Annotated in this window: 39 protein-coding genes and 1 pseudogene (1 of these 40 cut by a window edge); 20 read left to right on the forward strand and 20 right to left on the reverse strand. The window is 62.0% G+C overall.

The annotated features are described in order from the left end of the window. The 8 genes from X741_RS146865 to X741_RS146830 all read left to right on the forward strand — a co-directional run. Nucleotides 1-246: the 3' portion of an SDR family NAD(P)-dependent oxidoreductase gene (locus X741_RS146865; protein WP_023779034.1), read on the forward strand. The gene continues 516 nt to the left of window position 1, outside the view; the window shows 246 of its 762 coding nt (coding positions 517-762); its start codon lies beyond the left edge, outside the window; it ends in the stop codon at nucleotides 244-246. 675 nt (nucleotides 247-921) lie between these two features. Further along, nucleotides 922-2055, forward strand: coding sequence for a transporter substrate-binding domain-containing protein (locus tag X741_RS146860; RefSeq protein ID WP_023779035.1), 1134 nt, complete (start codon nucleotides 922-924; stop codon nucleotides 2053-2055). A gap of 4 nt (nucleotides 2056-2059) precedes the next feature. Beyond that, entirely contained in the window at nucleotides 2060-2704 is a 645-nt protein-coding gene (locus X741_RS146855; RefSeq protein WP_023779036.1) for an ANTAR domain-containing protein, read from the forward strand. A gap of 248 nt (nucleotides 2705-2952) precedes the next feature. After that, complete coding sequence (locus X741_RS146850; protein ID WP_023779037.1) at nucleotides 2953-3798, forward strand: nitrilase family protein; 846 nt, start codon at nucleotides 2953-2955, stop codon at nucleotides 3796-3798. A gap of 54 nt (nucleotides 3799-3852) precedes the next feature. After that, entirely contained in the window at nucleotides 3853-5004 is a 1152-nt protein-coding gene (locus X741_RS146845) for a substrate-binding protein (RefSeq protein ID WP_023779038.1), read from the forward strand. Between the two features lie 64 nt (nucleotides 5005-5068). Further along, complete coding sequence (locus X741_RS146840; protein ID WP_023779039.1) at nucleotides 5069-5902, forward strand: branched-chain amino acid ABC transporter permease; 834 nt, start codon at nucleotides 5069-5071, stop codon at nucleotides 5900-5902. Continuing rightward, nucleotides 5889-7667 carry an ATP-binding cassette domain-containing protein gene (locus tag X741_RS146835; protein ID WP_156937919.1) on the forward strand — a complete coding sequence of 593 codons (1779 nt, stop codon included), beginning with the start codon at nucleotides 5889-5891 and terminating at the stop codon, nucleotides 7665-7667. The genes X741_RS146840 and X741_RS146835 overlap by 14 nt, the downstream gene beginning before the upstream one ends. Continuing rightward, complete coding sequence (locus X741_RS146830) at nucleotides 7660-8382, forward strand: ABC transporter ATP-binding protein (RefSeq protein WP_023779041.1); 723 nt, start codon at nucleotides 7660-7662, stop codon at nucleotides 8380-8382. Before X741_RS146835 ends, X741_RS146830 begins: the two co-directional genes overlap by 8 nt. 482 nt (nucleotides 8383-8864) lie before the next feature. Here the strand turns inward: X741_RS146830 and X741_RS146825 are convergent, their stop codons facing one another. The 8 genes from X741_RS146825 to X741_RS146805 form a co-directional block, all read right to left on the reverse strand. Then, complete coding sequence (locus X741_RS146825; protein WP_245272750.1) at nucleotides 8865-10493, reverse strand: SEL1-like repeat protein; 1629 nt, start codon at nucleotides 10491-10493, stop codon at nucleotides 8865-8867. Nucleotides 10494-10643: 150 nt separating this feature from the next. Then, nucleotides 10644-12050: an HlyD family type I secretion periplasmic adaptor subunit gene (locus X741_RS146820; protein WP_023779043.1), complete on the reverse strand. Its 1407-nt coding sequence runs from the start codon at nucleotides 12048-12050 to the stop codon at nucleotides 10644-10646. Between the two features lie 32 nt (nucleotides 12051-12082). Beyond that, nucleotides 12083-14374 carry a peptidase domain-containing ABC transporter gene (locus X741_RS146815; RefSeq protein ID WP_023779044.1) on the reverse strand — a complete coding sequence of 764 codons (2292 nt, stop codon included), beginning with the start codon at nucleotides 14372-14374 and terminating at the stop codon, nucleotides 12083-12085. A 221-nt stretch (nucleotides 14375-14595) separates the two neighbouring features. After that, entirely contained in the window at nucleotides 14596-17919 is a 3324-nt protein-coding gene (locus X741_RS1000000170465) for a hypothetical protein (RefSeq protein ID WP_198023985.1), read from the reverse strand. A gap of 284 nt (nucleotides 17920-18203) precedes the next feature. Then, nucleotides 18204-20189 carry a DUF4347 domain-containing protein gene (locus X741_RS1000000168815; protein WP_198023987.1) on the reverse strand — a complete coding sequence of 662 codons (1986 nt, stop codon included), beginning with the start codon at nucleotides 20187-20189 and terminating at the stop codon, nucleotides 18204-18206. Then, a complete protein-coding gene (locus X741_RS146810) occupies nucleotides 20186-21292 on the reverse strand; it encodes a DUF4347 domain-containing protein (protein WP_084018762.1) in 1107 nt (368 codons plus the stop codon). Before X741_RS146810 ends, X741_RS1000000168815 begins: the two co-directional genes overlap by 4 nt. 2534 nt (nucleotides 21293-23826) lie before the next feature. Continuing rightward, nucleotides 23827-25710: a DUF4347 domain-containing protein gene (locus tag X741_RS1000000170485; protein ID WP_198023990.1), complete on the reverse strand. Its 1884-nt coding sequence runs from the start codon at nucleotides 25708-25710 to the stop codon at nucleotides 23827-23829. A gap of 92 nt (nucleotides 25711-25802) precedes the next feature. Then, nucleotides 25803-26090, reverse strand: coding sequence for a hypothetical protein (locus X741_RS146805; protein WP_023779047.1), 288 nt, complete (start codon nucleotides 26088-26090; stop codon nucleotides 25803-25805). 1151 nt (nucleotides 26091-27241) lie between these two features. Between X741_RS146805 and X741_RS1000000170490 the strand changes: the two genes are divergently transcribed. The 4 genes from X741_RS1000000170490 (at nucleotide 27242) to X741_RS146795 (ending at nucleotide 34028) form a co-directional block, all read left to right on the forward strand. Further along, nucleotides 27242-30361 (forward strand): glycosyltransferase, encoded by a 3120-nt coding sequence (locus X741_RS1000000170490; protein ID WP_051410484.1) that lies wholly within the window; start codon nucleotides 27242-27244, stop codon nucleotides 30359-30361. Nucleotides 30362-30392: 31 nt separating this feature from the next. Then, a complete protein-coding gene (locus X741_RS146800) occupies nucleotides 30393-31298 on the forward strand; it encodes a glycosyltransferase family 2 protein (RefSeq protein WP_023779048.1) in 906 nt (301 codons plus the stop codon). Further along, a complete protein-coding gene (locus X741_RS1000000169935) occupies nucleotides 31285-32850 on the forward strand; it encodes a class I SAM-dependent methyltransferase (RefSeq protein ID WP_156937920.1) in 1566 nt (521 codons plus the stop codon). Before X741_RS146800 ends, X741_RS1000000169935 begins: the two co-directional genes overlap by 14 nt. A 281-nt stretch (nucleotides 32851-33131) precedes the next feature. Further along, nucleotides 33132-34028 carry a hypothetical protein gene (locus X741_RS146795; protein WP_245272751.1) on the forward strand — a complete coding sequence of 299 codons (897 nt, stop codon included), beginning with the start codon at nucleotides 33132-33134 and terminating at the stop codon, nucleotides 34026-34028. Nucleotides 34029-34662: 634 nt separating this feature from the next. Here the strand turns inward: X741_RS146795 and X741_RS146790 are convergent. Both X741_RS146790 and X741_RS146785 read right to left on the reverse strand, forming a co-directional pair. Further along, nucleotides 34663-35913, reverse strand: a complete 1251-nt coding sequence (locus X741_RS146790; RefSeq protein WP_084018764.1) for an FAD-dependent oxidoreductase — start codon at nucleotides 35911-35913, stop codon at nucleotides 34663-34665. Nucleotides 35914-35917: 4 nt separating this feature from the next. Next, entirely contained in the window at nucleotides 35918-37306 is a 1389-nt protein-coding gene (locus tag X741_RS146785) for a PLP-dependent aminotransferase family protein (RefSeq protein ID WP_023779053.1), read from the reverse strand. A gap of 283 nt (nucleotides 37307-37589) precedes the next feature. Between X741_RS146785 and X741_RS146780 the strand changes: the two genes are divergently transcribed. The 5 genes and pseudogenes from X741_RS146780 to X741_RS146765 all read left to right on the forward strand — a co-directional run bounded on the left by X741_RS146780 (nucleotide 37590) and on the right by X741_RS146765 (nucleotide 44533). Continuing rightward, complete coding sequence (locus X741_RS146780; RefSeq protein ID WP_023779054.1) at nucleotides 37590-38768, forward strand: ABC transporter ATP-binding protein; 1179 nt, start codon at nucleotides 37590-37592, stop codon at nucleotides 38766-38768. Beyond that, nucleotides 38765-39818 (forward strand): annotated as a pseudogene (locus tag X741_RS01000000167000) (ABC transporter substrate-binding protein). The gene X741_RS146780 and the pseudogene X741_RS01000000167000 overlap by 4 nt, the downstream one beginning before the upstream one ends. A 9-nt stretch (nucleotides 39819-39827) precedes the next feature. Beyond that, nucleotides 39828-41108, forward strand: a complete 1281-nt coding sequence (locus X741_RS146775; protein WP_031250248.1) for an ABC transporter permease — start codon at nucleotides 39828-39830, stop codon at nucleotides 41106-41108. 2 nt (nucleotides 41109-41110) lie between these two features. Then, nucleotides 41111-41932: an ABC transporter permease gene (locus X741_RS146770; protein ID WP_031250249.1), complete on the forward strand. Its 822-nt coding sequence runs from the start codon at nucleotides 41111-41113 to the stop codon at nucleotides 41930-41932. A 423-nt stretch (nucleotides 41933-42355) separates the two neighbouring features. Next, entirely contained in the window at nucleotides 42356-44533 is a 2178-nt protein-coding gene (locus X741_RS146765) for an adenylate/guanylate cyclase domain-containing protein (protein ID WP_023779057.1), read from the forward strand. A gap of 12 nt (nucleotides 44534-44545) precedes the next feature. On the opposite strand, the gene X741_RS146760 is transcribed toward X741_RS146765, so the two are convergent. Next, the gene (locus tag X741_RS146760) at nucleotides 44546-45049 is read right to left on the reverse strand and encodes a YHS domain-containing (seleno)protein (protein WP_156937921.1); all 504 of its coding nucleotides are present in this window, start codon (nucleotides 45047-45049) and stop codon (nucleotides 44546-44548) included. A 12-nt stretch (nucleotides 45050-45061) separates the two neighbouring features. Then, nucleotides 45062-45652 carry an ankyrin repeat domain-containing protein gene (locus X741_RS146755; RefSeq protein ID WP_023779059.1) on the reverse strand — a complete coding sequence of 197 codons (591 nt, stop codon included), beginning with the start codon at nucleotides 45650-45652 and terminating at the stop codon, nucleotides 45062-45064. Between the two features lie 176 nt (nucleotides 45653-45828). Here X741_RS146755 and X741_RS146750 point away from each other — a divergent pair, with 176 nt between their 5' ends. After that, nucleotides 45829-46500 carry a GDSL-type esterase/lipase family protein gene (locus tag X741_RS146750; protein ID WP_156937922.1) on the forward strand — a complete coding sequence of 224 codons (672 nt, stop codon included), beginning with the start codon at nucleotides 45829-45831 and terminating at the stop codon, nucleotides 46498-46500. A 91-nt stretch (nucleotides 46501-46591) separates the two neighbouring features. Here X741_RS146750 and X741_RS146745 read toward each other — a convergent pair whose 3' ends face one another. From X741_RS146745 to X741_RS146715, 7 genes are all read right to left on the reverse strand, one after another. After that, nucleotides 46592-47383, reverse strand: coding sequence for a hypothetical protein (locus X741_RS146745; RefSeq protein ID WP_023779061.1), 792 nt, complete (start codon nucleotides 47381-47383; stop codon nucleotides 46592-46594). 856 nt (nucleotides 47384-48239) lie between these two features. Beyond that, nucleotides 48240-49184, reverse strand: a complete 945-nt coding sequence (locus X741_RS146740) for a GlxA family transcriptional regulator (protein WP_245272752.1) — start codon at nucleotides 49182-49184, stop codon at nucleotides 48240-48242. A gap of 10 nt (nucleotides 49185-49194) precedes the next feature. Further along, entirely contained in the window at nucleotides 49195-50286 is a 1092-nt protein-coding gene (locus X741_RS146735; RefSeq protein ID WP_023779063.1) for an ABC transporter ATP-binding protein, read from the reverse strand. After that, nucleotides 50283-51113, reverse strand: coding sequence for an ABC transporter permease (locus tag X741_RS146730; RefSeq protein ID WP_031250251.1), 831 nt, complete (start codon nucleotides 51111-51113; stop codon nucleotides 50283-50285). The genes X741_RS146735 and X741_RS146730 overlap by 4 nt, the downstream gene beginning before the upstream one ends. Further along, complete coding sequence (locus tag X741_RS146725) at nucleotides 51110-51955, reverse strand: ABC transporter permease (RefSeq protein WP_023779065.1); 846 nt, start codon at nucleotides 51953-51955, stop codon at nucleotides 51110-51112. The genes X741_RS146730 and X741_RS146725 overlap by 4 nt, the downstream gene beginning before the upstream one ends. 120 nt (nucleotides 51956-52075) lie before the next feature. After that, a complete protein-coding gene (locus X741_RS146720) occupies nucleotides 52076-53212 on the reverse strand; it encodes an extracellular solute-binding protein (protein ID WP_023779066.1) in 1137 nt (378 codons plus the stop codon). Between the two features lie 90 nt (nucleotides 53213-53302). After that, nucleotides 53303-54217 (reverse strand): LysR substrate-binding domain-containing protein, encoded by a 915-nt coding sequence (locus X741_RS146715; RefSeq protein ID WP_023779067.1) that lies wholly within the window; start codon nucleotides 54215-54217, stop codon nucleotides 53303-53305. An 87-nt stretch (nucleotides 54218-54304) separates the two neighbouring features. Here X741_RS146715 and X741_RS146710 point away from each other — a divergent pair, with 87 nt between their 5' ends. Further along, the gene (locus X741_RS146710) at nucleotides 54305-55093 is read left to right on the forward strand and encodes a creatininase (protein WP_245272753.1); all 789 of its coding nucleotides are present in this window, start codon (nucleotides 54305-54307) and stop codon (nucleotides 55091-55093) included. Between the two features lie 353 nt (nucleotides 55094-55446). Here X741_RS146710 and X741_RS146705 read toward each other — a convergent pair whose 3' ends face one another. Then, entirely contained in the window at nucleotides 55447-56661 is a 1215-nt protein-coding gene (locus X741_RS146705) for a M24 family metallopeptidase (RefSeq protein WP_023779069.1), read from the reverse strand. A gap of 459 nt (nucleotides 56662-57120) precedes the next feature. Between X741_RS146705 and X741_RS146700 the strand changes: the two genes are divergently transcribed. Then, on the forward strand, nucleotides 57121-57309 hold the full coding sequence (locus tag X741_RS146700) for a hypothetical protein (protein ID WP_023779070.1): 189 nt from the start codon (nucleotides 57121-57123) through the stop codon (nucleotides 57307-57309). The last annotated feature ends 362 nt before the right edge of the window (nucleotides 57310-57671 follow it).

Genomic DNA, 57671 nt, shown 5'->3' on the forward strand with positions numbered 1-57671 from the left:
GGCCGGTTCGGCATTCGCATCAACGCGCTTTGCCCCGGTTGGGTGGATACGCCCTTCAATGCTCCTTACATCGCACAGATGGGAGGCCGGGAAGCCATCGAAGCCTACATCCGCGAAAAAGTGCCGCTTGGCCGTTGGGCAAGCGTCGAGGAAATCGCGGAGGCAGTGCTGTTTCTTGTGTCCGACCGGTCCTCGTACATGACGGGCCAGATTCTGGTTATCGATGGCGGAGAGACGGTGATCTAGGCGTGGGCTCGGGAGATTGTCCAGGCAGCACTTTCTACACAAAATCAATGTTAGCGGATGATCTGCCAGCCCATATCTCTTGCATGATCTCGCCTGGGACAGTGGGCCTGCAAACTTCACGCCAAACCACCCGATTTCGCCCAAAAAAGATGGCGACAGGCCAACAAGGTGTGGCGATGGAGAACGACAATGGTGGGCCCGGAGGGTCAGTACTTTCAACACAAAATCAATATTTTAGCGGCTGGTTCGCCAACCCATATCTCTCGTANGGGCCCGGAGGGTCAGTACTTTCAACACAAAATCAATATTTTAGCGGCTGGTTCGCCAACCCATATCTCTCGTATGATCTCGTATGGTCTGGCGAACCCGATAACAATGACTCCGCTTGAATGTCAGCTCCGCGCCGCATGTCAGCTGTTGACGTGATCTTTGCTGTTGCCAGATTGCAGACATTGCCGGCGCCCCTGAACATCGTAGTTGCGTCAACTTTGGTTCGATCAGAGAGCCCGCTAGATCGTCGCCCTCTGGGCGTGTTCCCAATATATTAGAAAAAACGCGGGGATGAAGATCAACTCTCCGGGACCGGTCGCAACTACGGCCGGCTGTCCCGATGGCGATTGCCATGAGGCCTCGCGTGCAATAGGCCTTTGCCGGAAAAGAGCAGGGAGGATTGCCGTGACAGGAACAGCCCAGACATGGCGCGTCGGCATCCTTTTTTCGCGCAGCGGCATCACCTCGGTCACCGAAAGCGAGCATTTCTACGGGACGGCGCTTGCCATCGAGGAGATAAATGCCGGCGGCGGCGTGCTGGGGCGGCAGATCGAGCCCATAGCCTACGATCCTGGTAGCGACCCCGAGGCGTTTCGATCGCTCGCCCGCAGGCTTCTGACTGAGGACGACGTCAATGTCATCTTCGGCTGTTCGATGTCGGGTAGCCGCAAGGCCGTGCTGCCGATCGTCGAGCGCTACAACGGCCTGCTTTGGTACCCCTCGATCTATGAGGGCTTCGAATATTCAGAAAACGTCCTCTACACCGGCGCCACGCTCAATCAGAACACCTTCGCGCTGGCCGACTTCATCCTGCAGCGCTACGGGCCGCGCGTGTTCATGGCCGGGTCCGACTACATTTATCCGCATGAATCCAACCGGGTCATGCGCGACCTTTTGGAATGCAAGGGCGGCACGATCGTCGAGGAACAATATGTGCCGCTCGATGCCGACGAACGCCGGATGCGCCGGCTGATGGCCGACATCGAGAAGGCCGCCCCGGACGCGGTGTTCTCGACGGTGATCGGGCGCAGTGCGCAAATCCTCTACAGGCTCTATGCCGAAGCCGGCATCGACCGGGCAAAGCGGCCGATCGCCAGCCTGACCTTGGCCGAAGGCGAGATCCGCGTCATCGGCGCCGAGCATTGCACCGGCCATGTGCTGGCTGCCCCTTATCTGGCGAGCGTCGACAGCGGCGAGAACCAGCGCTTCGTCGGCGAGCTCGCCCGCCGGTTCGGCGACCGGACGACGGCGACCATGTGGTCGCAAACCGCCTATACGCAAGTGCATCTGTTCGCCCGCGCGCTGGAGAAGGCGGGAACCCTCGACACCTTCCGCCTCAGCCAGGCAGCGCTTGAAGTCGACTATGCGTCGCCGGAGGGCCGGATGATGTTCGACCAGGAAAACCGCCACGTCTGGTCGACACCACGCATCGGCATCGCCAACGCTGCCGGCCAGTTCGACATTGCCTGGCAGTCGCAGGTCGCGATCCGGCCCGACCCCTATCTCGCCTCGACCCATTTCGAAGAGCCGTGGCTGTAAAACTATGACGGCAACGCTCAAACGCATCCTCAACGATCTGCGGCAAGCGAAGATCCTCGTCATCCATCCCAAGGACGAGGATGGCGCGGCACTTGTCGATCATTTGCGGCGCCTCGGCTGTGAGGTGAGGGCGGCGTGGCCGCCGCCGGCTGCGATCCCTGGCGACATCGATACGGTGTTCGTACAGGTCGGCGAGGCGCCGACAGACGCGATGGTGTCACTGATCGAAGGCGTCAGGACGGCGGTGGTCGCCATCGTCACCTATGAAAGCCCGACCTCGATCAAGGCGATCATCGATCTCAACGCCCATGGCGTCATTACCAAGCCGCTCAGGCAGCTTGGCGTGCTAACGCAGTTTGCGCTCGCGCGCTATCGCTACGGCTATGAAGGACGGCTGGCCAACAAGGTGCGCAAGCTGGAGGATACGCTGAAAGGGCGCAGGACCATCGAGAAGGCGGTCAAGGTGTTGGTCGAGATGAACGGCGTCGACGAGGAGACTGCTTACAAATTGATCCGCGACCAGGCGACATCGAAGCGCGTCGCGCTGGTTTCCGTGGCCGACGGCATCCTCGCCGCGCAGGAAGCGATGCGGGCTTTCGGCTTCGGGATTTCCGCGCAAGGCAATCAGAAACAGCCGAACGATCGATAAGGTGCTGACGGCGGGGCGCGGTAGAAATCTCCTATAACCGGCTGATTTAACTTCTATAAATTGAACTCATCACCGTCCCTTGGTGTCGAAATCTTTGGCTCTTGACGCAGTCTTCGGTCCGTGCAACTTCTTAAAGCACGAGCAGGTTTGCTCTTCGGCAGGAATGCCGTTTCACATTGATGGCTATGTAGCCCTTGGCTCGCGGATGACTTCCGCGCCCAGGGGTTTTTTGCGTTTGGAGACAGGCTTTGGCACACTTGGCGACAGCATCCGCGGACCTCCGTCTGGCCTGCATCCAGTTCCAACCTGCGATCGGCCGGCTGGACAAGAATCTCAGATCGATGGAGCGGCTGATCCGCCAGGCCGCCGGCCTCGGCGCCTCTGTGGTGGTGCTGCCGGAACTCGCCGACAGCGGCTATGTCTTCGACAGCCAGGAAGAACTCGCCGAACTCGCAGCACCCATTCCGGAGGGACGCAGTGCAGCGCTGCTGTGCTCGCTGGCCAGCGAACTCGGTCTCCACATCGTCAGCGGCCTTGCCGAGCGCGACGGCGACCGGTTCTTCAACGCCGCCATGCTGTGCGGGCCTTCGGGTCCCATCGGCACCTACCGCAAGCTGCATTTGTGGAATCGCGAAAAACTCTACTTCCAGCCGGGCAATCTCGGCCTGCCGGTGTTCGAGACCGCGATCGGCCGGATCGGCGTGGCGATCTGCTATGACGGCTGGTTCCCGGAGACCTACAGGCAGTTGGCGCTGAAGGGCGCCGAACTGGTCTGCGTGCCGACCAACTGGGTGCCGATGCCCGCTCAGGGCGACCACCCGGAGCCGATGGCCAACATCCTGCACAAGGCGGCCGCGCACAGCAACGGCATCTACATCGCCTGCGCCGACCGTGTCGGCATCGAGCGCGGCCAGCCCTTTGTCGGCAGGAGCCTGATCGTCGGCCCGACCGGCTGGCCGATCGCCGGGCCGGCCAGCGAAGCCGACGAAGAAATCCTCATCGCCACGATCAACCTCGGCGAGGTCGCCAAGGCGCGCGCGCTGAGTGAGCGCAACGACGCCATCGGCGACCGCCGCGCAGACGTCTACGGATAACCAAGAAGAAGCCGGCACTACCCCGGTACGATCAACCAGAGAAAGGGGAATACCATGAAGAACAGAGCAGTGATCCTTGCCTTCGCCAGCGCCGCCCTGAGCAGTGCCGCCTTCGCCGCGGACGGTCCGATCAAGATCGGCATCCCGGTCGGCTTGTCTGGCGCCAACAGCGTCGTCGCGCCGTCGGTGGTGCAATCGGCGGAACTTGCGGTCGCCGAAATCAACGCTGCTGGCGGCGTACTGGGACGCCAGCTTGCGCTGGAGATCGCCGACGATGCCTCGGGTGCGGCGGGCGCCCAGAAGGCCTTCGATTCGCTGGTCTTCCAGAAGGAGGTCAACGCCGTCATCACCATGGAGACCAGTGCTGCCCGCAATGCCGGCCTGCCGATCATCACCAAGGGCGATATCCCCTACATCTACACCTCGTTCTACGAGGGCAAATCCTGCAATGCCAACCTGTTCGTCAATGCCTGGGTGCCGCAGCAGCAGGTGCCGCCGATCGTCGACAATTTCATCAAGACGCAAGGCGCCAAGAAGTTCTTCCTGATCGGCTCGGACTACGCGTTCGGCCGCGGCATGCTGGAATTCGCCAAGGCCTATATCGAGAAGTCTGGTGCCAGCGTCGTCGGCGAGGAGTATCTGCCGATGGAAGGCAGCGACTGGACAGCGATCATCTCCAACCTGAAGAGCTCCGGCGCCGATGCGGTGATTACCTCGACCGCCGGCGGGGCACCCAACGTCACCTTGACCAAGCAGCTGCGCGGCGCCGGGGTCACCATTCCCTATGGCAACCTCGCCGTGGATGAGGGAACAGCCAAGAGCATGGGCGCGGACGCTGCCGGCATCTTCATTTCCGCTTCCTACGTGACCAGTATCGGCAGCGACGCCAACAAGAGCTTCCTTGCCGCGATCGGGAAGAAGTTCGGTGCCGAGCTGCGCACCCCCAATGACCTCTCGGTGCCGGAATATGAGGGTATCTATCTCTACAAGGCCGCGGTCGAGAAAGCCGGGTCAACCGACACCGCCGCTGTGCTCGCAGCACTTGCCGAGGTATCCTTCGCCGGCCCGCGTGGCATGGTCTCGATGAGCAAGCAGCACCATGCTCCGCTGACCATGTATCTCGGCCAGGTGAAGGCGGACGGCTCGGTGACGGTGGTCGACAAATTCGAAGGCGTCGACCCCGGCCAGCAGTGCCCGAACCTGTAATCGCCCCTCTAATCGCAGCGGGGCGGCCGTGTGCCGCCCCGTTCCACACCATCGGGGACCTGCCATGACGCTTCTCCTGGACATGGTGACGACGGCGGCGATCCTGTTCATCGTCGCTGCCGGCCTGCTTGCGATCTTCGGCGTGCTGAAGATCATCAATTTCGCCCATGGCGCCTGGCTGACCATCGGCGCTTACTGCGCGGTGGCGACGGCCGGCCTCGGGCTCAATCCCTGGGCAGCGCTGCCGATTGCCTTTTCCGTCGGCGCAATCCTTGGCGGCATCACCGAACTGGCAATCGTGCGGCCACTCTATCGCCGGCCGCTCGACGCCATCCTGGCGACCTGGGGGCTGGGCATCGTCATCGGCCAGCTGATCACGCTGTGGTTCGGGCGCGACGTGCAGTTCACTCCCAATCTTCTGTCGGGCACGGTCGATGTGTTCGGCATAGGCTATTCGCTCTACCGGCTGTTTGCCATAGCCGCCGCTCTGGTCATCGGGCTTGCCTTCACCTTCCTGCTCGAAAGCACGCGGCTCGGCCTGTCGGCACAGGCGGTGATCATGAACGAGATGCTGGCGCGCGCGCTCGGCATCGACACCGCACGCGTGCGTCTGGTTACCTTCATGGTCGGCACCGGGCTCGCAGCACTCGCCGGCGTGCTTCTGACGCCGCTGACCAGCGTCGATCCGAACATGGGCGTCGCCTGGCTGATCGGCTCGTTCATGCTGGTCATGGTTGCCGGCTCGTCTTTCTCGACGCTGGCCATCGCCTGCCTCGTTTTCGGTGGCGTCCAGGTTCTGGTCAGCACCTTCGTCAGCCCCATTCTTGGCGGCATCACGGTGGCGGTCCTGTGCGCCCTGGTGCTGCGCATCAGCCCGAAGGGATTTGCCCGTGCCTGAGAGCCGTTCCATCCCGCCGAGGGCCTGGCTGTTTGCAGCGCTCGCGCTTGCGACGGCGGTCGTCGTCATCATCGGCCCTGCGCTGTTCGACCGCTTTACGCTCAACGTGCTGACGCGCTCGATGATCTACGCCATGCTGGCGGTGACCGTCGACATCCTGTGGGGCTACACCGGGGTGCTGACCTTCGGCCAGGCGGCGTTCTTCGGCACCGGCGCCTATGCCAGCGCCATGGTGCTCAGCCATCTCGGCTCGACGCCCGCCTTTCTGGCATTGGCGTTTGTCCTGGCGATCCTCGTGCCGGTGCTGCTCGGCGCCTTCGTCGGCTGGCTGTCGTTCGGCCATGGCTCGACGCCGCTCTATGCGACGGTGATCTCGCTGGTTGTGCCGATCGTTGTGACGCAGCTGGTGTTTTCGGGTGGCGTGTGGACTGGATCGAGCAGCGGGCTGGTCGGCTATTCCGGCCTGCCGCTTGGCCTGCCGGGATATTTCAGGTTTGCCGGCATCTGCCTGATTGTCACCACTGTCGTCGCCCTGGTCTTCACCCGCTCCGACGCCGGCAAGCTGCTCATCGCCATTCGCGACAATGAAGCGCGCTGCGCCTATCTCGGCCTCGATCCGCAACGGCTGAAGATCGTGCTGACAACGATCCTCGCCGGCGTCGCCGGCATTGCCGGCTTCGTCTATGCCAATGCGTCGGGTGTGGTGGCGCCGGAAAATACCGGCTTCGTCTTCGGCACCGAAATCGTCATCTGGACCGCCCTTGGCGGCCGCGGCACCATCATCGGGCCAGTCATGGGCGCGATCGGCATCGACTATCTAAGCGCCCAGCTTTCGGGCGACTTGCCCTTCCTGTGGAACCTGGTCGTCGGCGCTCTTTTCGTGGTCATGATCATCCTGTTGCCGAACGGGCTGGCGCAATTGTTGGCAATGCTGATGCCACGCCGCAATGCCGCGCAGACCAACCAAGCCGGCAGCCCGGCCATCGCCGTCGAGACGGCCGGGAACCGCAGCGCCGAGGGCGACCGCGTGCTCTCCGTCAGCGGCCTCGGCAAAGCCTTCGGCAGCCTGCAGGTGCTGCAAGGTATCGACCTCGACGTTCGCTCGGGCGAACTGGTCAGCCTTGTTGGCCCCAATGGCGCGGGCAAGACGACACTGATGCGATGTCTCAGCGATGGCAGTGAGGCCACAACCGGAAGCGTCAATATCGCAGGCCGCAACATCAGCGGCATGACACCGGATAAAATCGTGGCGCTTGGCGTCGGCCGCAAGTTCCAGGTGGCGAGCGTTTTCGATAGCCTGACCGTAGCCGACTGCCTGCGCATGGCACGCGCCTCGCGCCAGGCGCCGAGCCTGCTCCGCCGCTCCGCCACGCTTGGATTGCCGGCCGCCGCCACCGATATCTTGCGTTCCACCGGCCTCGACCAGATGCTTAGCCAACGGGTGTCGCTGTTGTCGCATGGGCAGAAGCAGAGTCTCGAGCTCGCCATGGTCGTTGCGCTCGAGCCAAAACTCATCCTGCTCGACGAGCCGACGGCCGGGCTCACCAAGGTCGAGCGCACCACCATCGGTGCGACGCTGCAGAAGCTGACCGGCGACCTTGGCTTCGCCGCCATCCTGGTCGAGCACGATCTCGATTTCGTCCGCGACATCTCGACCAGGATCGTCGTTCTCCACCAGGGCAAGCTGGTGCTCGACGGTAGCGTCGACGACGTCGTCAATTCCGAAATGGTCAGGACGATCTACTCGGGAGCCGCCCATGCTTGAGGAAGCCAAAACCACCGTGCCGAAACTAGCGCTGTCGAACATTACGAGCGGCTATGGGCCAGTTGCCATTATCGAGGCGCTGTCGCTCTCTATCGCGCCCGGACAGATTTTTGCGCTGATGGGCAAGAACGGGATGGGCAAGACCACGGTGCTCAAAACCATTCTCGGTTTCGTGGCATTGCGTTCAGGCGACATCCGCCTTGACGGTACGTCGATGTCAGGCCTCTCTCAGGCCTCGCTGATCTCATCCGGTGTCGGCTATGCCCCTCAGGAGCAGGCCCTGTTCCAGGATCTCAGCGTGCGCGACAACCTGCGGCTCGCTCTGCGGTCGGATCGCGGCTTTGCGCAAGCGGTGGAGCGGGTCTATGGGCATTTTCCGTTCCTCAGGGACCGCCTGTCGCAACGAGCCGGAACCCTATCCGGCGGCGAGCAGAAGATGCTTATTCTGGGCCGCGCTCTGATGTTGCGGCCAAAGCTGCTGCTGATCGACGAGATTTCCGAAGGCCTGCAGCCGTCGGTCGTCGAACGCATCGCCGCTGTACTCAAGGAAGAGCGCCGGGCCAACGGCACGACGATCCTGATCGTCGAGCAAAACCTGCCCTTCGCGCTGGGCATCGCCGACAGTTGGGCTGTGCTGAAGCTTGGTCGGATCGATGATGCCGGCGAGGTTGCGGAGGGAACGGCGGGCCGAGTTCTTCAGCACCTGAAGATCTAAGACGTACGCATCTGGCCTGGATACTCCGAACCCATTCAGCCCCTGGACTGCGGTGCGGTGCATTCCGCCTCCGTTGCAACCGAGTCCACGGAAGCCCACCATAAATCAACAATATCAATGCGATGCGCGGAGGTTCGCCAGTCTTGACTTGGCTGACCAAGTCCAAAAATTCCGCTAAGTCATTGATAAACAACGATAATGGTGGGCCCGGAGGGCGTGTTGAGAGCGTTGATTTTATTGAGTTTTTCGTGGGTCAAAATCAGAAATCTTCCCGTATCGTTCCGCATAGTTCCGCAGCCGCCAATCGCGTGAATTGCCGTGGCTTGGTCAAACCCGATCGGCCTGCGCTACGACACCCCGCGGCAGCGCGTTGAGACCGGGCGCTGATGAACGTCGGCTGGATGTCCGAAGCATCAACGCGGCGCGGCCGCGCAGTTGCGAGGCAGGCACGTGACGCAGCCATTCTAGCAACTCGACCAATTTCAATCCGAAGCGAACTCGGCGAGTTCGTCGGCAGCTTCCTGGACACCGTGCGCGGCAGCTCGCTCGAGCCAAAGGCGACCGGTCACCAGATTGTGCTCGCCGGCGAGACCCTTGGAGAGAAAGCGCCCGAGCATGAGTTGGGCTTGGCCATGCCCACGCTCGGCGGCGGCGGCGAACCATTTCTGCGCCGCCGTCTGGTCGACCGGCAGGCCCTGGCCGGCCGCGTACAGCGCGCCAAGCGCAAACATCGCCCCTGCGTGACCGTCGTCGGCCGCCCGCTCGAACAACTGCATGGCGGTCTCTGGCGAACGTGCGCCCCCGCGCCCATTGAGCAGCATCTCGGCAAGCGACACCTGCGCGTCGAGCACGCCGGCATTGGCCGCCCGCGCAAACCAGACGCGTGCCCGCGATGGGTCGGCCGCCACCCCGCGCCCATCCTGGAGGAAGCGGGCATACATATATTGCGCCTCGGGTACGCCTTCGGCCGCGCGCCTCAACCATTGCGCCGCTTGCCCCTCGTCCTGGCGGACACCAACGCCCTTGGCGAAGCAGAGCCCAAGATTGAATGCCGCGATTAGATCGCCCGATGTTGCGGCCGCCTCGAACCATCCGGCAACGCTTGCACGGTCGTCCGGCTCGCCGGCTCCTCCGAGGATGAGATTGGCGAGGTCGATCTGTGCTTCCTGATTGCCGCCATCCGCGGAAGCCCGCAGCCAGCGTGTCCCCTCTTCGATGTCCTCGGCCACGCCGTTCCCCGTCAGGTAGAGAGACGCCAAAGCGCGGGCGGCGGCTTGGTGACCCGCTTCGGCCGCCCGCCGATACCAGGTTGCGGCCTCCGCATAAACCGGCGGCTGCGTTTTCGCAAAACGATCGCCGAGAAGGTAGGCTGCCTCGATGTTGCCGGCCAAGGCGGCACGCCGCATCCAGGCCTCCCCGGCCGCGGGATCGCGGTCGACGAGCCCACCCTCGATCAGTGCTAGCCCCAACCGGAACTGGGCGGAGGGAAGGCCTTTCTCCGCGGCAGCCTGATACAATTGGGCGGCTGCAGTCATGTCGCGTACCACGCCGAGCCCGTGCTCGGTGAGGACCGCGAGAAGATAGGTTGCGGTTGGTAGGCCGGCGTCGGCCGCGCGTCTTACCTCGTCCGCAATCCTGATCCGGTCTTCGCGTTTGCCACGCCGGGCCAGCGACAGGGCAAGGCCCAGACACCCTTCGGCGCAGCCGGCCAAAGCCGACTTCTCGTACCAGTGGTGCGCCGCATCCGCATCGCGCATCGGTTTTGGACCGCTGGTAAGGATGTAACCGAGGATCGCCTGCCCTGTTGCCGAGCCAGCCTCGGCCGCTTTTGTGGCAAAGTCGCGCGCTGCCGCGAAGTCCGGCTCGCTCGGGGAATCTCGTTCGAACAAGCGATCCGATCCAGGGCCTCTGCCATCAGCTTCCGCCGGCGCTAGCCCAGTCACGTAGAGTGCGGCGAGGAGCGCCTGCGCATCGGCGCTCCCGTGGTTGGCTCCCCTCCGCAGCCAGCGCGCGCCCTCCATGCGGCTCGGCGGTACGCCCGAACCTTCGAGATAGCAACGCGCGACGCGAAACTCGGCGTCGGCGATCCCGGCACGCGCGGCGATCGCCATGAGCGGAAAGGCTTCAGCGGGTCTGCCGCTGTCAGAGAGATGGATCGCCCGGCGCAAGGCAGCTCTCGGGTTGGCGAGACCAGTCAGCCGGTCCAGAATTATCATCGATCCAAGCCTAGATTACTCCGTTTGTCGCCTATTGCGCTGGGCCTAAGGCTCCCGCATTGCTTCCTGGCCGAGCGGCAGCATCACGCCGAGAATGTACTTGAGCACCGTGCGCCGGCCGACCTTGACGTCGGCAGTCACTGGCATGCCGGGGCTGACGGTGAAACCGGCGGGCACGCCGTGGAGGGCGACCTGGTCGATGGAGATGCGCGTGCGATAGAACGGCTCGGCGTCCGAGGGCAGCATGGCCAAGGAACTGTTTGGATCTCGCGCTTGCTCCTGCGCCGAAAAGGCATCGGGGCTGAGCGTCCGCACGGTGCCGTGGGCGAGGCCGTATTGCGAATAGGGGAAGGTGTCGAACTTGATCACCACGGGGTCGCCGACGTGCACGAAGCCGCTGCTCCTGCCGATAATGTTTGTCTCGATCTCGAGCGGCGCGTTGGCCGGCACCAGCGTGATCAAGCGCTCGCCTGACTGCAAGACCGAGCCGACCGAGACCTTCGCCACGGACTGGACGATTGCGTCTGCTTCGCTCCTCAGCTCCACCAGCTGCTTGCGAAGCTTTGCCTTGTTGAGGAGTTCGCGGGCATCGGACATCCGTGAACTCGCCTCCGACAGGCCCTGTGAGACTTCCGCTCGCCAGCCTTGAATATAGCCGTCACGCTCCGCGGCCACTCCTGCCTGCTGGCGCTTGGCGGCTTCCGCGGTCTGTTCGGCGTTGCCGAGAGCTCGCGACATTTCCGCCGAATTGTCCTCGGCGAGAAGAGTATTGAGGCGGCTCCCGACCTCTCTTGCTTCCAGCTGCTTGCGCATTTGTTCGATTGAGGCCGCGACCGAGAGCCGCTGCCGGTAGCCGACGGCATCCGATTGAGCACGCGAGATCACCGAGCTGAGTTCATCACGCTGGCGGTCGAAATTCTCCAGCTTTGCGTCATAGACCGCCTTGCGGCGCTCGAAGATCGACGCCTGCAGGGTCCAGCTTGGTTCGAGACCGTCATAGTTGAAGGCCTGGCCGTCGGCCTCCGCCCTCAACCGTGCCACTTCGGCTTCCAGCGTCGAAACCTGCATCGCCAGCGACGCGAGGTCGGCTGAGGCAAAGGTCGCATCGAGGCGAGCAAGCAATTGACCAGCCTGCACATGCTGCCCTTCGCGCACCTCGATCGAGCGAATGATCGCTGTCTCCAGCGGCTGCACGACGATGTTGGGCGACTGTGAGACCACGAGCCCTCTGGTCGTCACGACCTGATCGACCGGTATCAGCCCTGCCAGGGCAACCAAGGCGATGACCAGGCTCGAAATGACCCAGACGATTCCGCGCGCCGCACGCGGAATGGGCGCATTTGCGACAGCCGTCGACGGCCACTGGAATTCGAGTATGGCCGGGGTCGTCGGATCGTCCGCTTGCGTGCGATGCCAGCGAGCCGGGCGGGTGGTGAGCGAGGTGCTACTCATGGGCTACCAATCTCTGGCGAAGCGCGACATCGTCAAACCAATCGCGGCAGTACGGCGACCGGGCGGCCTTGGTGGCCGTCGAGGTGCCGGTTCTGCTGTGCCCACAACTGGCGATAGAGCGCGCATCGTTCGAGCAAGATTGCGTGCGGTGCGACGTCGAGAACCTTGCCCTGCTCCATGACCAGGATCTGGTCGCACTCTGTCAGCGAGGAGAGCCGATGCGAAACGATGATCATTGTGCGCCCACTGGCGATACGCATCAGGTTGGCGCTGACGATCGCCTCGCTTTCCGGGTCGAGCGCGCTGGTCGCTTCGTCAAGGATGAGGATGGTCGGATCGTGGATCAGGGCACGCGCGATCGCCAGCCGCTGCTTTTGACCGCCCGACAAATTGGGCGACCCTTCCTCGATGTAGGTGTCGTAGCCATTTGGCATCCGTTCGATGAATTCCTGGGCGCCGGCGAGGTGCGCGGCACGCATGGCGTCGGAAAGCGTCAGGCCTGGACGCCCGGCGATGATGTTGTCGCGGATCGACCCGCGGAACAGGAAATTGTCCTGGAGGACCACGCCGAGCCCCTGGCGAAGATGGCGCAGGTTGATTTCCTTGAGGTCGACGCCGTCGAGCTTGAGGAAACCGCTATAGTCGCGGTTGATACCCTGCAGCAGGCGGGCAATGGTCGATTTTCCCGACCCACTGCGCCCGACAATGCCGAACATGGTCCCTGCCGGGATGTCGAAGCTGACTCGATCGAGCGCCGGCGTCTTGGTGCCGATGTAGCTGAACGTCAGATCGCTGAACTTGACCTCGCCGACGAGCTTTGGCCTGAGGCCGATGGAGTTCGAGCTGGTCTCCAGGGGCCGGTTGAGGACCGAGGCCGCTTCGCCGATCGCTGCACCGACCTCCTCGTAGTCTTCGACCAGCCGCGCCAAGCCAACCAGCGGCTGCGCCACGCGCTGGGAGATCATCATGAAGGCGAACAGGCTGCCGACCATGTAGCCTGAACGGTCGTTCATCGCCAGATAGGCGCCGATAAGCATGGTGCCCAGCACCATCAGCCGTTCGATCGGCGTGACCAGGGTCTGCGGCCAGTTGGCGAGCTGCCCAAAGGCGAGACGCGCTTTTCCCGCTTCCGCCACCCGTTCGTCCCAGAGCGCCTTGCGCTGCGGCTCGAGGCCGAGTGCCTTCACAGTTTTGATGCCGACGACAGTCTCGCCGATCGCCGCCGACTTCCAGGTCTCAGCCTCGACCACCCGCTGGAACCTTCGACGCAGCGGTTTGAGGAAGGCGAGGATGATCAGCAGGATGACGACCGCGCAGGCCACCACGATCCAGGCGAGCGTGGAGTTGATGTAGAACATTACCGGCAACAGCACGCAAAGCGTGATCAGATCCAGGAACGTGCTCAGCAGTTTTCCGGTCAGGAACTCGCGGATGCGGTAGACCTGTGCGAGATGGTACATCGTCTCGCCGGCAGGATGACGCTCGAAATAGTCGAGAGGCAGGCGCAGCAGCCGGCTGAAGACGTGCAATTGCAGCTTGGTGTCCAGACGAGCGCCGACGACGTTAATGATCAGCCGCCGCGCGTGGCCGAGCAACGTCTCGTAGGCGAAGACCACGGCGATGATCGCCGACAACAGCACAAGCGTCGAGACGCTGTTGAACTGCAGCACCTTGTTGACCAGCGTCATAACGATGAGCGGCGGCAAGATGGTAAGGACACTCAGCGTGAAGGAGGCGATGGCGATGTCGCGCAATGGCCGACTTTCCAGCCGCACCAATTGGGCGAGCCAGTGAAGGGTGAAGGGCGCATCCGCCGCCACCTGGGACCGTGTCGCGCGCAGCATCACCGCGTCGCCCGTCCACACCTGCGACAGCCGCAGTTCGTCGACGGCGATGGCTTCGCCGTCCTCGGGCGCGTCGGCGCTCTTCAGGAAGACGATATTGCGCTCGGCGCTCGCGCCGGTAAGGAGACCCGCGCCGCCATCGCTGAACAACAGGACGACCGGTCCGGTGTCCTGGAAGTGCAAAAGATGGGACCAGCGGATGCGGACGGCGCGTGACCACATGCCGGCGTTCTGCGCCCACTCCGAGAGATCGGCGGCGGCTGGAACAGCGGTCGCTGACCTGAATTCGTTGGGGTCGAGTTCGACGCCGTGATAGCGAGCGGCCTGCAATACTGCCTTGAGGCGCGGCCCGACCTGGTCGAGCTCGGCGGGACCGCCGGGAACCCGCGCCGTGTTCTGGCCGCCCGCCTGGTCCGCCATGGCCTCGACGGCGCGGATCGAGACCGGCTGGTTTTCGGCGTTTGCGGGGACGTTCACCATGGACTTCTCATCCGGTACGCAGGGCGAAGATTCAAGAGTGCCCGGGTCCCGGCGTTTCCGCCGAGGTTTCCGGCAACGCCGCATTGTACTCCGAACTGATCGGCCGCGCGACTCTCATGCCACTCTCTGTTTCGAGATGATGAACGCGCGGACCCGCTCTTGAGCGAAGCCCGCGCGTTTTTCAAATTTGGACCAGTCTCCGTCCCTGGTCCATTCAATGCTCACTCATGCGGCTTCAAGAGATCCTTCAGGGTCGTCTTGACACTGTGGTTGTTGCTGACGGAGCCGGCGCCAGGCTTTGTCTGGTCCGAGGTGAGATCCGTGCTCGCCCCCGACGACTTGTCCTGGTTCTGACCATATCCGCTGATCGTCTTGAGGACGTTAAGCAGGTCTGTCGACACCGATGTGGCCGCCAGGCCGATCAGGTTGCGGAACGACGCATGGCTGCCGTGATCACCGTTGCCGTGAGCAGAGCCCAACTGCAGGAAGTTCGCAGTGTCCTTGAGGCCCAGCGAGTCGGACGTGACCGTGGTGGTCTTCTGGGTTGTCGTCGTCAGGGTGGTGGTCGACGCGACGTTCGAGTCATGGTGACCGTTTGAGGGTCCAGTCGGACCGGTTGCGCCGGTAGCACCCGTCGCGCCCTTCGGTCCGGTGTCGCCCTTCGGTCCGGTCGAACCGGTAGCGCCAGTTGCGCCGGTCGAGCCCGTCGCACCCTTCGGTCCNCCGGTGGCGCCCGTCGCGCCCTTCGGTCCGGTGTCGCCCTTCGGTCCGGTCGAACCGGTAGCGCCAGTTGCGCCGGTCGAGCCCGTCGCACCCTTCGGTCCAGTATCGCCCTTCGGTCCGGTGGCACCGGTGGCGCCGGTTGCACCAGTGGCACCCGTGGCGCCCTTGGGTCCGGTGTCGCCCTTCGGCCCGGTCGAGCCGGTTGAGCCCGTTGCACCAGTGGCACCCGTCGCACCCTTGGGTCCAGTGTCGCCCTTCGGTCCGGTCGCTCCGGTCGAACCAGTTGCGCCAGTAGCACCTGTCGCGCCCTTTGGCCCTGTGTCGCCTTTCGGCCCGGTCGAGCCGGTCGAACCCGTGGCACCAGTAGAGCCGGTCGAGCCTGTGGCACCGGTGGAGCCCGTTGCTCCGGTGCCGCCGGTTGAGCCCGTGGCACCGGTTGCGCCGGTCGCACCTGTCGCTCCAGTTGCCCCGGTATGGCCGGTCGCACCGGTCGAGCCAGTGGCGCCGGTTGCTCCATTTGCCCCGGTATCGCCAGTCGCACCGGTCGAACCAGTAGCGCCCGTATTACCCGTCGCACCAGTCGAACCCGTGGCACCAGTAGAGCCGGTGGCACCTGTGGCGCCGGTTGCGCCTGTGGCACCAGTTGGGCCGGCTGCTCCAGTCGAACCCGTTGCGCCAGTGTCGCCGGTCGCTCCAGTCGAACCAGTCGCTCCGGTCGCGCCTGTGGCACCGGTTGCTCCGGTATCGCCGGTCGCGCCAGTCGAGCCTGTCGCACCCGTGTCGCCGGTCGCGCCTGTGGATCCCGTTGCTCCAGTGTCACCGGTCGCGCCGGTAGAACCAGTTGCTCCGGTGTCGCCAGTTGCGCCAGTCGAACCCGTTGCGCCGGTATCACCGGTCGCGCCTGTGGCTCCCGTTGCGCCGGTATCGCCGGTTGCTCCGGTCGAACCGGTGGCGCCGGTATCACCGGTCGCGCCTGTAGCTCCCGTGGCTCCGGTATCGCCGGTAGAACCCGTGGCACCCGTGTCGCCGGTCGCACCTGTGTCCCCGGTAGCGCCCGTCGAACCAGTCGCTCCGATATCACCGGTGGCGCCGGTCGAGCCAGTTGCACCGGTATCGCCGGTCGCTCCAGTCGAACCCGTTGCTCCAGTATCACCGGTCGCACCGGTAGAACCAGTTGCTCCGGTGTCGCCAGTTGCACCCGTCGCACCTGTGGCTCCCGTTGCTCCGGTCGAGCCTGTGGCACCAGTATCGCCAGTTGCACCTGTGGCTCCCGTTGCGCCGGTATCGCCGGTTGCTCCAGTCGATCCCGTGGCACCGGTGTCGCCGGTCGCACCTGTGGCGCCGGTATCGCCGGTCGCACCGGTTGAACCCGTAGCACCCGTGTCGCCAGTCGCCCCCGTGGAACCCGTTGCACCAGTATCGCCGGTTGCTCCAGTCGAGCCCGTGGCACCGGTGTCGCCGGTTGCGCCTGTGGCTCCCGTTGCTCCGGTATCGCCGGTCGCACCGGTTGAACCCGTAGCACCCGTGTCGCCAGTCGCCCCTGTGGAACCCGTTGCACCAGTATCGCCGGTTGCTCCAGTCGAGCCCGTGGCACCGGTGTCGCCGGTTGCGCCCGTTGCGCCGGTATCGCCGGTCGCACCTGTGGCTCCCGTTGCACCAGTATTGCCGGTTGCTCCAGTCGAGCCTGTGGCACCTGTATCGCCGGTCGCACCTGTGGCTCCCGTTGCGCCGGTATCGCCGGTTGCTCCAGTCGAACCCGTGGCTCCGGTATCGCCGGTCGCGCCTGTGGCTCCCGTTGCTCCGGTATCGCCGGTCGCTCCAGTCGAGCCCGTGGCACCGGTGTCGCCAGTCGCCCCTGTGGAACCAGTTGCACCCGTATCACCGGTTGCGCCTGTGGCTCCCGTGGCACCGGTATCGCCGGTCGCGCCAGTCGAACCCGTTGCACCAGTATCGCCGGTTGCGCCGGTGTCGCCGGTCGCTCCAGTCGAACCGGTATCACCGGTCGCGCCTGTGGCTCCCGCTGCTCCGGTATCGCCAGTTGCTCCGGTCGAGCCTGTGGCACCCGTGTCGCCGGTTGCGCCTGTGTCTCCGGTAGCGCCCGTCGAACCAGTCGCTCCGGTATCACCGGTGGCGCCGGTCGAGCCTGTGGCTCCAGTCGCACCGGTATCGCCAGTGGCGCCGGTCGAACCCGTTGCACCCGTATCGCCGGTTGCGCCTGTGGCTCCCGTTGCGCCAGTGTCACCGGTTGCTCCGGTCGAGCCTGTGGCACCGGTGTCGCCGGTTGCGCCTGTGGCACCCGTTGCTCCGGTATCGCCGGTCGCGCCTGTGGCTCCCGTTGCGCCGGTATCACCTGTGGCACCAGTCGAGCCTGTGGCGCCGGTATCACCGGTCGCTCCAGTCGAACCCGTTGCGCCGGTATCACCGGTCGCACCTGTGGCTCCAGTCGCACCAGTTGCTCCAGTCGAGCCTGTCGCGCCGGTATCGCCCGTTGCACCAGTCGAACCTGTTGCGCCGGTATCACCGGTCGCACCTGTGGCNGAGCCTGTCGCGCCGGTATCGCCCGTTGCACCAGTCGAACCTGTTGCGCCGGTATCACCGGTCGCACCTGTGGCTCCCGTTGCACCAGTATCGCCGGTTGCTCCAGTCGAGCCTGTGGCACCTGTATCACCGGTCGCACCTGTGGCTCCAGTCGCACCAGTATCGCCAGTTGCTCCAGTCGAGCCTGTCGCGCCGGTATCGCCCGTTGCACCAGTCGAACCTGTTGCGCCGGTATCACCGGTCGCACCTGTGGCNGCCTGTCGCGCCGGTATCGCCCGTTGCACCAGTCGAACCTGTTGCGCCGGTATCACCGGTCGCACCTGTGGCGCCGGTTGCTCCGGTTGAACCTGTGGCGCCCGTATCGCCGGTCGCGCCAGTCGAACCCGTGGCACCAGTATCGCCGGTCGCACCTGTGGCGCCGGTTGAACCTGTGGCGCCCGTATCGCCGGTTGCGCCGGTTGAACCCGTGGCACCCGTATCGCCAGTCGCGCCCGTCGAACCCGTTGCGCCAGTGTCGCCGGTCGCACCTGTGGCTCCGGTAGCGCCCGTCGAACCAGTCGCTCCGGTATCACCGGTGGCGCCAGTCGAGCCTGTTGCGCCGGTATCGCCCGTTGCACCAGTAGAGCCCGTGGCACCGGTGTNTATCACCGGTGGCGCCAGTCGAGCCTGTTGCGCCGGTATCGCCCGTTGCACCAGTAGAGCCCGTGGCACCGGTGTCACCGGTCGCACCTGTAGCGCCGGTTGAACCTGTGGCGCCCGTATCGCCGGTCGCGCCAGTCGAACCCGTTGCGCCAGTGTCGCCGGTCGCGCCGGTTGAACCCGTAGCACCCGTGTCGCCGGTCGCACCTGTGGCTCCGGTAGCGCCCGTCGAACCAGTGGCTCCGGTATCACCGGTGGCGCCAGTCGAGCCTGTTGCGCCGGTATCGCCCGTTGCACCAGTAGAGCCCGTGGCACCGGTATCACCGGTCGCGCCTGTGGCTCCGGTAGCGCCCGTCGAACCAGTCGCTCCGGTATCACCGGTGGCGCCAGTCGAGCCTGTTGCGCCGGTATCGCCCGTTGCACCAGTAGAGCCCGTGGCACCGGTATCACCGGTCGCGCCTGTGGCTCCAGTTGCGCCGGTGTCGCCGGTCGCACCTGTAGCTCCGGTTGCTCCAGTAGATCCCGTTGCGCCGGTATCGCCAGTCGCGCCAGTCGAACCCGTGGCACCCGTATCACCGGTCGCGCCCGTGGCTCCTGTTGCGCCGGTCGCGCCAGTGGCGCCCGTTGAACCCGTTGCTCCGGTATCGCCAGTCGCACCTGTGGCGCCGGTCGCGCCTGTGGCACCGGTCGCGCCTGTGGCACCGGTCGCGCCTGTCGTACCTGTGGCACCGGTGGCGCCCGTTGAACCCGTCGCGCCTGTCGAACCAGTCGCACCGGTCGATCCCGTGGCCCCGGTCGCACCTGTGGCGCCCGTTGAACCAGTGGTGCCCGTTGCACCCGTGGCACCGGTCGCGCCTGTCGTACCTGTGGCACCGGTCGCGCCGGTGGCGCCCGTTGCGCCGGTTGAACCCGTCGCGCCTGTCGAACCAGTCGCACCGGTCGATCCCGTGGCCCCGCTCGCACCTGTGGCGCCCGTTGAACCAGTGGTGCCCGTCGCACCCGTAGCCCCAGTCGAACCCGCGGCACCGGTCGCGCCCGTGGCCCCGGTGGCATTGGCGGCGAGCATACTGGTGGTTATTGTTCCAGCTTGTTCACTATTGACGGTCCATATTCCTGCGTTACTGCCGCTGCCATGGGTTGCATCGTAGACGCTAATGTCAAAAGTGCCGGCTGCCGGGTTTCCGACGGAGGCGTCACCTACGTCATAACTGCCCGTATTAGAAAGAAATACCGGGATGGTGTAATTGCCGGCCGCATTACCTGCGGGGACTTCAAAGCTGCCCACAACAGTCTGCACACCGGCGCTATTTGTAATTACGACAAAGTAATCACCTGCTGCTGTGTTGGCTGGCCAGGAACCATAGAGGTACCATATTCCGGCGCTCGTGACGTTTATCGTTGCAGCCAACACTCCCGCATAGCCGGCGATGCCTGCGGCCGTCAGCGGTGGCTTTACCATTGCGCGACCTGGCTGCGCCTCCAATTCCCATTTCCCGCCGAGCGTCGCGGCACCGACGAGGTCCGTTGCCGCTGCGACAGGCGCGCCCGTCGCTCGCGACAGCGCATCTACGAACGCCCGCCCGCGGTCGCCTTCGCCCGTGCTGCAGCCCCACAGCAGCAGATCGCCGTCAGGCCCCAGGGCATCACCGATCGCCGCGAGATCATCCCAGTGTCGGTCGATGTTGTCGGGCGAGAGTGCGCCGTTGCTGAAGTTGAGTTCGCCCGAGCGGCCGTGGACGACAATGTGGATCGCATCGAGGCCCGTTCGGCCGTGCACGGCGCGCGCGATCTCTTCCGAAGCGGGCATTGCGCCGCTCAGAAGAACCGGCAGGACGCCGGGCCTGAGCCCTGCAATGAGCGCGGGAACGTCGGCGACAGACGGATCGATGAAGACAATTTCGCAAGTGTTTTTCATCTTACTATCCCCCGGCCAGTCTGGTTGGGGGTAGCGTCGCCTGTGTTGTTCAGGGTTGCTGTTATCGCCGGATTGAAATCGCCGACCGACCATGACCCGGCATTGTTGCCCGTCGAACGCCAGCTGCCATTGTGGACAGCGATAGTGTTTGGCCCCGGAGCGCTCGGACCCACAACATAGCTCCCCGCAGGGAGAGCTTCAGAGATCGCAAAAGTACCTCCAAAATTTGCCGGTACGATGAATTGTCCGATGACATTCAGCGTGCCGCCATCGTTCAGGACGATGAAGTACGTACCGGCCGCAGTGCCTGCGGGCCATCCGCCGAAAATGGTGAGCCGTTCGCCTTGGCCTGTCGACGTCAATGGCACTGCCAGCACTGCCGCGTAGCTCATCACACCCACCTCCGTCAGCGGCGGCCGCGCTGCGGCGTCCCCCGTCCGCACATTCAGTTTCCAGTCGCCGCCGAGCGCCTGCGACCCGACGACATCGTTCGCCGCCGCAACCGGCGCTCCGGCCGAGTGCGACAGCACATCGATAAGATCGATGCCGGCCGCACCTGCGCCGGCGTTGCAGCTCCACAGAAGCAGCTCGCCGGAGCCGCCCAGCGCGTGGCCGATCGTGGCGAGATCGACCTGATCGTCCTCCAGCGTCTCAAGCGACCATTCACCAGCCGCGAAACTCACCCGCCCGGGCGCGCCGTGCGCGATGACATGCACCGCGTCGAGGCCGCCGCGGCCTTCGAGCGCCCGCGCCATCTGGCGCGCGGCCGGGCGTTCGGTGTCGAGCACGATCGCCTCGACCCCAGGCCTCAAGTTTCGCAGGATCGTGTCGAGATCGGATACCGAGGGATCGACGAAAAGGAGTTCGGAAGCGCGGACCGGGGGCGCAGAGGTCCGTACATTCGGATGATCAGTTGTTGCGGCCGGATGCGGATGAATCTGGCGCCCATCGAACCGGGGCACAACGCCCCCACGGGGCACACGCGACAATACTTGATTCACAACCACCCACTCCCCTTCACCCGTGCCGCCGACGTCTCGACGGCAAACTCGCGAGTGAACTCCGGAATGGGAAACGTCTGCCTTCCACCGAAAGACAGACATAGACGCAGTGCCTCACGGCGCGCCCGACAGACGCACCTTCTTCATCCGCGAAATTGCCTTGCTAACCCAGACCCCTGCCCAACTCGCCTGTACAGATCTTCGGCCACCCGGCCGTGCGATCCGCAGGCACCCTCCATACCCATACATTAGTAAATTAGAAAATTAGCGATTTGTAAACTATTAAATGGGGAATTGGTAAATTCCCAAGAACAAGATTAGCCGACTTGCTCAATATGGAAGGCTCGAAGCCGCGCAAATTCTTTTGAAAATCGCAGGCTTGGCGGCTTCATTTCTGTCCCGGCCGATCTGCGAATAGTCGTCATCGCCAAGCCAACCCGCTGCCCTTGCCGACGGGTGGCCGGCTGATGGGCAAGGTAAAGCGCGGTCTCACGCAAGACGATGCCATGCGATCCGATGGAAGGAACGCGGGCCCCGCTTTCCAGCGAGGCCCGCGCGTTTTTCAAATCTGGACCAGTCTCCGTCCCTGGTCCCATTCAATGCTCACTCATGCGGCTTCAAGAGATCCTTCAGGGTCGTCTTGACGCTGTGGTCGTTGCTAGCGGAGCCGACGCCGGGCTTTGTCTGGTCCGAGGTGAGATCCGTGCTCGCCCCCGACGGCTTGTTCTGGTTCTGACCAAATCCGCTAATCGTCTTGAGGACGTTAAGCAGGTCTGTCGACACCGATGCGGCCGCCAGGCCGATCAGGTTGCGGAACGACGTATGATCACCGCCGCCGTCGGTCGAGCCCGACTTCAGGAATTGCGTCGTGTCCTTGAGGTCGAGTGAGCTGGCCGTGACATTGGCTTTGTGACCAGGGCCGTTTTCGCCATTGTTATTGTTCCCGGAACCACCAGGTGCATCCTGATCTCCATTGCCAAAGCCGTTATTGCCATGCTCATGGTCACCGGTCCCACCACCCGAGCCGGTCGAACCTGTCGGGCCTGTTGGACCAGCCGAGCCTGTTGCGCCAGTCGAGCCAGTTGCTCCAGTCGAGCCGGTTGCTCCGGTCGAACCGGTTGCACCAGTCGAACCGGTGGCGCCAGTCGAACCAGTCGCGCCAGTCGAGCCGGTTGCTCCGGTCGAGCCAGTTGCACCTGTCGAACCGGTTGCTCCGGTCGAGCCTGTCGCACCGGTCGAGCCGGTTGCTCCGGTCGAGCCCGTTGCACCGGTAGAGCCGGTGGCGCCTGTCGAGCCGGTCGCGCCGGTCGAGCCGGTTGCTCCGGTCGAGCCGGTCGAACCAGTCGCGCCAGTCGAACCAGTCGCGCCAGTCGAGCCGGTTGCTCCGGTGGAGCCAGTCGCACCGGTCGAACCAGTCGCTCCAGTCGAGCCGGTTGCTCCAGTCGAGCCAGTTGCTCCAGTCGAACCGGTGGCGCCGGTCGAACCTGTGGCGCCGGTCGAACCGGTTGCACCAGTCGAGCCGGTTGCTCCGGTCGAACCGGTTGCACCAGTCGAACCGGTGGCGCCAGTCGAACCAGTCGCNGTCGAGCCGGTTGCTCCGGTCGAACCGGTTGCACCAGTCGAACCGGTGGCGCCAGTCGAACCAGTCGCTCCGGTCGAGCCGGTCGCGCCGGTCGAGCCGGTTGCTCCGGTCGGGCCGGTTGCTCCGGTCGAACCAGTAGCTCCAGTCGAGCCGGTTGCTCCGGTGGGGCCAGTCGCACCGGTCGAACCAGTCGCTCCAGTCGAGCCGGTTGCTCCAGTCGAACCAGTCGCGCCGGTTGCTCCGGTAGAGCCAGTCGCACCGGTCGAACCAGTCGCGCCAGTCGAGCCGGTTGCTCCGGTCGAGCCAGTTGCTCCAGTCGAACCGGTGGCGCCGGTCGAACCTGTGGCGCCGGTCGAGCCAGTTGCTCCCGTCGAGCCAGTTGCTCCGGTCGAACCGGTGGCGCCGGTCGAGCCGGTTGCTCCCGTCGAGCCGGTTGCTCCGGTCGAGCCAGTTGCTCCAGTCGAGCCGGTCGCTCCGGTCGAACCGGTTGCACCAGTCGAGCCGGTTGCTCCGGTCGAACCGGTCGCTCCGGTCGAGCCTGTCGCACCAGTCGAGCCGGTTGCTCCGGTGGAGCCAGTCGCTCCGGTAGAGCCAGTCGCACCAGTCGCTCCGGTCGAGCCAGTTGCTCCGGTCGAACCGGTGGCGCCGGTCGAGCCTGTTGCACCAGTCGAACCTGTAGCTCCGGTCGAACCAGTCGCTCCGGTATCACCCGTGGCACCAGTTGAGCCCGTTGCACCAGTCGAACCGGTCGCTCCGGTCGAGCCTGTCGCACCGGTCGAGCCAGTTGCACCCGTCGAACCAGTTGCTCCGGTATCACCCGTGGCGCCAGTCGAGCCGGTCGCACCTGTGGCTCCGGTTGCTCCGGTCGAGCCAGTTGCTCCAGTNTCCGGTATCACCCGTGGCGCCAGTCGAGCCGGTCGCACCTGTGGCTCCGGTTGCTCCGGTCGAGCCAGTCGCTCCAGTATCGCCGGTTGCGCCGGTCGAACCGGTGGCGCCAGTTGCACCTGTGGCTCCCGTCGAACCCGTGGCACCGGTAGAGCCAGTCGCTCCGGCATCACCCGTGGCGCCAGTCGAGCCGGTCGCACCTGTGGCTCCGGTTGCTCCGGTCGAGCCAGTTGCTCCAGNCGGCATCACCCGTGGCGCCAGTCGAGCCGGTCGCACCTGTGGCTCCGGTTGCTCCGGTCGAGCCAGTTGCTCCAGTATCGCCTGTTGCGCCGGTCGAACCGGTGGCGCCAGTTGAACCTGTGGCTCCCGTCGAACCCGTGGCACCGGTCGCGCCAGTCGCTCCGGTATCACCCGTGGCGCCGGTCGAGCCGGTCGCACCTGTGGCTCCGGTTGCTCCGGTCGAGCCAGTTGCTCCAGTATCGCCGGTTGCGCCGGTCGAACCGGTTGCGCCAGTTGCACCTGTGGCACCGGTCGCGCCAGTCGCTCCGGTATCACCCGTGGCGCCGGTCGAGCCGGTCGCACCTGAGGCTCCGGTTGCTCCGGTCGAGCCAGTTGCTCCGGTATCACCTGTTGCACCGGTAGAACCGGTGGCACCAGTCGCACCCGAGGCTCCGGTGTCGCCCGTCGCGCCAGTGGCGCCGGTAGAACCCGTGGCGCCGGTTGCGCCAGTCGCTCCCGTCGAGCCGCTCGCACCCGTAGAGCCGGTGGCTCCGGTCGAGCCGCTTGCGCCAGTCGAACCCGTCGCACCTGTGGCGCCAGTCGAACCCGTCGCACCCGTGGCGCCAGTCGAACCCGTCGCACCTGTGGCGCCGGTCGCACCTGTGGCACCCGTGGCGCCGGTCGCACCTGTGGCACCCGTGGCGCCGGTCGCACCTGTGGCACCCGTGGCGCCGGTCGCACCTGTGGCACCCGTGGCGCCGGTCGCACCTGTGGCACCCGTGGCGCCGGTCGCACCCGATGAGCCGCTCGCGCCAGTAGAGCCTGTGGCTCCTGTCGCTCCTGTCGCTCCTGTCGCGCCGGTCGCACCCGTCGCACCCGCGCCAGTCGCACCCGTGGCTCCGGTCGGGCCCGCTGGGCCCGTCGCTCCCGGGGCGCCAGCACTGGCGAGGGTTATCAGGCCACCTAGAAAGTGATCGCCATCGTTGCCCGGGGCGCCCGCGTTGTTGATGGGCGTGGTAGCAAAGCTATAACCCGGTTGGTCGCCCCCCACGTTGGGATCAGCGTCGGCGACATAAGTAAGTGTACCGTATAGGCGGAAGCCCGAGTCATAGATGAGATAGGTATCTCCAACCACAGGAACTGTTACTGTTACCGAGAATTTCGGAGCCATACCATTGGCTGCGGATGGCAACTGAAAGCTGCCTACAACCGTATCGTCTGTCGTAGGTATTAGCGTACCATTTGTATCAATCAAATAGTACGTGTTGATATTGTTACTTGATCCAGTATCTACAGTACCGGTAAGTGTCAGATCGCCTGCTTCAAGTACCCCGGTGTAACTTGCCACACCATCCGGGGTCAGTGGCGGCAGGGGCGCCGACGCGCTCGCGCTTGTGGACAGTTCCCAGGCGCCGCCCAGGGCGGCTGCGCCAACCAGCGACCTCGATGCGCGGACGTCCGCGCCGACCGCCTCTTCCAGCGCCGCGACGAACGTCTCGCCAGCATGCCCCGATGCCGTTTCGCAGCTCCACAGCCGCAGCTCGCCGTCCGCGGCAAGCGCCCGGCCGATCGCGGCAAGATCCTCGGCCTCTTCCTTCAATGTGGCTGATGACCACTCCCCTGCGGTGAAGCTGACCCGGCCAGGTGCGCCGTGTGCGATGACGTGCACAGCATCGAGGCCTCGGTGCCCCGCGAGCGCGGCAACGATCTGTTGCGCAGCCGGCCGGCGGCCGTCGAGCACGACAGGCTGGACTTGCGGTCGCAATTTGCCGAGAACCGTCTCGAGGTCGGAGATTGAAGGATCCACAAAGAGAATTTCAGAGGCACGGGCCATGACTGGCTCCTGTTGGCTTCGAATTCGGTTCCAAGGGGAAACCGCCCACCGGCTTGGCCGGCGAGCGGTCGGGAGAAAGAGCATGGGCGCAGTCATCGTCCAGACGGCCCGACGGCGCCGTCGGGACGTGCAACAGCGGGGCTCTCTACGCGGAGAAAGCCGCAGGCCTGGAAATTCCCGCCATCGTCAAACGTGCCAATCGCAAACGAGCCGGCCGCGGCCGGAACCTTGACGGTGACAGCGACGGCGAGGCTTCGCTTGACGGCCTTGGGAAGAATGACCTGACCGACGATGGCGCTCTTGGCCGTGTCCAGGATAAAATAAGTTACATTTTCGGTCGTGTCGCCGATGGGCAAAACGCCTCTCACGGCGACTTCCATGACCGCAAACCCTGCTATGTAGCTCATCATTGTTCTCCTCGATCGGCGGCCGCTGCGCCGCTGCTTCTCTTGTTTCGTACCCTTAGGTTTCAATCGCCGCGGAGCGCTGCCGCTCGCGGAAACCGGTTGCTGCAGTTGTCGGCGCCGCGCGCATCGGCGCATCAACAAACCGGTGACGGGACAGGGCGACGAGACGAGCGCGAGGCCTGACGGGCTCTCCGTGCGGCTCGATCGAGCCGCAACGCGCTTGTCTTCAGTAGGGTGGGGCCCGCGGACGCCTGGCGATCGACAGGGCAGTGACCCATCAATCGATGGGCAATCCTTGCTGGCGGCCAGATGCGGATAATTGAGGGTTGATCGAAGCGGAGGCCTGCGTCGCGGCCGCATCGTTTCGTATGTGGTATCACACCAACCACAGCCAACTCCCGTCACACATGTCTCGATTTCTCGACGACGACTTGCAGGGAAACGACGATTTGCGAGGAAACATCAGGTTGGAAAAAACGCCGGCCTTGAGTTCAAGACAACAGACATCTTCTCACGCATGACACACTCTCGGTGCGCTCACGCACCAAGTGACTTGCTCCAGATACTCTCCAAGCTTCGCAGATTGCGCGGATCGGCAGGCCCTCTGCCCGGTCCGCGGCTGCCCTCCAATACATTAGACATTAGTAAAGTCTAAAATTAGCAAGTTGTAAATAACCAAGTTAACGATTCGTTAATTTCGGACGGACAAGCAACCCGCTCTGGACGACATCCAGATCGGCGCATAGGCCAAACGAATTGAAAATCCGAGGCTTAAAGGCGCCTCTTTAGTTCGCGTCGAAACCTCGATATCGCGGCGGCGTTGGCGCGCGAGCGATTGAGCCGAAGGGAGCGTCTGTTCACAAACGGCCGTTCCTGCGAGGTGGCGAGACCCTTGCGGCGGCGGACAGCGCTAGCTAACAATGGATGGCGCTGGGTCGCGTCTGCAAAGGAGGGGACGACCTGTCCTTTGCACAGAGGTCGTGCGAATGGCCGAGGCAGGGGGTGCGCATGGGGCATGAAGGTCAGACAAATCCGTGTCGAGAGGGATCGCTGTCCCAGGCGGCACCACGGCACAAATATGACCGCTTCAGCCTACGGTTATCCGGGGAGCGGACAGTCAGCATATGACAAGTGGCAAGCGCCTCTGCCTCAACATGATCGTCAAGAACGAGATGGCGAACCTTCAACGCTGTCTCGGGGCTGTCGCCGACCACATCGACTGCTGGGTCATCGGCGATACCGGCTCGACCGATGGGACACAAGATTTCGTCAAATCATTCTTCGCCGCCCGCAACCTGCCGGGCGAGCTGCACGAATTTCCATTCCATGATTTCGAGCAGGCGCGCAACGCCGCGCTCGATCACGCCTATGCCTCGCCCCTTGCTTACGACTATCTGCTGTTCGACGACGCCGACATGGAGCTGGTGGTCGAGGATACCGATTTCCGCCAGCGGCTTGACGGTCCGGGCTATCGCCTACTGCAGCGGGCGGATTCCGGCCTCGCCTATTGGAACACGCGCCTTGTCCGTCGCGACGCCGGCGCGCGCTACCATGGCGTGACCCACGAATATCTGGACGTGCCCGGCGGCGTGCAGGAATTGCGGAGCGTCTGGTACAAGGATCACGCCAGCGGCTCGAACCGCGTGGACAAGTTCGAGCGTGACGCGAGGCTTTTGCTGGAGGCCCTCGAGAAGGATCCGGAAAATCAGCGCTACTGGTTTTACCTGGCGCAATCCTACCGCGACGCCGGGCGGACGGCGGAGGCCGCGGTGGCCTACGCCAAGCGTGCCGGGATGGGCGGCTGGGACGAGGAGGCGTGGAACGCCCGCCTGCAGGAGGCGCGCTGTCTGCGTAAGCTCGGCGACGAGGCTGGCTTCATAAGCCAGGCGCTTGCCGCCTTCAATCAACGCCCGCAACGTGCCGAGCCGCTCTACGACCTGGCGCGGTTCTACCGTGAGAAGGGGATGAATGACGCCAGCGTGCTGTTTTCGGAAGCGGGGCTGGCGATCAAGCGACCCGAACAGGACATCCTGTTTATCGAGGACCATGTCTACACGACAGGCCTGCTGGAGGAGTTTGCGATCGCGGCAAACTACGCGCACGATCTCGTGCGCAAGGACCGCGGCTTCGCGGCGTGCAATTGGCTGGCGCTGAACCGGACGATCGGCGACGGACAGAGGGAACTGGCGTGGTCGAACCTGTTCTACTACGTGCAGCCCGCCAGGACTGTGATGCCGTCTTTCAGCGCGCGTCCGGTAGGCTTCACGGCGCCAGATGGCTACCGGCCGTCAAACCCGTCGGTGACGAGGTGGGGCAACCAGATCCTGCTCTTGCAGCGGACGGTGAACTACACCTTGGCCGAAGACAACCTCCAATACGACACGCCGGACGGAGTGCCGGTCCATACGCGCAATTTCCTGCTCCGATTAAGCGATGAACTCGCCATCCAGTCCGCAAGCGAGATTTTGCCGCCGGTTGACATGCCGGCACCCGCTTGCGACCGGATTCTCGGATTTGAGGATATGCGCCTGTTCACCTGGCGGGATGCGCTGTGGGGCGTCTCCTGTGTGCGTGAACTGACTGCGGAAGGTTGGTGCGAACAGGTCATCGCGCGCATTGACGAGAGCAGCTCCTGCCGGTTGACCGACTGGCGCGTGCTGCGTCCGGCAGGAATGCGGGTGCATGAAAAGAATTGGATGCCCCAAGTCAAGCCTGCCACGGCCGGGGCCGGCGGAGAGAAGCTGCAATTCATCTACCTATGCGACCCCACCCGGATCCTCGATGACCGCGCTCAGACTATCTTCGAGCAGGCGCCGACGATCTCCGCACCGCAATTCAGCGGAGGCTCCCAGGCGATTGCCTTTAACGGCGGGTGGCTAGCAATCGTCCATGAGGCACGCACCAGACCCGGCGAAGCGCGGAGATATTATCAGCACCGGTTTGTCTGGTTCGACAAGCTGAACAGACTGGCGAAGGTCAGCCAGCCGTTTTTCTTCAACCGGAAGGCTGTCGAATTCGCCGCTGGCCTGGCCTGGCATCCCGACGCAAAGCAACTGCTGATATCCTATGGCGTCAACGACTGCGAGTCGTGGATCGCGACCGTGGAGGAGGCGGAGGTGCGAGGGCTGCTCGAAGAAGTGGAGCGCTATGCCTCCAACGCGCCGGGGCAATCTAGCTCGAAGCTGGCAATTAGAATTCCCTCAGCAATGCGCGAGCGCGCTCAGAAGAATGCTGAATTCACGAACCTCGCTACTATCTCGAAGGGGGCCGCGCTTGTGCAATCAGACTCTTCATGGACACCTCCCGCACCAGCCGCAGGCACGGAGTTAATGATAGCGGGCCTCAAGGATCGCATTCCAGATATGCTCGCGCGGATTCAGCTCAATATCAACTTGTTCCCCGACAACTCGTCGGACGAAAAGCCACTCGTGATGTGGATGCATCACGATGTGAATCAGAATGCCGTTCAGTGGTGCCATAACCCCGCACTTGTCGACCGGGTGACATGTTTTGCGTTCGTATCGCACTGGCAGCGCGAACGGTACCAATCCGAGTTTGGTATTTCACCAAGCAGATGTGTAGTTCTGCACAACGCAACGACAGTCGCACAGCAACGGCGGATTTGGACGAAAGGCGATCCACTGCGGTTCGCATATACCAGCACGCCATTCCGAGGACTTTCCGTACTGCTGGATGCATGGGAACAACTGAGGCTAAACAGGGCAGAGCTTCACATATGGTCGTCGATGAGACTATATCATCACGACGATTCGAAGTATCAGCCGTTATTCGCCCGTGCCCAAGCACTCGAGGGGGTGACCTATCATGGAATTGCCCCCAATCCAGAACTTAAATCTGCTCTTCGTGACGTTCACTTCCTAGCCTACCCCAGCACGTTCGAAGAAACGTCTTGTCTCGCCGTCATCGATGCGATGGCTGCAGGGTGCCGTGTGATAGTACCCGCCCTTGGTGCCTTACCGGAGACGACATCCGGCTTCGCTCACGTATATCCATGGAGCTCCGACGCAGTTGAGCACGCCGCCTTGTTCGCCTCAGCCATGGCCAAAGAGGCCGAAAACCCATGGTTCGATGCTCCAGAAATGTCTCTGACACAGCAGAATTACTGCGAGCTGTTTTTTGATTGGAAGGAGCGTGTCAAAGAGTGGACACGGCTCATCGAACATTTGACTGATCGCGGGCGGAACCATCGCTCGCTGCACAAGGAGACTGAGAGTGCTTCCTGATGCCGATCGCGATGTGCAGTAGGTCTGCTCAATGATTTTCGTCATGATTTCCACTCACAAGTCGCGCGCCTTCACGGGGCCATCCCTCGATTCTTTGCTCAAGAAGACCAATTTTCGATCTGGTGACAAGATTATTATAATAGACAATGATGGGTCTTTGCAGGATCTCTCCGGCTCCATTATTATTCGAAATGAGAGACCGCGAAGTTTCGCTGAGAACGCCAATTTTGCTATCGGAATTTCCAAAATACTTCAAGACGATCTAATTTTAATGAACAATGATATCATATATACAAAAAATTGGCTTGATTTTCTTTTAGCTTCCGAAAATAGCAGAGATAGCATCGTAATCCCTTATTGTAATCAAAATGTACAATATAGAGCAGGCCTGCTAAATCTTAAGATCGCGATGGACTATCAGGACTATGCGGGTCATGAGGAGGATCTCGAAGAAATATCTCGTATTCACCAACGAGAATTGGTCGATGGACCAGACTACGACGCCGGCATATTAATGAGCTTCTTCTGTGTCTACATTCCGTGGAAAGTCTCGACAGCAGTCGGGTATTTTGACGAGCGGTTCGGACGGGGGGGTGGCGAGGACGTTGACTACAGACTTCGCGCACTCAGAGCCGGAGTGGAGGTGTTACATTCACGCCGGTCTTACCTTCTGCATTTCATGGGAAAGTCAACTTGGCGAAGCGGCGAGCCCTTTGAGGAAACGCGGTCTGCCGATGCCACGTATCAACGTCACTTTGTCGAAAAATGGGGCAGACCGGTGGCCGAATTCTTTCTATCTGGTTCGAACAAACAAGAGGTCGCAAATCGGTACGGCCTCATTCCACACCTTCAGCGCCATGATTTCCGCGCTATTTTAGAGCGGCTTGAGGACGCCACTTCGAAAGAACGCGAGAGGGGGACAAATGAGAATTCCTGACCCGGAAAAAACGATTGTATTTTGCACAGCCTTTGTACCGATAGAGGGCGATCAATACTATACGTGGAATATTCGTTATCGTATCTGGGTGGAGGCGGTACGCCGCCTGGGGATTCGGGTTGATCAAATCCTTCTTGTCGATGACGGATCCGACATTCTTCCAGAATGGCCCGACCTTACGATAATAAACGAAGGGGATGACCTGCGTTGTAGTGCACCTTTGGTGCTATACCATTTCAAGCATCGCCTTGGCCGACGGGATATTTCGGATTTTCCGGGTTGGGTCAGGTCTTTCTTCTCCGTTTCGCGTTACGCTGATACAAATAATTTTCAAAAGATCGTTCATCTTGAGGCTGACGCCTTTTTGATCTCAAGCCCAGCCTGTGACTATGTCAACGGGTTTAGGGACGGATGGATAGCACCGTGGTGCAAACGGCATGAAAGACCGGAGAGCGGTATACAGTTAATCGCCGGCTCTGGTCTTGAGACTTATAGGAAATGGTCTGAAAGGCCTGTCGAAAGTTTCGCCAACACGGTAATCGAGACAACCTTGCCCTTCTCCCAAATTGTTTACGAACTGATAGGGGATCGTTACGGCGAATACGAGTCTCGGGTGCCAAGGAGCGCTGATTGGTGCATGCAGGCGTTTCCTTCAAAACTTGTAAGTCTTGAAGAGTATTTTTGGTGGATGCCTTGGTTCACCGCAGTTTTCCCGGAATTGGTTCTAGCCTCGAACTTGAGCGCGACGGAGGTGACCTCAAGACCGCCAAATGTGTTTGCACACACTGGCATTCACTATACGAGATGGCTCAAAGAGGCGGCACAAGCTCTCGAGGCCAAGCTTTATTTTGAGATCGGAAATAATGGGGGTGAGTCAATCAGGGCGATACAGTGTGATGCGGTGTGTGTTCACCCGTTCTTGGAATCCACTAACGTACTGATGCGTCGGAGAAATACGCATTTTTATCAGGGCACGTCAGATGAGTTTTTTTCCGATCTGACGGCTGTTAACCGTGTGGTTCCGGAAGGAATCGATCTGGCATTCTTAGATGGACTTCACCTAGTCGAAGTTTTGTTACGCGATTTTATCAATGCTGAACAATTAGCGAATACGCGATCCATGTTCGTTCTACATGATTGTTTGCCGTTGAATGAGCGAATGGCGCAGAGAAAACGCTACTCCGGGGATGACTCTGAGCCGAAGGAAATTGGCGGCTTTTGGACCGGTGACGTCTGGAAGATAGTGCCTCTGCTTGCGAAGTATCGGCCTGAATTGCATATTTCTTACGTCGACTGCCCGCCCACTGGATTGGTCGTGTGCACCGGTCTCGATCGGGAAAATAGAGTTCTGGTGGAGAATTACGACCGGATCGTTGGAGAATCGGAAGCTCTAACTCTGACTTCTTTCGGCTTAGATAAATTATGGGATCTATTTCCGATGCTTAAAAGCGATCAAGTCTTCAAGACACAGAGTTTATTTGACAAGGCATTTTTTGGCGAAAAGCATGGCCCTGTAGCGCATTCTAATTGGCGTAACCTAATGCGGAGCTAAGTCCTTGCGGGTCCTTCCCCCCATCATGCCGGAGCACCTTTTCTGTACTTCGTAAGCAGAACTGACCGGTCCATGATCGGTAAGGTCTGCGGCACTTGGGAACGCTTAAGAAGCTAAACCCCGATGGGGCTGCAGAGCCCTTGCCAACTGGAGGAATACTTTTTAAAGCTGGTGTCGTTCTGGGTGCCGCCGGGATGCGCTCTTCTTGCTAGCCCTGCTAACTATGTTTAGGCTGGTGTTGCGGCGTTCACATGGGGAATGAAGTGCGGCGACGAGACTTTATGACGATTGCACTCGGCCTCGCGACCACGGGGGCAACCATTGCCACACCGGCGCGTTGGTTTGGCTTAGATAGGAGCCACGCCCCCATGCTGCAGCGAGTTTCATCGACCACCCCTATTACGCTCCTATCCGCTCCCGTTGAGCTCGCCGGTGACTGGGGCCACATGCTGCCACGCTCAATTGATCAGGTCATCGAGCGCATGCGCCATGCCTGCCTGGATGGCGTGCGCCTAGTCTCCGACCGCCAGCCGACGCGGCTGCGCATCGATGAACACACCTCAGAACCGCCGGCGATCTGGCTGCACTTTGACGGCAGCAGCATGGCCTGGATCATTGTCGACATCGGCGAGCGTGATTGGTCGAAGCTCGCCTATCAGTTCGGACACGAGCTCGGCCATGTCATGGCCAACAGCTGGCGGGCCGACGCCAAGCCGGCGGCACCCTGCCAATGGCTCGAGGAAGCGATGGTGGAAGCCTTCTCGCTGCGCGGACTCGGGCGTCTGGCGAAAAGCTGGAAGGAGGCCCCGCCCTTCGCCGGCGACAACGCCTTCGGCGATGCCATTGCCGAGTATCGCGAGAACATCATCCGGGGCTATACCACGCTCGCCGACAGCCAGGGGCTCACCCGCGACGCCGCGGCGTGGTTCGTCGACCATCGCAGCGAGATGGAAGCCACCGCGCTTGTCCCTTACGGACAGGCGATGTCGGTAACCATCCTTGCCGAATACGACCGCGCGCCGCACTACGTCGAGGCGTTGGGCGCGCTCAACCGCTGGCCAGGGCGCACCGGTATTCCCATCGCGGAATATCTCCGGCGATGGGAACAGAGCTGCACGGAATTGGATGCCTCGCCGCAACTGCCACTCCGCTTGCAGGAGTTATTGCGTATTTCGTAACGTTTGCTGCTCGACGCAGCGGCCGAAGGCTGTGACCGGCCTAATTGCCGTTCGTTGCCGCCGATTACCCACGCATCGCTGAAGGATCTTTCGAAGCCGGAAGCGTTGAGCTACGTGTGACAGGTGCCATGAACGAGAACGAGAAAATTGACGAGGAGGCCCAAAATCATTGCCTTCAAAACTCGCAGACTTATCCATTAACGCTCAATTCGATTTCAAATAATTAAGCGTAACATATTGATATATAATATTATGGTTGGCCCGGAGGGTCAACGTTTTCGACAGAAAATCAATACGTTAGCGGCTGGTTCGTCAACGCATATCTCCCGTATTCTCTCGGATGGCCTGGCGAAACAAAGGACCAGGAAGACGACTAGTTTCTATCGGAGCGGTGCCTCAGTTCTATCCGCAAAGAAGGTCAATCAATGCATTTTTACCATAACGCTACGAGCGCGGCCGCATCGGGGCCGTAACCAGATTGGCAGCTTCGGTTGCAAATCTCCGAGAACGGACATCGAGGTTCAGGCGGGTATCGACGTGATCTGATGGTGGACCTTCACGGAAACCTTCGTGGGGGAGTCGAAAGATTGGCCATGGTTCGCCGACATTTCGAAATTCGCCACCGAAATGCAGTTTAGAACCGGTCGGACCTAAAACCGGAGAGCAATGCCCTATTAGTTCCGTGGACCACCTCGGCTACCAGTCGGGCCGTGATTGGTGCGAGCGTCAGGCCCAGATGGCCATGGCCGAAGGCATAGATCACGTCCGGCGACCTGGCGGAAGGTCCGATGACCGGGCGTGAGTCCGGCAGCGACGGTCGGAAGCCCAGCCATTGCGACGATGGCTGGCCGAGATCGGGAAAGAACTGCCGCACACCACGGTCAAGCAGCGCCAGCCGGCGCGGATTGGGGGGCGCCTTGAACCCGCCGAGCTCGACCGTGCCGGCAACGCGCAGCCTGCCTTCCATTGGCGTCATGTAGAAACCGAGATCGACCGGACACACCGGACGGTTGAGCAAAGGTGCCGCCGTCGGAAACTCGAGATGATAGCCGCGCTCGGTGTCCAGCGGGATCCGGTCGCCGGCTTGGGCGGCGAGCGCACGCGAGAGCGCGCCTGCCGCGACTACCACTTTTTGCGCCGTGATCGCGAGGCCCGGCCCGCTCAACCGCACGCCACCGGCTTCCGTTGCGAGGCCGGTCACACTCGCACCCATGAATTGAACACCGCGAGCCGTGGCGGCAGCCGCCAGCCGCGCCATCACCGTCTTGGGGTCGCTGACATTGATCGAATCGGGGAAAAACAGGCCCCGGGCCTCGACCTCCGCAAGCCGCGGCTCCAGCGCGGCCACCTGCTCGGCGGTCAGAACCTGCTGATGGACACCAAGCTCGGCCCGCAAAGCCCGTCCGCCCGCGGAGGCGGCAAAATCGCTCTCGCGGCGATAGACATAGAGGCAGCCGTTGCGGCGCATCAGATCCTGAAGGCCGGCCTCCTGCACCATTTCCCCCCAGGCCGGCAGGGCTTCGGTCAGCAGGCCTGCGAGCGCCAGCGCGTTGGCACGGGTGGCCGCCGGGAGCGATTGCCGGACAAAGCGAACCAGCCATGGCGCGAGCTGGAAAAGTGCTGCCCAGCGCAGCGAAAAAGGGCTGTCGGGATCAAGCAGCAGCTTCGGCAGCGCGCGCAGCACGCCGGGATTTCCGACCGGCATGCAGGCATATTCGGCGATCGTCCCGGCATTACCGAACGAAGCGCCCGAGCCCGGCTCGTTTGGATCGATGAGCAGGACCTCGCGGCCCTCGCCGGCCAGGCGCAAGGCGCTCGCCAGGCCGACGACGCCGGCGCCGATGATGGCGATCTCGACTGTTTTCGGCACAGTTGTGGAGGTCATGACCTTAGACGAAGCCCGGCAATTGCAGGTGACCAGCGGCAAGCAGCTCGGCCATCGTGGTGAGCGCCGAGCGCAGATCCTCTTGCGAGCGCGCCGCGCCGACATTGATGCGTACGCCGTGCTGCACCGGCTCGCGGCCGACCGCGAAGGCGTCGCCCGGCAGCACGGCCACGCCTCGCTCCAGGCAGGTGCGGGCAAAGCCGGCGCCGCGCCACGGCTCCGGCAGGCGCAGCCAGGCATGTGTCGACGTCGGATGGCTCTGGATGTCGAAGCGGCCGAGGATTTCGGAGAGGATCGCCTGGCGCTGGCGCAATTCCTGCTTCTGGATGTCGATGATGCGCGCCGCCGCCCGTTCCTCGATCAGCCTGGCGCCGATCAGCGCCGTCAGCGGACTGATGCTCCAGCAATTGATGCGCAGCGCCGCCGCGACCTGGCCGGCGATCGGGCGCGGGGCGATGACGAAGCCAAGGCGCAGGCCCGGCGCCAGGCATTTCGACAGCGCGCCGAGATGGATCGTCAGTTCAGGCTCGAGGCTGGCGAACGACGGAGGCGGATCGTCGGCCAGCGGCCGGTAGACGTCGTCTTCGATGATCAACACGTTGTGGCGGCGGGCGACCGCTGCCAATTCATGCCGGCGCTCCTCGCTCAGTGTGATCGTCGTCGGATTGTGCAGCGTTGGCACCAGGAAAACGGCACGGGGGCGAAGCTGCGCGCAAGCGGCCTCGAAGGCGTCCGGACGCATGCCGCCGCGATCCATCGCGACGCCGCGCAAGTCGAGCCCATGAACGCGGCACAGCGCGTTGATGCCCTGATAGGTCACCTCGTCGGCAAGTATCACCTCACCTTGCCTGGTGACGGCGCCTAGAACGCAGTCGAGACCATGCTGGGCGCCGGCGGCGAGCACGACGCGGCCCGGGTCGCCATCGCCGGCCACCGCTTTGAACCAATCGGCGACCGCCACGCGTCCCCAGAGCGGTCCTTCCGGCGGATGATAATCCTGCAGCGAGGCGTAGTGGCGATCCTTGGAGAGGCGCGGCATCAGCGCCGCGACGGCATCGAGATAGGCCGTCGTGGCCGGCCGGTTGACGGAAAGATCGATGATGCCGCTCTGGTCGCTCGGCGCGGACACGAAACCCGGCCGCTCGACGGCGTCACGGGCGGCAACCGTCGTGCCGCGTCCGGGGCGCGCCTCGATCAGGCCTTGCTCCTGCAAGGTGGACAGCGCCCGCGTCACGGTCGTGACGTTGATGCCAAGGGCGCGGGCGATCTCGCGCTGCGGCGGCAGCCGGTCGCCGACCGCCAGCGTGCCAGCGGCAATGCGTTCGGCGATCGCGTCGGCAAGACGGCGATAGACCGGACTTTCATCCTCGGCGAGGCGAAGGTTTTCGAGCATGGGGGATTCGAACTGGCTGACGTCTCTCTTGTCGGGCATCTAGCATAAGACAACGATCCGTACAATAGATCTTGTCTGGTAGGAATTCCGATAAAAATTATCACACAATCATGCAAAAACTACCTTGACGGACAAAGTTGTCCGCATCTATGGTCGATTTCAGCATAATTGTGTGACCATACAAGTCGGGTGACCTGCCGGGAGGCAAAGTCGACCCGGGAGGACGAAGCATGGATCGCAAGCCGCAGCTCGAATCGGTCGACCGCAACCAGGATTGTGGGCAATGACTGTCGGCCAGGCCATCACGCAGGCTGGCGGGGTCACGACTGCCCGCGCCGCGCAAGCGGCCGCGAGCCAAGGTTTCGTCGAGTTCGCCGACGTCGAGAAATCCTATGACGGGCGCAGCTTCGCGGTGACGCGGATGAACCTTGCCGTCGCGCGCGGCGAATTCCTGACGCTGCTCGGCCCCTCCGGCTCGGGCAAGACGACGACGCTCAACATGCTCGCCGGCTTCGAGCGGCCGACGCATGGCACGATCACCCTCGAAGGGCAGCCGGTCGACCGTCTGCCCCCTTACCAGCGCAACATCGGCATGGTCTTTCAGAATTATGCGCTGTTCCCGCATATGACGGTCGAGGAGAATGTCGGTTTTCCGCTCTCTGTTCGTCAGGTGAGCAAGGCCGGCATCGCGGCCCGCGTCGGCCGCGCGCTCGACATGGTGCGGCTCAAGCAATTCGGCGACCGCCGCCCGGCCCAGCTTTCCGGCGGCCAGCAGCAGCGCGTGGCGCTGGCACGCGCGCTGGTGTTCCAGCCGAGCCTAGTGCTGATGGACGAGCCGCTCGGCGCGCTCGACAAGAAACTGCGCGAGCACATGCAGCTCGAGATCAAGCAGATCCATACGATGCTCGGCGTCACCATCGTCTACGTCACGCACGATCAGAGCGAGGCGCTGACGATGTCGGACCGCGTCGCGGTCTTCAACCAGGGCGGCATCGCGCAGCTCGGCTCCCCAGACGATCTCTACAACACCCCGCAAAGCTCATTCGTGGCGAGCTTCATCGGCGAGAACAACACGCTGGAAGGCGTGGTCGACCGTGTCTCGGGTGAGCAATGCCGCGTCCGGCTGGACGGCGGCGGCGAGATCACCGCGCTGGCGGTCGGCGTGACGCAAGGCAGCATGTGCCATGTCGCCGTCCGGCCCGAGCGGCTTAGCCTATCTGCGGCCGCCAATGGCGGCAATGCGCTATCGGCGACCGTCGATGGACGCATCTATCTCGGCGACCATCTGCGCCTTCTGGCCCGGCTCGCCAACGACCAGGTGCTGACCGTCAAGGTCGGCCCCGAAGCGACGATGGCAAACGGCGAGACCGTGACGGTCTCCTGCGCGCCCAACGATTGCCGTGCCTTTCCGGCCGATGCCGGAACGGGCGGCGCCATTCCAAAACAGGGGAAAACGAAATGACACAGATCAGAACACGCCTACTTGCGCTCGCGGCCGTCACGGCCTGCGTGACCATCGCCGGCGCCGCCTTCGCCGACGAGCTGTCGATCATGGCGAGCGGCGGCGCCTGGCAGGACGCACAGCGCAAAGCCTGGTTCGAGCCGTTCGCGAAGGAATCCGGCGCCAAGATCCTGGAGCAGGAGTATCTGGGCGATCTCGGCAAGGTCAAAGCCATGGTGGAGACCGGCAATGTGCCGATCGACCTGGTGACGGTCGAGACCGCCACCGTGCTGCAAGGTTGCGACGCCGGCATCCTTGAGCGGCTCGACTATTCCAAGATCGGGCCGCGCGACAAGTTCATCGAGGGCTCGGCGCTCGATTGCGGTGTCGGTCTCGACGCTTACGGCGACATCCTCGCCTATGACCCGACGGTGCTCAAGGAAGCACCGACTTCGGTGCTCGACCTCTTCGACACAACGAAATTCCCCGGCAAGCGCGCCATGCGCAAGTTCCCCGCGCAGAACCTCGAATGGGCGTTGATGGCCGACGGCGTGGCGCCGGCCGATGTCTACAAGGTGCTGGCGACGCCGGAAGGAGTCGACCGTGCTTTCAAGAAGCTCGACACGATCAAGAAGGACATCGTCTGGTGGGATGCCGGCGCGCAGCCGGCGCAGCCTTCTGGCGTCCAAGGAAGTGGTGATGACCACCGCCTGGAACGGCCGCATTCAGAACGCCATCGACACCGATGGCAAGCCTTTCAAGATCGTCTGGAATAACCAGATCCTCGAATACGACATGATCGCCATCCCGAAGGGCGCGCGCAATCCGGAACTCGCCTACAGATATCTCGCCTATATCAGCAAGCCGGAGAACAACGCCAAGCTCGCCAGCTATATCACCTACGGGCCGGTGCGCACCGACGCGGCGTCCTTCGTCGCGCCCGACGCGCTGCCGAAGCTGCCCAACGCTCCCGATCATCTCGCCGGCGCTTATCTGGTCGCCGACACCGAGTTCTGGGGCGACTATGGCGAGGATCTCGTCAAGCGCTTCAACGCCTGGCTTGCTCAGTAGGAAGGCGAAATGTCGGCGCTTCAGCCCAGCAAACTCGACCGGCCGACGCTGGCCCGCGACCGGTCAGCCGCCGATACGGATATCAAATCCGTGTCGGCGGCGCTGCGGCGCGCCGAATTCGGCGATCGGATGCGCTCGCTGCTTCTGGCTGCGCCGCTGCTCGTCCTTCTGGCGCTGAGCTTCGGCATCCCGATCGTGCTGCTTTTGTCGCGCGCCGTCTATGATCCGACCATCGCAGATGCTTTGCCCAAGACGACCGCGGCCCTGGCCGGCTGGAACGGCCAGGGCCTTCCCGGCGACGACGCGTTGTCCGCTCTGGCGGCGGACCTCAAGGACGATCAGGCCAAAGGCACGGCCTATGAGCTGGCAAAAAGCCTCAACGCCCGCCTGCCGGGCGCGCGCAGCCAGGTGCTGAAGACGGTGCGCAAGCTTGAAAGCGCTGACGGTCAGGCCGCGCTCGACGCAATGAAATCGGTGCCCTTCTGGTCGGCGCCGTCGACCTGGCCGACGATCCAGAGCGGTACCCGCAGCCTTACTTCGTTTTATCTGCTCAGCGCGCTCGACCTGCGCTGGAACGCCGATGGCGGCATCGAACGGGTGCCGCCGGAGCAGGCGATCTTCATCCAGGTGTTCCTGCGCACCTTCTTCGTCGCGGCAGCGGTGACGCTGGCAACACTGATCCTCGGATTCCCGCTCGCTTATCTCATCGCCAACGCGCCGAAGGGGCTGGCCGCTATCCTGATCGTCGCGGTGCTCCTGCCGTTCTGGACCTCGATCCTGGTGCGCACGGCCGCCTGGACGGTGCTGCTGCAGAAATTCGGACTGGTCAACGACTTCCTGCTGTTTGTCGGCATCGCCGGCGACCGGCTCGATCTGATGTACAGCCGCATCGGCCTGATCATCGCGATGACCCATATCCAGCTGCCGTTCACGCTGCTGCCGATCTACAGCGTCATGCGCACCATCCCGCCGTCGCAGATGAAGGCTGCCTATTCGCTGGGTGCCAGGCCGTTCACCGCATTCCGCCGTATCTACATTCCGCAGGTGTTCCCGGGTGTGATGGCCGGTTGCATGCTCACCTTCATCCTGTGCCTCGGCTATTACATAACGCCGGCGCTGATCGGCGGGGCAAGCGATCAGCTCATCAGCAATTTCATCGCCAACTACGTCAATGTGGAACTGAACTGGGAGATGGCGGCGGCGCTATCCTTCATCCTGCTCGTCTTCACGCTGGCGCTGTTCGGCATCTTTGCCCGCGTCCTCGGCCTCGATCGCCTGAAGCTGGTGTAGCCATGCTGCTTTCTCCTTACCCAACCACCGGCGAACGCATCCGCATCACGCTGCTGTGGATATGGTGCGGGCTGGTCATCCTGTTCCTGCTTGTGCCGATCCTCATCCCGGTGCCGCTCTCCTTCAACAGCGGTGCTTTCTTCATCTTTCCGCTCGAGGGGATATCGACGCGCTGGTACGAGGTGGTGCTCGGCACGCAGCGCTGGCAGTCGGCGATCGGCAACAGCCTGATCGTCGCCCTCGGGACCACGGTGATTGCGACGACGCTCGGCACACTGACGGCGATTGCGCTTTCCGACGAGAAATTCCCGGGGCGTCGCATCATCATGTCGCTGCTGTTGTCGCCGCTGATCGTGCCGGTGGTGATCACGGCCGTAGGCTCGTATCTGTTCTACGCCCGCGTCGGGCTCGCCAGCACCTATGCCGGCATCATCCTGGCGCATACCGCTCTGGCCAGCCCCTTCGTGGTGGTGACGGTGGGTGCCAGCCTCACCGGCTTCGACCGCAACCTGATGCGCGCCGCGTCGATTTCCGGCGCCAAGCCGCTGACGTCGTTCTTCCGCGTCATGCTGCCGCTGATACTACCCGGCGTGCTTTCGGGCGCTGCTTTCGCCTTCGTCACTTCCTTCGACGAAGTGGTCGTCGTGCAGTTCCTGGCCAGCGCCAGCCAGCGCACCATGCCGCTCGAGATGTTCATCGGGTTGCGGGAAAAATTGAGCCCGGCAATCACCGCCGCGGCAACCCTGATGATGGCGCTGTCCATCCTGCTTTTGCTGGTCGCCAACATTCTGGCGCGGCGTGGCGGAAAGGCACCGAGCCGCTGAAGGATAGTCGCTGTCGCGATCCGTCGATCGGCAAGAGATTTCTTCAGCACCAATATCCGACCAGCGCTACCACGCCCGCCAGCACCGGTCAGCTTTCAGGAAACAGCAAAGCTGATCAGTGCGGCCGAGATAGGCGCGTGCTGACTGGCAGTTTGGGGGGCCGAGTGCAGTAGGTCCGCTTGTGGCGGGGAAGAACGATAGCGGACCTCAATTTTCCAAGGTCCGATGTCGTGACTTGACCATGCCAGCCATGCGGCAGCATCCGTTTTTCGCTCACAAGCTGTCCCATCTGTGCAACGGCCGCAAAAACGACGTGGTCGCATTGACCGTTACCCCAAGGATGCCGAGCATGCTCGCAATCAAAGTAGTACTAGATTACGCTCGTCGGCGAAGCTTTGACCCAGGGAGGCAGGACACCAGCACATGGAGCGACGGCTCACTGCAATCCTTGCTGCCGACGTGGTCGGATACAGCACGCTCATGGGCGAGGACGAGGTCGGCACGCTCGAGCGGTTGAAAAGTTACCGTCGCGAATTGATCGACCCTGCGATCAGGGAATTCCGCGGCCGCATGGTCAAACTCATGGGCGACGGGGCGCTGGTCGAATTCGCGAGTGTCGTCGATGCCGTCCAGTGCGCTGCTGCGATTCAGCGCCGGATGGCCGTCCGAGACCAAGGTACCTCCGACCCCCACCGCATCCGGTTTCGCATCGGCGTCAATCTTGGCGATGTCATCGTCGAGGAAAACGACATCTACGGCGATGGCGTGAACATTGCCGCGCGGCTGGAGGCAATGGCGGAGCCCGGAGGTATCTGCATCTCGGGCACGGCGTTCGACCACGCGGTGCACAAGGTGGATGTTGGCTTTGCCAGTCTTGGCGAGCAGCGCCTCAAGAATATTGCTGATCCGGTTCGCGCTTATCGACTGCTGCTGGATCCCGCAGCTTCGGGCAAAGTGGTGGCTGCGCCACACCGGCCGGGCCTGCGTGTCATGATACTGGCAAGTGTCGCAGTCCTGGCAGTTGCCGTGCTTGCAGGCATTTTTGCGTGGCAGAAGTTCTCTGTGCCATCGCGGCCATCGGTCGCCGTTCTGCCGTTTGCAAACCTCGACGGCGATCCAGGCCAGGACTATTTCGCTGACGGCATCACCGAAGATCTGATCACCGACCTCACCAAGCTTTCCGGTCTGGACGTCATCGCGCGCAATTCAGTGTTTGCCTACAAGGACAAGCCTGCAGCGCTGGCGGACGTCGCGCGCAACCTTGGTGTCCGCTTCGTCGTCGAGGGAAGCGTCCGCCGCACCGGCGAGCAGATCCGCCTCAATGCCCAGCTCATCGATACGGCAACGGGCGACAATCTGTGGGCCAACCGGTTCGACCGTGGCATGGCCGGCGTGTTTGCTGTCCAGGAAGAGATGAGCGGGGAGATCGCCAAAGCGCTCGGCATCCGGGCTTCGGCAGCGGAGAGCGAACGCATGGCACGGCCGCCGACCGAAAACCTTGAAGCCTACGACTTCTACCTTCGGGCCGAGCAGACAGCACGGACCGGCCGGCGCAACGGGCTGCGGGAGGCGCTCACGCTTTACGATAAGGTGGAGGAGCTCGACCCGACTTTTGCCGAAGCCTTCGCGGCGGATGCAAGCACGACAGTCTATATCTGGCGCGAATCGTTCGACGACATCATGCAGAGCGCGCCGGCGCGCAAGCGCGCCTATGAAAAGGCTAGCCGTGCGCTGCAACTGGACCCGGACCTTTCGTCGCCTTATGCGATTCTTGGTATCATGCAAGTCGTGGATCGCCGCTACGAGGAAGCCATCGCTTCGGCCGAGCGAGCCACCGCTCTCGGCCCCGGCGATGCGGAGACGCAAATAGCTCTGGGATATGTGCAACTGTTCGCCGGGAATCATGCCGAGGCAGCCGCAGCGGTCGAGACAGCGCTCAGGCTCGATCCCAACCTTTCACCCATCAACCGGCAAATTGCCGGTCTGGTCTTTCTCATTCAAGGTAGTAACGACAAGGCGATCGAGGCGCTCGAACGCACCCGCGCCGACGCGCCGTCAGTCGGAGATTTCACGATGACGCTTGGTGCCGCCTACGCCCGCGCCGGCCGCCTGCAGGATGCGAGGGCAGCGGTCGCCGAGGGAATGGGTGCCATGTCGACACCGGGATCTGATTCATTGTCCGCATACCGGCTCAACGGTGCCCAGTATCGTAACCCGCAGGATTTGGCTCTCATCATCGACGCGTTACAGCAGGCGGGCTTGCCCGAATGGCCGTTCGGCTTCACCGGCGACGAGCACAACCGCTTGAAGGGCGAGGAGATAGCCTCGCTGGTGCTGGGTCATACGCTGCAGGGCCAGCTTGAACCCGGTCTCCAGCCAGCCTTCCTCCAGATCGGGGGCGACGGCAAGGCAGCCTTCCGTTCCACGACGCGGCTGGTCACCGAGACCATCCGTCTCGATGGCGACCTTTTGTGCGAGCTGAGCGAGAATATGTTCGGGCGCCCCGACTGCGGACCTGTCTACAAACGCCACGACGATGCCGGCAACGGCTATTCCTTTGTCAATTCAAGCAAAGTGTTTCACTTCACCGTCGTCCAGTAGGCGGGCGGGGTCTCAGTGATAATGATCGAGCTTCAGGTTGGCCGCGACCTTTGGCCAGTTGGTATCGGCTTTCGGTATTTCTTCATCTGCATGCGCGGCGAAACTGTCCGCATTGCCGACGTCGTAGATCAGGTAGAGTTTGCCGTCGATAATCTTGAATGCTTCCGGATCGACATTAATCGTGACCCCTCCGCCCACGACTTCGCCAGCACAGTAGCCGCCATATTGAGGAGCGTACTTGACCGGTTCACTCATGAACATTTCCCGGTGTTTCTTGCTGGCGAAATGCCAGGGTGTCCCCAGCCAGTCATAAGTGAATTCTTCGGAACCCTTCACGGCCTTGCCGTCAGTGAAGTAAGCGACCGTGTCGTAGCCCATGATCGCCACACCGCCAAAATAGCCGGTGTTTACCGAGCCGTCGGCCAAGGCCGATCCCGCGCCGGCGAACACAGCTACCGCGACTAGGGCAGCCGCTCCCAAATTTCGAACCGGTCGTGACTTAATCATCGTGCTCATCTGCATCCTCCGTTAATCGTGGATCTCGGCGCACTTCGCCGCGTTCGCCTCGCCAAGGATTTTGGCTTGGCAGATGGCTCCATGGCGCTTGAACAGTCGTATGATATCCGTGTTGCCCTTCCAGAATGCGCGCGTTGTCGGCATGTAGCCATGTCCCTCGGGATGGTTCACATCGGCACCTTTCGCAATAAGGAATTCGGCCAGTTCAATGTGGTTTTCCTCGCCGGCCACCAACAGCGGCGTAGCACCCGCCTTGTTGGCGGTATCGTCGAGCACCGCGCCTTTTTCCAAGAGCAGCTTGGCGATCGGCAGGCTGCCCGAGAAGGCCGCCGCATGAAGCGGGGTGAAGCCGCCCGAGTTCCGCGCCATGACATCGGCACCCTTGCTCAGCAGGAATTTGGCGATTTCCGCCTGGTTGTCGAGCGCCGCAGCGATAAGGAGGGTTGCCTGGTCGCGCGCCCGACTGTCGACGTCGGCGCCGCCTGCCAATGCTTGCTCTACGGCAGCCTTGTCGCCGGCAGCGATGGAATCGAACAACAGTTCACCTGCGGCTACCCTTGTAGCCACCAATACCAGCATCATATGTGCCAGCAGTCCGCGCATCACTCAAGGTAGCATATTAGCTTGGAGTCATACAAGCTGCGTTGGGCTCAGGTAGTGTCTCAGTTTGAAATTTGCCAACGGCATATGAGAATGTGCTGTTATGTTCCATCGCGGCTCTGAGGCTTTGGGCCAGGATAATCCCGAATGGCGCCGCTGGGAGGTAGACCATCACAAATGTGCGTGACGTTTCGTTTCTGGCCCTTGCCGCACTTTCAGCAATGTTGGGGTTAGCAGGCAACGTGGATGCCGAGGATGCACCTCCGGCAATCGTTACCCTCGGCGACAGCTACATCAACAGCTATGGAGTACTTGCAGCCACTGAGACCTTTGCGGCCAGGCTAAAGTCTGGGCTGACCGCTGCCGGGCACCCGGTGACGATTTTCGAGGTGGGGTACAGAGATACCAGCGAACGGGGTCTCGCTTGGCTAGCGGAATCCAAGGATGGCCTTGGCCTGCAGGCGAACCCTGCAAACCACGTTGTCATCATTCAATTGGGTCAGAACGATTGCGCTCGTATCGACCTGAAGGACACGCAAGCGAACCTCGACCAGATTCTGAGTATCCTCGCCCAGAAGCGCGTTCCAGTGCTTGTGGTTGGAACCGCGGCCTATGACTATTGCTCGTCTAGGCTCGGGGCTGACTATGCCGAGCTGTTTTCAAAGATGTTCTCGGAGCTGGCGACCAAACATGGAGACTTGCTCTACGCCGACTTCAAGACTGGCGTGACTGGGCATCCGGAGTTGCTGCAAGCGGACAAGGACCACCCAAACGCGGCAGGTGATGCGATCATCGCCAGAAACATGCTCCCCATGGTTGAGGCGCTGCTCGCGCAAGTGCAACCGCGTTGAACACGCGCTCAGCGCCAAATTCAAACTGAGACACTACCAGAGTGTCATACCGCCTTACGGCTGGTTCGCACTTCCGTTCCGGCTGTCCAGGTCAACGGCCGCCGATCAGCAGGCAGAGCTGGCGCAGGTCGCGGTCATAAGTCTCTTGGCTGCCAAGCACGTCTACGCACCGCTTCTTCATGCGAGCCAACTTGCCATCCGACATATTAGCGACGGCACTGGCCAATTTGGGACCGGTCGGATTGCTCGGGTTCCTTGGGCTGCTCGGACTGTTTCCGACGCCGATGCCGAGAGCCATATTGACGCCGTTGCCAATGCCTACGCCCGCCCCAGTACCAACGCCGCTCGTGCCGCCCACGGTTGTACCCAATCCGGCCGTCACACCGTTCGTTCCGCCTACCCGCGCACCGGCTCCGGCATTAATACCGCTGGAGCCGCCGACCGACGCCCCGAGACCGGCATTGACGCCGCTTGAGCCACCGACCGAAGCCCCTGCCCGCAATGTATTGGGGCCACCGATCTTTGCGCCAATTCTAGCCTTCAAAACCTTCGGGCTGCCCACCGTCGCAGCGGCTCCGGCACTGATGCCATTGGTGCCACCAACTGATGTTCCGAGGCCGGCGTTCACGCCGCCTGCCCCTGCAACCGAAACACCAGCACCGGCATTGACGCCGCCCGCGCTACCGACCGAGGCGCCGACGCCAGCGTTCACTCCGCCCGAACCGCCGATGGAAGCACCCACCCCGGCATTCACGCCGCCGCTCCCACCGACCGAGGCTCCGGCTCCGACGCCTATCCCGCCCGCATACGCCGGCATGCACATAACTGCAATCATTGCACCACTCGCCAATGCTTTGGCGGTTCTCGCAAGGATACTGGCCATGACACTCTCCTGCGGTTGTCTAACTAAGTGCAGCAAGCGCAGGGCCTGCTACTCACATTAGTACGAGCTAAGGTGCCACTTCGTTGCCGAATAGACAGGATATTCAGGCGGCATAGTGTCCTTTGCATCTAGGACAATGACAAGATTTTACTAAAACTATGGGAATGCAGGCCCATGCTGAAAACCAAATCACATTAATGGTTTGGAATATTTGGTGCAAATATCTGGCACGCGCGCCGTCCCCGTGGGGGCGCCTCCCGGCCGTCATTGATCCGCGCCCGTGTAGGACGTGATGCGCGCGACTAAGATCGGGCGCGAGGGCGGTTCGCCACACAATCCCACATGCAAGGGAGCAACGCTAGGCTTTCTAGGCGGTGCAAGGGATAAGCAACCCTTTGATGCATCACTATGTGCCTAGCGAGAGGGTCGCAAATATCCAGACGCTTGCCCGGCAATGGTTTTGTGAGCGGAACCCGTGCAACCGTGTAGGTTGCTTCATCACAAAATGAGCCATTCCCCACGATCGCTCTGGCTAACATGCTTCGCCGAGCCCGCGCAGAAGCCCGCGTCGACATGATGACCGCGCGGTGTTAGGCATGCCACGTGCACTTTTGGGCAGTGGACGGTATTGCAGGAATGACTCGATTGGGCGCAAAGCCGCCATTGGCGAAGCTTGATCAGACTAGTAGTCAGGAATGCCCTATGAGGAAATGGTTTTTCAGTACACCGCAAATGAACCATCCCGAGCGGCCTCGGGCCGCGGTGCGACACAGGGCGGATCCAACTGCTGAGTTTTAGTGATGTTGCAATACAGTCGCCCGCCTTGGCCCGAAGGCAGTCGCATAGTTGTGGTTGGCTATGCTCGTCGAAGCTCTGACGGCGCAACCCCCTTGTACTGACGATATACCCGGCTGAAATGGCCGGCATTCGGAAATCCGCATCTGTAAGCGATATCCCCAATTTGGAGATCGCTGGTCTCCAAGAGCGTTCTGGCGTACTGCAGACGTATCGCGAGATATGCCACCATAGGGCTGGTGTGCACCTCAGTCGCGAACAGCCTCTCCAGTTGGCGGCGCGAGATCCCGAGCTTGTCCGCCAAGCTTTCAACTGTGATTTTCTCCTGCAGATTGCTCTCCATCAGAAGCAAGGCGCGCCTTATGTGGCGGCTTCTGGCCTTGGGGAACAGCTCGCCGTTTGGCTGCACGTCCCGGCCGGTTCTGATTCTGTCGAGAACCAATATTTTTGCAGCTTTCTCTGCGGCTTTGTTGTCCACATGCTTGGACACGAAATGGCTGGCCAGATCGGCTGCTCCGGCGCCGCCAGCGCAAGTGGCGCGATTTCCGTCGATCGAAAACAAAGTGTCCGCGTGCGCCCGAACGTCTGGGAAAGCATGCCGAAATTCCTTGATGTGAAACCAGCTTAGGCAGGCTCGATAGTTGTCGAGCAGACCATAGTGCGCCAGTATGAAACTTCCGGTGCATAAAGCTGTGAGAGGGATGTCGCGCTGCGCCGCTCGTCGCAGGAATGCCTCTTTTTCCGCACTGAGGCTCGGGGGGCCTTGGAGGAGTCCTCCGACCACAACGATGTTGTCGTATTCCTGTGGATCGGTGATTTGCTTGGTCGGCAGTAACTCCAGACCACAACTCGAGCGGATCGGAAGGCCTTTGTCACCGAGTATTTGCCAGTCGAATCGACCTCGTCGGCTGCGGTCGCCATCATCGCCAGCAAGGCGCAATGTGTCGACGAACAGCGACATTGGCGAAAGTGTAAAATTTCGGGCGAGCAGGAATCCGAAGCGCAATGCCAGCCTCCTATTCCCCGGGCAGGATGTGGCTCGCGTCTGGGCGCCAGGAGACCCAGATCGTGGCACCGGGCGTCAGATTCAGTTGCTCCAACTCGTCGTGGCTCTTCTGCGCCTTGAGTTCCAGGCCGTCGTCGCCCTCCAGATGGATGACGGCGGTGGCGCCGACAAATTCCTCGCCAACCACTGAGGCGCGCATCGCGTTGCTGGCGTCCGGCTGGCTGTTGCTCAGCTGCACGCGATCGCCCGACACGACGAAGGTCGCCTTGTCGCCCTTCGCCAGCACCTTCGCCGTGTTTGGCGCGACGTCAAACTGTCCGGCCGACGTGGCGATCCTGACGACGTTGCTGGTGATCTCAGACACCTTGCCAGCGAAGACGTTCGAAGAGCCGAGGAATTCCGCGACGAAACGCGTGCGCGGGGCCCGATAGATTTCCTGCGGATTGCCGATCTGCTCGATTCGGCCACGGCTCATGATCACGACCCGGTCGGCCATCGAGAAGGCCTCGGATTGGCTATGGGTGACATAGACGAAGGTAATGCCAAGTTCCTTCTGCAGGTTCGACAACACCGTCTGCATGCGCACCTTGAGATGTGCATCGAGCGCCGACAGCGGCTCGTCGAGCAGCAGGATCTCCGGCTCAGTCACCAGCGAACGGGCGAGAGCCACGCGCTGGCGCTGCCCGCCGGAAAGATGCGCAACGTTGCGCTGGGCAAATTCTATGATCTGCATTCGCTCCAACCATTTGTCGACGCGTCTGCCACGCTCGGTCTTGCCGATGCCGCGCATTCGCAAGCTGAACTCGACATTCTCGCGCACGGTCAGGAAAGGAAACAGCGCGAGGCTTTGCCACACCATCGGCGTGTCGCGACGCCAGGTCGGCAGGTCGTTGATACGCTTGCCGGCCAGGCGGATTTCGCCCTCGGTTGGTGCCTCGAGGCCGGCCAGCATCCTGAGCGTCGTCGTCTTGCCGCATCCGCTCGAGCCCATGATGGCCAGGAATTCGCCCTTGCGGATGTCGAGGTCCATAGGTTCGACCGCGACGAAGTTGCCGAACTTTTTGACCACGCCGTCAAAGACAACAAGAGCTTCTTCGGTCATGCCTTTGACTCCGCTTTGCCGCCGCCGGTCTGGGCGGGATTGCGTTTCATGAGGAGGAGCTGGGCGAGGACCACCAGCGTCATTGAAGCGAGGAAGACGAAAGTGCCGATGACATTGATGCGCGGGCTCACCTGGCCTTGCAGGAAGCCGAGGACCTTCACCGGCAGCGTTTCGTGCAGGCCGGATACGAACCAGGCGACGGCAAATTCGTCGAACGACACCGCCATGGTGATGAACAATGCGGCGAAGATCGCGGGCCGGCAGAAGGGGACGATGACATGCCGCATGGCCATCCATTCGGAAGCGCCGAGGTTCCAGGCCGCTGCTTCCAGAGAGGGGTCCATCTGTGACAGGCGCAGCCGGCAGATCGCCATGGCGAAAGGGGCGCACATCACCACATGGGCGATGATGACGGAGTGGATTTCACCCGACAGACTGACATTCGACAGGAAAGCCAGCATCGCGAGGCCGAGGATGACCACCGGAATGGTTGGCGGCAGCAGAGCCAATGCCACATAAAGCGGCTTGCCGAAGAATTTGTAGCGGAAATCCGTATAGGCCGCGCCGAAGCCGATCGCAGTGGCCAGCACCGAGACGATGGCGCCGACGATCAAGGTGTTGCGCAAGCCTTCCCAGACTAGCGGGTCGGCATAGACGGCCTCGTACCAGATGGTCGAGAAGCCACCAAGCGGCAGTGACGGGAAGCGGTCTACATTGAGCGAAAAGACGAAGCTTGCCGCGATCGGCGCGAAGATGAAGGCCAATGACAGGACGATGTAGAGCCTCAACGCCCAATCGACCAGCCAGCTGCGGTTCAAGTCGCTCATCGTCCGCGCTCCTTGTAGGCGTAGCTCACGGCCGCGAAGGCCACCGTAAGCAAGGTCGCAATCATCGTCAGGGCGATGACGGCAGCACGCGGCCATTGCTGGCCCGACTTGGTCGTATCAGTGATCAGGATCGAGAGCGTTGGCGGATCGCCGCCGCCGAGATAAAGCGGGCTGACGAAATCGCCGAATGTGAGAATGAAGCAGAACAGGGCTGCGATCACCAGCCCGACCCTTGCCGCCGGCACGACGATCTCGAAAACGGTGCGCAGCCGCCCGCAGCGCAGATTGTGGGCGGCCTCGATCAGCGTTCTGTCGACGAACACGAGGCTGAACAACTGCAGCAGCACGACCAGAGGAAAGCTCAAGGTCAGGTAACCGACCATCGTGCCCAAAGTCGTGTTCAGCATGCCGAACGGCCCGATGCCGGCATGGGCGAGGAGCGCGTTGAAGATGCCGTTGTCGGACAGGAATATCTGCCAGGAATAGACGCGAACCAGATAGGACGTGAAGAACGGAATCACCATCAGAAACACTGCCCAGCGCCGTGCCGTTTCCGACAGCTTAAAGGCGATGCCGTAGGCGCAAGGGAATGCCAGAGCACTGGTGACGATCGCGGCCGCTGCGGACAGCCACAGCGTGCGGAAATAGGCATCCCAGAAGACACCGCGGCCGAGCATCCTCACCCAATTGTCCGGATTGAAATCCGGTTCCATGCGGAAGTTCTTGACCGTCCAGAAGCTGAGCGCGACCAGGAAGACAAGCGGCGCAAGGAAGAAGAGCACCTGCCAGACCAGCATCGGCAGTGAGAATGTCAAGCCATAGAGGGTGATCGATTTGCGCATGAGAGCGAGCTTTACCGATTGGAGATGGCTGGTCCGACTGGGCGGTCAACAGGCCGCAATGTGAAGGGCGGGCGCATTGGCCCGCCCCTGCTGCTTGACGAACTTATCCGAACCGCGGGTTTAGGCGCCCTTGTAATCGGACCAGAAATCGTTCCAGTCCTCAAGGCTCTGCTGGACCGGTAGCTGCCGGTACTTGATGCGACCGGCGCGGATCAGATCCATGGCGTTGCTCTCGTTGAGCAGCATACCCTGACGTTTGGCCTCCGCAGGCGTTTCCTTGGCCAGCAGTTCCCAGCCCTTCTTGTTGGGTATGAGACAGGGATAGGCGGCCATATTGGCCGACTTCACCTGGCCTTTTGCCGAGGTGATGTACTGGATCCACTTCTTGGCCAGATCGGCCTTGGTGGAACCCTTGCCGATGGAGAAGGATTCGGTGAATTGCAGGCCACCCTCCTCTGGAATGGCGGTGCGGACTTTGGCCCCGCCCTTCTCCAAGGCGCCGGTGATCCAGTCGCCGATGCCGGCCATAGCCAACATCTGACCATTCTGGAGTGAGGAGAACGTGCCGCCATAGTCGAAGAAGCCGCCGATCTGCGGACGCAGCGACTTCGTTTTTTCCTGCACCGCGCCCCAAGCTGCACCATCAATATCGTAGGGCTTGGCGTTGCCATTGAGCAAGCTGATCTGGCCGAGATTGGGCAGGTGCCAGTCGAAATGACCCACCTTTCCCTTCAGCTTGTCCTCCCAATAGACGTTGTAGGTCGAGGCTTCCTTTTCGGTAATAGCCTCGGTGTTGTAGGCGACCCCCAGGAAGCCGAAGCGGGTGATGACGGAATAGAGGTCGTTGCCCTGCCAGTGGCCGGGGAAATGCTGGAATTCGGGAAAGAAATCGCCAAACGGATAGTCAGCCGGATCGAGCTTTTCGATGTAGCCCGCAGCGTTCAGCTGCTGCACATATTCGGCATCCGACAGGATGACATCGAACGTGCCCGGAGGCGATTGCGAAATCAGACCCAGCATGTTGTCGCCACCGGTGTAGTATTTCGGCTTGAACTTGACGTTGTTGGCCGCCTCGAACTCCGCCACAACGTCGGGTTCGGCGTGGCCGTACCAGGCGAGCATGTTGATCTCGACAGGTTCGGCAAAGGCCAGCCGGCTCAGATAGGGCAGAGCGAGAGCGCCGCCGGCGAGAACGCTTACACCTTTCAAAAGGTCGCGACGCGTATGCACGCCGGACAAGGTCTTACCTATGGTCATGGAGTTCCCCTTCGCGCTTGGTTTCCAGCAAGGTAGGAAGCTGCCATGTATTTGAAAAATTAATTCTCATAATAAATGCATTTGAAAACCTTATTGTCGATCGAGTTCGATGGGACGGCGTACCGGGTCGCCGGACACGCCGGCTTCGTCCAGTCGCGCTATAATGTGGTTGACCAGTCGGATGCCGGCGTCGGACAGACGCGGGTGTTTATAGAATAGCCCGACGCGGATTTCTGCGAGCGGCGGCAGGCCGTCGCTATCGTCAAGCGCTCGCATGCCGGGTAGCATGGTGTATCGGGTCAGCGCGCTGATGCCGAGCCCGTTAACGACCGCATTCTGCAAGCCGCCAATGCCAGACCCCGTGTAGGCGACCCGCCAGCGGATTTGCGCGGCGTCGAGCGCCTGAATCATGCGCGCGCGATAGGCGCATCCTTCCGGATGTGCAGCGAGCGCTATGCCTTTGGCGAGGTCGAGTTCGCCGGAGTCAGCTGCTGCCCAGATCGGCCGCTCGATCCAGGAGCGGGATAGATATTGGGCGCGCTCATTGTTAACCATCGCCACCGCCAGGTCGAGTTCGTCGGCACGCAGCCGATCAAGGATTTCGGCGCTCCAGCCGCAATGGATTTCGAGGGAAATACCTTGGTGCTCCCGCGTATACTCGGTGATTACCCCCTGCAGGAATGAGACAGCGTAATCGTTGGGCAATCCGACCCGCAGGACGCCGGCAATCTTCGAGCGGTTGAAATAGGACGCTGCCTGGTCGTTGAGACGCAGCATTTCTCGCGCATAGCTCAAAAGCATTTCACCTTCGCCGGTCAACAGAAGCGTGCGGCCGACCTGCCTGATAATTGGAGCGCCGACCAATTCCTCCAGACGGCGAATCTGTAGCGAAATGGCCGGCTGGGTTCGGCCGAGCGCCTCGCCGGCCTTGGTGTAGGCGCCCAGATCAATGACCGAGACGAAGGTCCGCAACAGGTCGGTCTGGAAGTTGACGATGTTTCCCACTGATTTCCATTCCTTATGGAACGATGACAATTATAAATTTCCCATATCGCACAAATGGGTCGAAATCACCAACCCAAACGTTCGAAAATGGGGAAGAAAATGCAAAATGATACGGTGTTTGCTGCCGAACTGACCTGGCCAGACTACGACGCCAAAGTGCGTGACGGTTCGGTGCCTATCCTGATTCCGATCGGTTCTATGGAGCAGCATGGGTGCCACATGCCGATGCATGTCGATGTGCTTTTGCCCACCGAGTTCTCACGTCGTGTTGCCGTCCAGACCGGCGCCCTCGTCGCACCGCCCTTTACCTACGGCTACAAGTCGCACCAGAAATCGGGCGGCGGCAACCATCTCCCCGGCACCACCAGTCTCGATGGCGCGACTCTGGTCGCGGCATTGCGAGACGTCATCAAGGAATTCGCCCGCCATGGCGTGCGGCGGCTTTGCCTGATGAATGGCCACTTTGAGAATTCATGGTTTATCGTCGAAGGTATCGATCTTGCGTTGCGCGAATTGCGCTGGGGCGGCATCGACGACATGAAGATCGTGGTGCTCTCGTATTGGGACTTCGTCGACAAGGCGACGATCGCACGGCTTTATCCGAACGGCTTCACCGGCTGGGATCTGGAACATGGCGGTGTGCTGGAGACCTCGTTGATGTTGGCGCTGTACCCGGACCTTGTCCACCTCGAGCGAGCCGTTGACCATCCACCGGCCAGTTTCCCACCCTATGATGTTTACCCGCCGAGGCCGGAATGGACGCCAAAGAGCGGCACGCTTTCGTCGCCCAAGGAAGCATCCAAGGCGAAGGGGGAGATCCTACTGGATGTGTGCGTCAACGGCATCATAAAGGCATTCGGCGTGGAATTTTCCTGACATGCCGCATCGACGCAAATAGCGTGTGAGGGTGGGAAGCCCGGGATGTGCAGTTCTATTGCCGACGACGCGTGAACCTCAACGCCACGATCACGTACTACGTCAAACCTAGAGAACGTTCACGGATATCAGAACGGATAGGGCCAATTTGGAGGAGCGGTCCCTCTTTCCGCAGCTTCATTGCCCTGCGGTGAGGTATCGTCGATATCCAAGAGGGTATCGGCCGTGAAGCATCTGATCACAGATGTCGCAAACTCACGCAAGAAGCCGTAGACGAGCGACGCCAAAAAGGGAGCGGGCCGGTCGCGGGCCGGCCCTCCCCGATGCCAATCATGCGGGATGTGGAACACCCCTCAATTCCTGATGATGTTGTGTTCCGGCCCGAAGGGGAAACCGGTGATGTTTTCGGCGCCGTCGTCCTTGACGATCAGGATGTCATGCTCGCGGTAGCCGCCGGCGCCTGGCGTGCCTTCCGGCAACATGACCATCGGCTCCATCGACACCACCATGCCGGGCTCCAGCACTGTTTCGATGTCCTCACGCAACTCGACGCCAGCCTCGCGGCCATAATAGTGGCAGAGCACACCGAAGGAGTGGCCATACCCGAAGGACCGGTATTTCAGGAGATCCCACTCGCGGTACATCTCGTTGAGCTCGATTGCGATGTCCTTGCAACGGACGCCAGGCTTGATCAGCTCGAGACCACGGCGATGCACGGCGACATTCTTCTGCCATACGTCCAGGCTGGCATCGTCGGCGTGGTCGCAGAACAGCGTCCGTTCGAGTGCGGTGTAGTAGCCGAAGATCATCGGAAAGGTGTTGAGCGACAGGATGTCTCCAGCCCGCACGACGCGGTTCGTGACCGGATTGTGCGCGCCATCGGTGTTGATGCCCGACTGGAACCAGGTCCAGGTGTCCATCAGTTCGACGAAGGGGTGCGATTTCGCGATTTCGCGGATCATTGCATCGGTGGTGGCGATCGCCACCTCGTGCTCCGGAACGCCGGCCTTTACCGCCGCCACGCACGCTGCGCCGCCGACGTCGCTGACGCGCGCCCCCTCGCGGATCAAGGTGTGCTCCTCCACCGATTTGATCGAGCGCATCCACATCGAGGGTTGGGCAATATCGATGAATTCGACGCCCGGCAGCGCCTCTTCGAGTTGCCGGCGGAAATCGAGATTGACATGATCGAACTCGATGCCGACGCGCTTGGCGCCCGCCGTCAACTGGCGCACGGCGCGATAGTAGTTGTCGCGGCGCCAGTCCGTGTAGGTAATGTTGTCGCCGAAGCTGCGGCGATAGGGCTGGCCGCCATCAATGCCGGCCGAGATGGTCGTGGCGTTGTCCTGGTCGATGACCATGCCGTACTTGCGGCCGAAGTAGCAGTAGAGCCAACCGGAATAGTAGTTGATGCAATGATAGGAGGTGAACAGGGCCGCGTCGACGTTGTTGTCGGCCATCCAGCGACGTACGTCGTTTTGGCGGCGCTTCATCTCAGCTTCCGAGAAGGGAGAATAGTCCTTCTCTCCGTTGTGCCATTTCACCACGTGCAGCATGTCGTCAGTCATTTCGGTGCTCCCTGCAAATTGATGCGGGGAAGCTACTGTTCAGACCTGCATTAGGAAAATTTATTCACCTGATGTCATCATTTCAAAAAATTATGAACGCTGAAGACAGCGGGCAGATTTGCGCCAACAGTGCTTTCGCCAGAACTCGGAGTCCTCCTAGATTAGAACCCTGACTGAATGTCAGCAATGGGGCCGATTGCTGACTGACTGGTTTCAGGTAGCAACGCCAAGGAAGCTGCCGTTCGCCGAATTTATTGCCGTCTGACCGAAGTCGACCCAAGCACGAACCCGCTCGCGCGGGATTGGCGCCCGTGTTGAGGTGTCGAGCGCCAACAGGCGGCGGTGAGAGTTTGAGCGCGCTGCGCGTGCTCGAAGACATGGCCATGCGCGGCCTGAGAGAAGAGACCCAGCGCGACTTTCGAATGGCACTATACGCCCAAAGATGGCAGATGGCTCGATATGGCCGAGTCCGAACTTGGGGTCCTATCGTCCCAGTATCTCGATCGTCGCATCCGGGACAAACAAACCCTGATCGATGAAATCGCAGCTTGGGAGGCTGACCGAAATGCCAACTACGCCAAAGCCGATTGGCAGTTCGCAACCAAAAACGCACGTGTCAAACTCAAGCATCTTTACCCTGCGATTTAACTGAATCGAGCGACTAGTCGGACCGCCTTGCCGTTTGAGTGCGTCGGGTTGGGGACCAGTGTCGCTTCGCCTTCGTCAACGCCCTGACCGGCCACCACTAGGATCTGGCGCTTGGCGAAGTGTTCGTCCGACCGCGAGCCTTGCACCCCGTCCGGCACATACGGTTTGAGGCGGGAAGCTTGGAGTAAGATGCGATCGAGCGCTGAGCGGACCCGAAACCTCACATTTGAAGAAAAACCGCAGACCGAACTGATGAAATGAGGGTTAATCCTCTACTACGCATGAGAAGCCCTAAATTCAAAGTTAACTGTGATTGATTGCGCGCTATAAGCGACTTGATGAATTCGGATTCGAAGAGCAGA

This window comes from Mesorhizobium sp. LNHC221B00, assembly GCF_000502935.1.
Classification (GTDB): domain Bacteria; phylum Pseudomonadota; class Alphaproteobacteria; order Rhizobiales; family Rhizobiaceae; genus Mesorhizobium; species Mesorhizobium opportunistum.

Coding starts and splice junctions, on each gene's coding strand:
- X741_RS146855 (WP_023779036.1), top strand. CDS start 2,060: ATGACGGCAACGCTCAAACGCATCCTCAACGATCTGCGGCAAGCGAAG.
- X741_RS146845 (WP_023779038.1), top strand. CDS start 3,853: ATGAAGAACAGAGCAGTGATCCTTGCCTTCGCCAGCGCCGCCCTGAGC.
- X741_RS146840 (WP_023779039.1), top strand. CDS start 5,069: ATGACGCTTCTCCTGGACATGGTGACGACGGCGGCGATCCTGTTCATC.
- X741_RS146830 (WP_023779041.1), top strand. CDS start 7,660: ATGCTTGAGGAAGCCAAAACCACCGTGCCGAAACTAGCGCTGTCGAAC.
- X741_RS146825 (WP_245272750.1), bottom strand. CDS start 10,493: ATGGCGATCGCCGCGCGTGCCGGGATCGCCGACGCCGAGTTTCGCGTC.
- X741_RS146820 (WP_023779043.1), bottom strand. CDS start 12,050: ATGAGTAGCACCTCGCTCACCACCCGCCCGGCTCGCTGGCATCGCACG.
- X741_RS146815 (WP_023779044.1), bottom strand. CDS start 14,374: ATGGTGAACGTCCCCGCAAACGCCGAAAACCAGCCGGTCTCGATCCGC.
- X741_RS146810 (WP_084018762.1), bottom strand. CDS start 21,292: ATGTCTGTCTTTCGGTGGAAGGCAGACGTTTCCCATTCCGGAGTTCAC.
- X741_RS146805 (WP_023779047.1), bottom strand. CDS start 26,090: ATGGAAGTCGCCGTGAGAGGCGTTTTGCCCATCGGCGACACGACCGAA.
- X741_RS1000000170490 (WP_051410484.1), top strand. CDS start 27,242: ATGACAAGTGGCAAGCGCCTCTGCCTCAACATGATCGTCAAGAACGAG.
- X741_RS146800 (WP_023779048.1), top strand. CDS start 30,393: ATGATTTTCGTCATGATTTCCACTCACAAGTCGCGCGCCTTCACGGGG.
- X741_RS1000000169935 (WP_156937920.1), top strand. CDS start 31,285: ATGAGAATTCCTGACCCGGAAAAAACGATTGTATTTTGCACAGCCTTT.
- X741_RS146795 (WP_245272751.1), top strand. CDS start 33,132: ATGACGATTGCACTCGGCCTCGCGACCACGGGGGCAACCATTGCCACA.
- X741_RS146790 (WP_084018764.1), bottom strand. CDS start 35,913: ATGACCTCCACAACTGTGCCGAAAACAGTCGAGATCGCCATCATCGGC.
- X741_RS146785 (WP_023779053.1), bottom strand. CDS start 37,306: ATGCTCGAAAACCTTCGCCTCGCCGAGGATGAAAGTCCGGTCTATCGC.
- X741_RS146780 (WP_023779054.1), top strand. CDS start 37,590: ATGACTGTCGGCCAGGCCATCACGCAGGCTGGCGGGGTCACGACTGCC.
- X741_RS146775 (WP_031250248.1), top strand. CDS start 39,828: ATGTCGGCGCTTCAGCCCAGCAAACTCGACCGGCCGACGCTGGCCCGC.
- X741_RS146770 (WP_031250249.1), top strand. CDS start 41,111: ATGCTGCTTTCTCCTTACCCAACCACCGGCGAACGCATCCGCATCACG.
- X741_RS146765 (WP_023779057.1), top strand. CDS start 42,356: ATGGAGCGACGGCTCACTGCAATCCTTGCTGCCGACGTGGTCGGATAC.
- X741_RS146760 (WP_156937921.1), bottom strand. CDS start 45,049: ATGAGCACGATGATTAAGTCACGACCGGTTCGAAATTTGGGAGCGGCT.
- X741_RS146755 (WP_023779059.1), bottom strand. CDS start 45,652: ATGCGCGGACTGCTGGCACATATGATGCTGGTATTGGTGGCTACAAGG.
- X741_RS146745 (WP_023779061.1), bottom strand. CDS start 47,383: ATGGCCAGTATCCTTGCGAGAACCGCCAAAGCATTGGCGAGTGGTGCA.
- X741_RS146735 (WP_023779063.1), bottom strand. CDS start 50,286: ATGACCGAAGAAGCTCTTGTTGTCTTTGACGGCGTGGTCAAAAAGTTC.
- X741_RS146730 (WP_031250251.1), bottom strand. CDS start 51,113: ATGAGCGACTTGAACCGCAGCTGGCTGGTCGATTGGGCGTTGAGGCTC.
- X741_RS146725 (WP_023779065.1), bottom strand. CDS start 51,955: ATGCGCAAATCGATCACCCTCTATGGCTTGACATTCTCACTGCCGATG.
- X741_RS146720 (WP_023779066.1), bottom strand. CDS start 53,212: ATGACCATAGGTAAGACCTTGTCCGGCGTGCATACGCGTCGCGACCTT.
- X741_RS146710 (WP_245272753.1), top strand. CDS start 54,305: ATGGGGAAGAAAATGCAAAATGATACGGTGTTTGCTGCCGAACTGACC.
- X741_RS146705 (WP_023779069.1), bottom strand. CDS start 56,661: ATGACTGACGACATGCTGCACGTGGTGAAATGGCACAACGGAGAGAAG.
- X741_RS146700 (WP_023779070.1), top strand. CDS start 57,121: ATGGCCGAGTCCGAACTTGGGGTCCTATCGTCCCAGTATCTCGATCGT.